Below are 56782 nucleotides of genomic sequence, written 5' to 3'. Positions count from 1 at the left end.
AGCGACTAAGCCAAACCCGATGACTGGCGTAACTGGTGGTATCGTCGATAAGACCATGCCAATTCACGTGTCCAACGTTGCATTGTTTAATGCAGCGACTGGCAAGGCAGATCGCGTGGGTTTCAAAGAAGTGGATGGCAAAAAAGTCCGCATCTTTAAATCCTCCGGCGAAGTAGTGAAGGCTTAAGAAATCATGGCACGTCTCCAAGAATTCTATAAAGAAAAAGTCGTTGCCGACCTGACCAGCAAGTTTGGTTACAAGTCGGTAATGGAAGTTCCACGCCTGACCAAGATCACCCTGAACATGGGTGTTGGTGAGGCTATCGCGGATAAAAAAGTTCTCGAGCACGCAGTTGCTGACTTGACCAAGATCGCCGGCCAGAAGCCAGTGACCACCAAGTCCCGCAAAGCGATCGCAGGCTTCAAAATCCGTGAAGGTTACCCGATCGGTACGATGGTCACCCTGCGCGGCGCTCGCATGTACGAGTTCCTGGATCGCTTCATTACCGTGGCTCTGCCGCGCGTACGCGATTTCCGTGGTGTGAACGGCCGTGCATTTGATGGTCGTGGCAACTACAACATCGGTGTCAAGGAACAGATCATTTTCCCTGAAATCGAATACGACAAGATTGACGCGTTGCGCGGTATGAATATCAGCATCACGACAACCGCTAAGACCGATGACGAAGCCAAAGCTTTGCTCGCCGCCTTTAAATTCCCTTTCAGGAACTGATCATGGCCAAACTGTCACTGATTAATCGTGAGATCAAGCGTGCTGACCTGGTGGCGAAATTCGCCCCTAAGCGCGAAGCTCTCAAGGCCATCGTCGATGACCAATCGAAATCGGAAGAAGAGCGCTACGAAGCTCGCCTGAAACTGCAGGCGCTGCCACGTAACTCGAACCCGACGCGTCAACGTAACCGTTGCGCCATCACTGGTCGTCCGCGCGGCACATTCCGTAAATTCGGTCTGGGTCGTATCAAGCTCCGTGAATTCGCCATGCGTGGTGAAATTCCGGGTATGACAAAAGCAAGCTGGTAATAGGAGAATATGCAATGAGTATGAGCGATCCTATCGCCGATATGCTGACCCGCATTCGCAATGCACAAGGCGTGCAAAAGACGACCGTGGCCATGCCATCGTCGAAAGTCAAAATTGCGATTGCCAGCGTCCTGAAGGACGAGGGTTACATTGAAGATTTCGCTGTTGCCGAAGCTGGTGGCAAAGCGGAACTGAAAATCGGTTTGAAGTATTATGTTGGCCGTCCCGTCATTGAGCGCTTGGAGCGCGTGTCCCGTCCGGGCCTGCGCGTCTACAAGGGTAAAGACGAGATCCCTGTTGTGATGAATGGCTTGGGTGTGGCGATCGTGTCGACTCCGCAAGGCGTCATGACTGACCGCAAAGCACGCGCTACCGGTGTCGGCGGCGAAGTTATTTGCTACGTGGCTTAAGGAGTTACACATGTCTCGAGTAGCTAAAATGCCTATCGTAGTGCCAGTTGGCGCCGAAGTCGCCATCTCCGCACAAGCGATCACCGTAAAAGGCCCGCTGGGCGTACTTTCCCAGGCCCTTACCGGCCAGGTTAAAGTGGAAAACAATGCAGGAACCCTGAGTTTCGACGTGGCGAACGACAGCCGCGAAGCCAATGCCATGTCCGGCACGCTGCGCGCACTGGTCAACAACATGGTTGTTGGCGTCACCAAGGGTTTCGAGAAAAAGCTGAACCTGGTAGGCGTGGGTTACAAGGCGCAAGCTCAAGGCGACAAGCTGAATCTGTCCCTGGGTTTCTCGCACCCTGTAGTGCATGACATGCCAGCTGGCGTTACCTGCGCAACACCAACCCCGACCGAGATCCTGATTAAAGGTATCGACCGTCAACAGGTTGGCCAGGTAGCCGCTGAAGTTCGTGCTTACCGCGCTCCTGAGCCTTATAAAGGCAAGGGCGTTCGCTATGCGGACGAAGTGGTTAAGCTTAAAGAAACCAAGAAGAAGTAATTAGGGGCTGACGATGGATAAGAAAGAATCACGGCTTCGCCGCGGACGCCAAACCCGCATCAAGATTGCGGAATTGAAAGTAAATCGCTTGTCGGTGCATCGCACCAACCTGCACATTTACGCCAACCTGATCAGCCCGGACGCTAAAGTCCTGGTTTCGGCCTCGACGGCTGAAGCGGAAGTTCGCGCTGAACTGGCAGGCCAATCCGGCAAAGGCGGCAATGCCGCTGCTGCAGCCTTGATCGGCAAGCGCGTCGCTGAAAAAGCGTTGAAAGCAGGAATTACCGAAGTTGCGTTCGACCGCTCCGGTTTCCGTTACCACGGCCGTGTGAAAGCGTTGGCAGAAGCCGCACGCGAAGCCGGTCTGAAGTTCTAAGGATCAATCATGGCAAAAATGCAAGCAAAAATGCAAAGCGACAAGCCGGATGATGGCATGCGCGAAAAAATGATCGCGATCAACCGCGTGACCAAAGTGGTCAAGGGTGGTCGTATCATGGGTTTCGCCGCGCTGACCGTAGTTGGTGATGGCGATGGCCGCGTCGGCATGGGCAAGGGCAAATCGAAAGAAGTGCCAGTTGGCGTGCAGAAGGCAATGGAAGAAGCCCGTCGCAACCTGATCAAAGTACCGCTCAAAAACGGCACCTTGCATCACACGGTTGTTGGTCGTCACGGCGCCTCCAAGGTCCTGATGAACCCAGCTAAGCCTGGTACTGGCGTTATCGCTGGTGGCGCAATGCGCGCTATCTTCGAAGTGATGGGCGTGACGGACGTGGTGGCGAAATCCACCGGTTCGAACAACCCATACAACCTGGTACGCGCTACGCTGGACGGCCTGTCGAAAATGAGCACTGCTTCCGATATCGCTGCCAAGCGCGGCAAGTCGGTCGAAGACATTCTGGCTTAAGGTGGACAAAATGACAAACACAGTCAAAGTGCAATTGGTCAAGGGCTTGATCGGTACGCGCGAATCGCATCGCGCTACCGTGCGCGGTCTGGGTCTGCGTCGTGTAAATTCGGTTTCCGAATTGCAAGACACCCCATCCGTACGCGGCATGATCAATAAAGTATCGTATCTCGTTAAAGTTGTCGGGTAAGCCTTCGGGCTTACACGAACGGAGCAAATCATGGAATTGAATACTATTGCACCAGCCGAAGGCGCTAAGCACTACAAGCGTCGCGTCGGTCGCGGTATCGGCTCCGGCCTGGGTAAAACCTCGGGTCGTGGTCACAAAGGTCAGAAATCGCGTTCGGGCGGCTTTCATAAAGTCGGTTTCGAAGGCGGTCAGATGCCTCTGCAACGCCGTCTGCCTAAGCGCGGTTTCAAATCGATGCACGCAACCTTCAAAGCTGAAGTGCGCCTGTCCGATCTGAACAACCTGGCTGTTGGCGATGTCGACATTCTGGTCTTGAAGCAAGCTGGCGTTCTGGGCGTGTTGGCCCGTGACGTGCGCGTGATCTTGTCCGGCGAAATCACCAAAGCGGTGAATTTGAAGGGCTTGAAAGTGTCCGCTGGCGCGAAAGCAGCCATCGAAGCAGCCGGCGGCTCGGTAGCCTGAGTTGACCGCTAACAGCTTGATCGGAGCGAAAATTGGCGACTAATCCACAACTTGCTAAAAGTGCAGCGGCCGGTTTCCCTTGGGGACGGCTCTGGTTTTTGCTTGGCGCATTGGTGGTTTATCGTATCGGTGCTCACGTCCCGGTTCCCGGGATTGACCCGACACAATTAGCCTCGCTGTTCAAGGAGCACGAAGGCGGCGTCCTGGGCATGTTCAACATGTTCTCGGGCGGTGCCTTGTCTCGTTTTACAGTGTTTGCGTTGGGTATCATGCCTTATATCTCGGCCTCGATCATCATGCAATTGCTGTCGATCGTGTCACCGCAGATGGAAGCGTTGAAAAAAGAAGGCGAAGCAGGTCGTCGCAAGATCACCCAGTACACCCGGTATTTCACGGTTGCCCTGGCACTGTTCCAAGCGTTAGGCATTGCAGTCGCACTGGAGTCGCAAGCTGGTCTGGTGTTGGAACCTGGTCTTGCATTCCGCTTCGTGACGGTCGTCACTTTGTTGACCGGAACAATGTTTTTGATGTGGTTGGGTGAGCAAATTACCGAGCGTGGCTTGGGGAATGGCATCTCGATCATCATTTTTGCCGGGATTGCAGCCGGTCTGCCGTCGGCGTTGGGTGGCTTGTTCACTCAGGTGTCGAATGGTTCGATCAGCAGCTTCAGCGCGATTTTCATCGTGATCCTGGTAGCACTGGTAACGTACTTCGTTGTATTCGTCGAACGTGGTCAGCGCAAAATATTGGTCAATTACGCGAAGCGCCAGGTAGGCAACAAGATTTATGGCGGTCAAACCAGCCATTTGCCGTTGAAGCTGAACATGGCCGGCGTGATCCCGCCGATCTTTGCTTCTTCGATCATCTTGTTCCCGGCCACTATCGTGGACTGGTTTTCAAAGGGCGCCGACAACGCTAACCCTGCGGTGCGGTTCTTGAAAGATTTGGCAGCATCGATGGGGCCTGGTGAGCCTATCCATGCGCTGTTGTACGCAGTGGCGATCGTGTTTTTCTGTTTCTTCTATACAGCGCTGGTATTTAACAGCAAGGAAACAGCGGACAACTTGAAGAAAAGCGGTGCGTTCATTCCCGGGATCCGTCCAGGCGAGCAGACAGCCCGTTACATCGACAAGATCCTGACACGCTTGACACTTGCCGGCGCAGTCTACATCACCCTGGTGTGTTTATTGCCGGAATTTATGCAAGCCCAGTGGAAAGTACCATTCTATTTCGGCGGTACTTCTTTATTGATTATTGTAGTTGTCACCATGGATTTCATGGCGCAAGTACAGAACTACGTGATGTCGCAGCAATATGATTCGCTGCTGCGCAAAGCAAATTTCAAGGGCGGAATTCCGACGCGTTAAGCGCGGTAAACATACCGAATGGCAAAAGACGACGTCATACAGATGCAGGGCGAGATTCTTGAGAATCTCCCAAATGCAACATTTCGAGTGAAGCTGGAGAACGGACACGTGGTGCTCGGGCATATTTCAGGTAAAATGCGGATGAATTATATTCGCATTCTCCCTGGAGACAAGGTGACGGTGGAGTTGACGCCGTACGACCTGAGCCGAGCCCGCATTGTGTTCCGTACCAAGTAACACACTGAATCAAACCAAAGAAGCGAAAGAAAGAGCCCAAAAATGAAAGTTCTCGCATCAGTCAAGCGGATCTGCCGCAACTGCAAGATCATCAAGCGCAAAGGCGTAGTCCGCGTTATCTGCGTGGAACCACGTCACAAGCAGCGTCAAGGTTAATCGAGGAATAACAAATGGCACGTATTGCAGGGGTTAATATCCCAAATCATCAGCATACCGTTATCGGCCTGACGGCCATCTACGGTGTGGGCCGTCCACGCGCAGAGAAAATCTGTGCATCGACCGGTGTAGCAACCAACAAAAAGATCAAAGATCTGGATGACAGCGAACTGGAAAAGCTGCGCGATGAAGTAGGTAAATTCATCGTCGAAGGCGATCTGCGTCGTGAACTGTCCATGAACATCAAGCGTTTGATGGATCTGGGTTGCTACCGCGGCATGCGTCATCGTAAGGGTCTGCCTTGCCGTGGCCAGCGTACGCGTACGAACGCACGTACCCGCAAGGGACCGCGTAAAGCCGCTCAATCGCTGAAAAAATAATCCGCTAGGGAATAATTATGGCTAAGTCGCAAAATAACGCCGCATCAGCACGCGTGCGTAAAAAAGTTAAAAAGAACGTCGCTGAAGGCATCGCACATGTCCACGCATCGTTCAATAACACCATCATTACCATCACCGATCGTCAAGGCAATGCCTTGTCGTGGGCTACCTCCGGCGGTGCAGGCTTCAAGGGTTCGCGTAAATCGACCCCATTCGCAGCGCAGGTCGCCGCGGAAGCCGCTGGTAAAGTTGCTGTTGAGTGTGGCGTGAAGAACCTGGAAGTACGTATCAAGGGCCCAGGTCCTGGTCGTGAATCCGCCGTTCGCGCGCTGAACAACCTGGGCATCAAGATCACCGAGATCCAGGACGTGACGCCGGTACCGCACAACGGTTGCCGTCCACCGAAACGTCGTCGTATCTAAGATAGTGTTGCAGAGGGCGCTTCGGCGCCAGCTGCTTTGCTGTCTGTTGTAACTCAGTACAGTTGTGTGAAAACGCTGGAGCAGGGAGCCGGAAACGGTTATACTGCCCGGCTGTTCTTGCCTGTCAAATCCTGTTTGACGGGTTTTTCGTTTTCAGCCACCGTCTGATTGAAACCAAATCAGACTAGCGCCTAACCGCATCAGTGTGTTTGATCATGCATGTGGCTGGGGCGTTATCATTTAAAAAAAGGAAGTATCGTGGCACGTTATATCGGACCTAAAGCAAAACTTTCCCGCCGTGAAGGTACAGACCTGTTCCTGAAGAGCGCACGTCGCTCGCTGGACAGCAAGTGCAAACTGGACGTCAAGCCAGGCCAGCACGGTGTCAAATCCGGCGCCCGCACCTCGGACTACGGTAACCAACTGCGCGAAAAGCAAAAAGTCAAGCGCATGTACGGCGTGCTGGAACGTCAATTCCGCCGCTACTTCGCTGAAGCAGACCGTCGTAAAGGCAACACCGGCGAAACGCTGTTGAAGTTGCTGGAAACGCGTCTGGACAACGTTTGCTACCGCATGGGCTTTGGCTCGACCCGCGCTGAAGCGCGTCAACTGGTCAGCCACAAAGCGTTCACCGTGAACGGTATCGTTGTGAACATCGCTTCGTACGCAGTTAAAGTTGGTGACATCATCGCTGTTCGTGAAAAATCGAAAAAGCAAGTGCGTATCGTTGAAGCACTGTCGCTGGCTGAACAAGTTGGTATGCCTAGCTGGGTTTCGGTTGATGCCAAGAAAATGGAAGGTACCTTCAAGTCCCTGCCAGAGCGTAACGAAATCGCTAACGACGTCAACGAATCGCTGATCGTCGAGCTGTACTCGCGTTAATAGTAGTTAGCAAGACTCCCGCCCACTCACCTTCTTGAGTGGGCGTTTTACTAATGCCATCAGCCTTATCGGTGTAATGAGCCGAGGGTATTGAAAAGGACATTTCATGCAAAACAGTTTGTTGAAGCCACGTATTATCGATGTTGAAGCTCTCGGTGCAGGTCACGCCAAGGTCGTGATGGAACCGTTCGAGCGCGGCTATGGCCACACATTGGGTAACGCGTTGCGCCGCGTTCTGCTGTCGTCGATGGTAGGCTACGCGCCGACCGAAGTGACGATCGCTGGCGTCGTCCACGAATATTCTTCCCTCGATGGCGTGCAAGAAGACGTCGTCGATCTGTTGCTGAACTTGAAGGGTGTGGTTTTCAAAGTCCACAACCGCGATTCGGTAACCCTGACCCTGAAAAAAGAAGGCGAAGGCGCGATCCTGGCCTCCGACATCGACCTGCCGCATGACGTCGAACTGATCAACCCTGACCACGTGATCGCCCACCTGACCGCCGGTGGCAAGCTGGACATGCAGATCAAGGTTGAAAAAGGCCGCGGCTACGTTCCTGGTAACGTGCGTCGCCTGTCGGAAGACACCAACAAGACCATCGGCCGCATCATCCTGGACGCGTCGTTCTCGCCAGTGCGCCGCGTATCGTACTTCGTTGAATCGGCCCGCGTTGAACAGCGCACCGACCTGGACAAGCTGATCATCAACATCGAAACCAACGGCGTAATCTCGCCGGAAGAAGCGATCCGCCAGTCGGCCCGCGTTCTGGTGGACCAGTTGAATGTGTTCGCTGCCCTGGAAGGCACGGAAGCCGCCGCCGAAGCGCCATCGCGCGCTCCGCTGGTCGATCCTATCCTGTTGCGTCCAGTCGACGACCTGGAGTTGACCGTGCGTTCGGCGAACTGCCTGAAAGCGGAAAACATCTACTACATCGGCGACCTGATCCAACGTTCGGAAAACGAACTGCTGAAAACGCCAAACCTGGGCCGCAAATCCCTGAACGAAATCAAGGAAGTGCTGGCATCGCGCGGCTTGACCTTGGGCATGAAGCTGGAAAACTGGCCGCCTGCCGGCCTGGAAAAGTAATCGTTATTCGTAGTTGTAGCAAACTGCCTGGGACAGGTGTCCCAGGCTTTTATTTTGTAGTACCAAACCGGTCCGCGGCTGTACGGGTTTCCCGCCCAGCCGATCGAAGAACTGGCATTTAAACACTCACCGAAAGGATTTATCATGCGTCACGGTCACGGCCTCCGTAAACTGAATCGTACCTCGTCCCACCGTCTGGCAATGCTGCGCAACATGACAGTATCGCTGCTGCGTCACGAAGCGATCAAAACCACCCTGCCAAAAGCAAAAGAACTGCGCCGCGTTGTCGAGCCAATTCTGACCCTGGGCAAAACCGACTCCCTGGCAAACAAGCGTCTGGCCTTCAACCGCCTGCGCGACCGTGAAATGGTCGTCAAACTGTTCGCTGAACTGGGCCCACGTTTCGCCAACCGTAACGGTGGTTATGTGCGTATCCTGAAAATGGGTTTCCGCGTCGGCGATAACGCTCCTATGGCGTTCGTTGAACTGATGGATCGTCCAGATACGACCGAAGCAGTTGAAGTTGCTGGCGAGTAATCCCAGTAGCCGCATCTGAGAAGCCAGGCCTAGCCTGGCTTTTTTGTTTTCTGCTGCAGCTATTCTTACTGCAGTGTACTATTCACCTTTCGCGCCGGCCCTGCAGCCACTGCACGCCCCGCGCGTCTCTTGTTGAATGGCACAGCTGATGCCGCAGAAAAAGGTCGTTCATGTCCCGTTTTCCTTCCAGCGCCACTGCGCGCGCCGCCCCCTTACGTCAACTGCTGCTCTGGTTTGCCACCTGTTTATTGCTGGCCATGGCCATCTTTGGCACGGGCCATGCCCGCGCCGATGATGAATTCCTCGACCCGGAACTGGCTTTCAAGTTTTCCGCGCGCATGCAGGACCCGGCCACCATCGCCGTCACCTATGTGATTGCCGATGGCTACTATATGTACCACGAGCGCTTCAAGTTCGAGGCCGTGGGCGCCAAGCTGGGCACGCCCGTGTATCCGAAAGGCAAAGTCAAATTCGACGACACCTTCCAGAAGAACGTAGAAACCTTCCGCAAGACCCTGACCATCACGATTCCCGTGGAAGCGGCTGGCGCCTTCACCCTGAAGGCGACGGGACAGGGCTGTTCCGACAAAGGCCTGTGCTATGCGCCGCAGGACGCCACGGCGCAGCTGGTCGGTGGTGGTGGTGGGGGCCAGAGCCAGGCGCCAGGCGCCGGCCTGCCGTCGAAGTTCGCCTTGCCGGCCGCGCCGGCAGTCGACACGGCGGCCGTCAACGGCCCACAGGCGCAGGCCTCGCCTGGCGTATCCGTGATGAGCATTCCCCAGGCGGACATCACCAGCACGCCGGACGCGGCAGCGGCGCCCGTGGCGGCAGCCCCTGCGCCGGCACAAAACGAGATGGGCAAGATCGAGTCGGCCCTGAAGGGCGGCAAGCTGCTGGTCATCGTGCCCCTGTTCATGCTGCTGGGCCTGGGTCTGGCGTTTACGCCCTGCGTGCTGCCGATGGTGCCGATTTTGTCGTCGATCATCATCGGCGATGGCGCCAAGGTCAGCCGTTCGCGTGGCTTGCTGCTGTCGCTCACCTACGCGCTGGGCATGGCGATTGTCTACACGGCGCTGGGCGTGGCGGCCGGCCTGGCTGGCGAAGGCCTGGCGGCCAAGCTGCAAAACCCGTGGGTGCTGGGCTTCTTCGCCTTGCTGATGGCGGGCCTGGCGCTGTCGATGTTCGGTTTTTATGAACTGCAAGTGCCGGCTTTCCTGCAAGGCAAGCTGACCTCCGTGTCGAACCAGCAATCGTCGGGCCGCCTGGCGGGCGTGTTCGTCATGGGTGCCATTTCCGCCCTGATCGTGGGCCCGTGCGTGGCCGCGCCGCTGGCTGGCGCCTTGCTGTACATCAGCCAGACGCGCGACGTCATCATCGGCGGCGGCGCCTTGTTTGCCATGGCGGTGGGCATGAGCGTGCCGTTGATCCTGGTGGGCGTGTCGGCCGGCACCTTGCTGCCGCGCGCCGGCGCCTGGATGGATGCCGTCAAGCGCTTTTTTGGCGTGCTGCAACTGGGCGTAGCCTGGTGGCTGGTCTCGCCCGTCTTGCCGGGCGCCGTGCAAATGCTGGGCTGGACCGTCTTGTTTGTCGGCTATGGCATGTATCTGCTGGTGGGTAAAAGCGGCGCGCAGCACGCCTGGGTGGCGAAGGCCTTCGGCCTGGTGTTTGCCGTGCTGGGCGCGATGCAACTGGTCGGCGTGGCCAGCGGTGGCCGCGACCCCTTGGCGCCGCTGGCGCACCTCGGTGGTGGCCAGGTCCATGCGCAGCCATTTACGCGCGTAAAAACCGTGGCGCAGCTCGACGCGGCGCTGGCCCAGCTGAACGGCAAGCCGGCCCTGCTGGACTTTTATGCCGACTGGTGCGTGTCCTGTATCGAGATGGAAAAACTGACCTTCGTCGATCCCGCCGTGCGCGAGAAGATGGGGCGAGCCGTGCTGCTGCAAGTGGATGTGACGGCCAATGACGCGGACGACAAGGCCATGCTGAAGCGTTTCCAGCTGTTCGGCCCGCCGGGCATCATCATGTTCAACCCGCAGGGGCAGGAGATTGCCCAGTCGCGCGTGATCGGCTTCCAGAATGCCGCAACCTTCCTGACCTCGCTGCGCAAGCTGGAAGAGTAGGCGGGTAGGTTGGGCAGGTCGGGGTAGGTCGAGGTAGGTCGGGTTAGCCCGCCAGGGCGTAACCCGACACCACCGCACACCGCAACAATGTTGTCGGATTACGCGGCGTTCCGCCGCTAATCCGACCTACGCTCAGCCTGCTTTATGGTGTGCACCATGACCACGATGGTGGCCGCGCATGCCGCCATCTTTGCCACCAGGCACGCTGTCATCCAGCACTTTCTTCTGTTCCGGCGTCAGCACCGCGTAAAACGTTTTCAGCGCAGCCAATCGGCTTTCCTGGCTGGCGATGCGCTCCTTCGACATGGCGATCCACTGCTCCATGCGTTCCGGCGCCGACAGCTTGGCCATGGCTTCGCGCTTGGCTTTCCAGTCACCCATCGGTTTTTTCGGCGCGTTGGCGGCCGTGAACGTGGCCCAGGCCGGTTCCTGCGCGGCTGTCAGCTTCAGTTTGTCATGCAAACGGGCCTGGTACTTGGCCATGCGTTCGGCGGGATTGCCGCTACGTTCGCCGCGCGGGCCGCCACGGTGGCCTTCATGCATGGGCTTGGCCTGGGTACTGGCAGCTGGCGCGCTGGCGGCCGCTTCCTGGGCGTGGACGGTCAGCGATGCCGCACCCATGCTCAGCACGCTCATGGCGATGATCACATTTTTGCGCAAGGTTTTCATTGAGGCGTTCATCTGGATTCCTTTATAAGTATTGAGAAATGTACATGTGCTGCACATGAATCCATGTTGGACGCGCCATGTTTCCCCGAAGTGTCCGCTGCCAGACAGTTTGTATCTATATGTTTCTTCGGCTCCCCTATATACAAGACGATACAAATGCGCTGTGCAAGCCCTGGCGAAGTGGGGATAATTCATTCTATGGAACCCACTTCTACAATTCTCATCGTCGACGATGACCGCGATATCCGCAGCTTGCTGGCGGACTACCTGGAAACCAACGCCTACCGCACCCTGGGTGCGGCCGATGGCACGGCCATGTGGAAAATCCTCGACGAAACGCGGCCCGATCTGATCGTGCTCGACTTGAACCTGCCCGGCGACGACGGCCTGACCCTGTGCCGCAAGCTGCGCGCGCAGTCGACGGTGCCGGTGATCATGTTGACAGCGCGCAATGAGCCGCTGGACCGCATCCTGGGCCTGGAAATGGGCGCAGACGATTACCTGCCGAAACCGTTCGAGCCGCGCGAATTGCTGGCGCGCATACGCAGCGTGCTGCGCCGCAGCCATGCCATGCCGTCGAACGTGCCGTCGGACAAGGCCCAGCAAATCCGCTTTTCCGGCTGGACCCTGGACCTGACGGCGCGCCATTTGCTCAATCCCACGGGCCTGGTGATCATGCTCTCGGGGGCGGAATTTCGCCTGCTGCGCGTGTTCCTGGAACACCCGAACCGCGTGCTCAACCGCGACCAGCTGCTGAACCTGACACAGGGCCGCGATGCGGATCCGTTCGACCGTTCGATCGACATCCAGATCAGCCGCTTGCGGCAAAAGCTCGGTGAAGATGCGCGCTTGCCGCAAATTATCAAAACCGTGCGCAATGGCGGTTATGTGCTGGCCGGGCAAGTCAATGTGGAGCCGCACGCGTGAAGGCCTTCCTGGGGTCGATGACGGGCCGGGTCTTCATGTTCTTGTTGATCGGCATTGTCGCTTCGGCCGCGCTGACGCAGTGGCTGGCCGTGGGCGAACGCCAGCGCGCCATCGAGCAATACCGCGATTACCACGCCGTTGAGCGGGCCGAGCAGCTGGTGATGGCGGCCGACGTGGTGCCGATGGCCTCGCGCGCGGCCTACCTGAAGGTGGCCAACAAGGGCAGCGTGCGCCTGGAACTGCGGCCCGAGACGGAACACAAGCCGGGCTCGCCCACGGAATTTTCCACTGCCCTGCAAGCCAAGCTGGGCGAAGGCTTCAAGGTCACCGCGCTGGCCGAGCGTCCGGCCGCCTGCATCGAGCCGCGCAAATCGCCGGGCATGTTCGGCGCCAAGCCATGGGGCGGCACTTGCGAGAATCTCGACGTGCGCATGCAGGATGGCCACGTGCTGCGCCTGATGGTCTTGCCGCCGCGCCAGCAGCCCGCGTTCAACGAACATAACGACTGGATGACCCTGCTGCCATTCCTGATCAGCATTGCCATCCTCGCCTATCTGGTCACGCGCATGACCATGCGTCCGCTCAAGCAGCTGGCGCAGGCGGCGAAAGACCTGGGCAACGACATCAACCATCCGCCCCTGACCCTCTCGGGCGCCAGTGAAATCCGCCAGGCCAGCGCCGCCTTCAATGCCATGCAGGCACGCATCCGCCAGCATATTTCACAGCGCACGCAGATGCTGGCCGCCATCACGCACGACTTGCAGACGCCGCTGACGCGCTTGCGCCTGCGCCTGGAAAAAGTGGCGGATACGGAATTGTACGACCGCCTGGTGGGCGACCTGTCCGCCATGCAAAGCATGGTCAAGGAAGGGCTGGACCTGGCCCGCTCGATGGACAGCACGGAAGCGATGCAGGCGCTGGACCTTGATTCGCTGCTCGACAGCGTCTGTTCCGATGCGGCGGATGCCGGTCAGAAAGTAACGCTAGACGGCCGTGCGGGCATGGCCCTGATGGCGCGCCCGATCGCCATGCGCCGCTGCCTGGTGAACCTGATCGACAACGCCGTCAAATATGGCGCGTACGCGCAGGTGACCGTCGAGCGCATTGCCGGTGCGGCACGTATCCGCATCCGCGATGGCGGGCCCGGGATTGCGCCGGACCAGCTGGCGAAAGTGTTCGAGCCGTTCTACCGCATCGAGACTTCGCGTTCGCGTGAATCGGGCGGCACCGGCCTGGGCCTGACGATCGCGCGCAATATCGCCGAGCAGCATGGCGCCACGGTCTTGCTGGCAAACCATGCCGAGGGTGGACTGGAAGTCACCCTCATCGTGCCAGAGTATTACGCTGGAAAGTGAGCATTTCCATGCGACAATATTGCGCTTTATGCCCTCTGGCAACTACATTCAACCTGCAGCCCTGCGCTGCGACAGCGTGACAGAACAATGAAAAAGACTAGCCTGGCAATCGTGGTGGGTGCGGCCCTGTGTATCGGCGGCGGTATCTGGTATTTCAATCATCAGTCCGCCGGGTCTGCCGCTGGCCAGGATGGCAAAGGAGGCAAGGGCGGCATGCAGGCGCCCACCACCGTCAGCGTGATCAAGCCGCTGCGCCAGGATGTGCCGATGCTGCTGCAAGCGAACGGCAGCGTGACGCCGATCAGCAGCGTCGATTTGCACCCGCAGACCACCAGCACGATCACCGAGGTGCATATCCGCGAAGGCCAGTTCGTCAAGCAGGGCGAGCTGATGTTCACGCTGGACGCGCGCAGCGAACACGCGAATGTGGACAAGGCGCAGGCGCAAGTGTTGCGCGACCGCGCCTCGGTGGCCGATCTGGAGCGCCAGCTCAAGCGCAACCAGGATTTGCTGAGCAAGAATTTCATCGCCCAGGGCGCCGTCGATACCCTGCAAAGCCAGCTCGACGCGGCGCGTGCCCTGCTGGCCGCCGACCAGGCTGCCTTGCGTGCAGCCCAGGTCGATTCCAGCTACACCGTCCTGCGCGCGCCGCAAGGGGGCAGGGTGGGGGCCATCAGTGTCTACGCGGGCAGTCTCGTGCAGCCGACCACGTCGCTCACCAGCATCACCCAGCTCGACCCGATCGACGTGGCGTTCACCTTGCCGGAAAGCAGCTTGTCGGCCTTGCTGGCGGCGCAAAAGGCGGGCGAGGTGCCCGTCACGGCATTGCTGGCAGACGCTGGCGGCAAGCAGCTCGACGGCAAGCTGAGTTTCATCGACAACGCTGTCGATCCCACCACGGGCGTGATCAAGGTCAAGGCGCGTTTCAATAATGGCGGCACCGACTTGTGGCCTGGCCAGTATGTAAATACGCAGCTGACCGTGCGTACCCTCAAGGATGCACTGGTCATCCCGCAAAACGCCATCATCACCAATACCACCGGCATTTTCGTCTACTCGATGGAAGCGGACAACACGGCGAAGATGCGCAAGATCGCCCGCGTGTACGCGTTCGGGCCGAATGCCGTCGTCACGGGCTTGAACGGCGATGAGCAAGTCATCGTCGATGGCAAGCAAAACCTGCGTCCGGGCAGCAAGGTGCGCCTGGCGGACAAACACAAGGCCGCCGATGGCGCCGCCGCAGCGCAGGGCAAGCCAGCATGAACCTGTCCGAACTGAGCATCCGCCGCCCCACCATGGTGGTGCTGCTGTCCCTCTCCATCATCCTGGCCGGCGTGCTGGCCTATCTGCAGATTCCCGTGGCGGCCTTGCCGAGCTATAACACGCCGGTCATCAACGTCAGCGCCGACCTGGCCGGTGCCAGCCCGGAAACCATGGCGTCCTCGGTAGCCTTGCCGCTGGAAAAGCAGTTTTCCACCATTTCCGGCCTCAGCCTGATCACCTCGACTAGTACGCTGGGCAACACCTCGCTGACCCTGGAATTTGATGCCAGCATCAATGTCAATGAAGCGGCCGTCGACGTGCAGGCGGCTCTGCTGCGCGCGCAGCGCCAGTTGCCCACGGAAATGACGGACTTGCCGTCCTACCGCAAGGTCAATCCGGCCGACGCGCCGGTGCTGTTCATCCAACTGACCTCGCCATCTTTGAACTTGTCGGACCTCAACGATTACGCGGAAAACCTGATCGCCCCGAGCCTGTCGACTTTGCCTGGCGTGGCCCAGGTCATCGTCAATGGCCAGAAGCGCTTCGCCGTGCGCGTGCGCGCCCGTGCGGACCTGATGAATGCGCGCAACCTGACGATGGACGAGCTGGCCACGGCGCTGCGCACGTCGAACACGAATTCGCCGCTGGGCATTCTTGACGGCCCCAGCCAGACGCTGACCATCCAGGGCAATCCGCAGATGATGAAGGCGGCCGACTTTGCCGAGCTGATCGTCGCCACGCGCAATGGCCAGCCCGTGCGCCTGAAGGAAGTCGCCGAGGTCGAAGACAGTTTCCAATCGATCAAGGCGGCCGGCAGTTTCAATGGCGAGCGCTCGATCAGCCTGATGGTGCAGCGTCAGCCGGACGCCAACACCGTGCAAGTGGTCGATGGCGTGCGCCGTTTGCTGCCCGGCTTCAAGGAACAACTGCCCCAGTCGATACAGATCAGTCTGGTCAATGACCGCTCGCTGTCGATCCGCGAAGCCATCCACGATGTCAACCTGACCCTGGCCCTGACGGTGGTGCTGGTGGTTCTGGTGATCTTCCTGTTCCTGCACCGCGCGGCTGCCACCTTCATTCCGGCCGTGACCATGCCCATCTCTCTGCTGGGCGCGCTGGCCCTGCTGTACTGGCTCGGCTACAGCCTCGACAATGTGTCCCTGCTGGGCATTACCCTGGCCGTGGGCCTGGTGGTCGACGATGCCATCGTGGTGCTGGAAAACATCGTGCGGCATATCGAGATGGGCAAGAAGCCCATCCGCGCCTCCCTGGACGGGGCGAAAGAGATGGGCTTTACCATCATTTCGATCTCCGTCTCGCTGGTGGCCGTGTTCATCCCCATCTTCTTCATGCCGGGCGTCATCGGCCTGCTGTTCCACGAATTCGCCGTCGTCGTCTCGCTGGCCGTGCTGGTGTCGGCCATCGTCTCGCTGACCCTGGTGCCGATGCTGGCCAGCCGCTTCCTGCCGGCCGACTCGCGCGAGCACAACGACAGCGACCCCAGCCATGGTGAAAAGAGCTTCATCGGCCGCCATTTCGAAGCGGGCTTTACGCGCTTGCGCAATGGCTATGTGTTCATGCTCGACAAGGCCCTGGCGCACCGCAACGTGGTGCTGGGCGTTGCCGTCGTCACCTTCGCCCTGACGGTGATCCTGTACAGCACCATCCCGAAAGGCTTCTTCCCCGAGGAAGACCTGGGCCAGATCCAGGTGAATACGGAAGCGTCGGAAGATATTTCCTCGGAAGCGTTGCTTGCCTTGCAGAACCGCATGGCCGAGGTGATCCGCGCCGACCCCAGCGTGCAGGACGTCACCTCCTTCGTCGGCGGCGGCAATACGGGCCGCATGTTCATGGTCTTGAAACCGCGCAGCGAGCGCCCGAAAATGCCCGTGGTGCTGGAAAACCTGCGCCGCGCGACCAGTGCCGTGCCTGGCATGGCCGTGTATTTCCGTCCCGTGCAAAACTTGCAGCTGGGCGGGCGCCAGAGTAAGAGCCGCTACCAGTACACCTTGCAAAGCGTCAGTCCCGACGCCTTGAATGACTGGGCTGAAAAATTTATTGCCGGCATGCGTGCCGATCCCGCCTTCCGCGACGTTACCAGCGACTCCCAGATCAAGGGTTTGCAAGCCTCGCTGAAAATTGACCGCGACAAGGCCAATTTGCTCGGTGTGCAGATGTCCGACATCCGTACGGCCCTGTACAGCGCCTTTGGCGAACGCCAGGTGTCGACCATTTATTCCTCGGCGGCCAGCTATTACGTGATCCTGGAAGCGGCCACGGCGGACCGCCAGTACGACGATGCACTCACGCGCGTGTCCGTGCGCAGCAAGTCGGGCGAATTGGTCAAATTGTCCAGTATTGCTCGCGTGGAACGCACGATCGGTCCCACGTCCGTGAATCACCAGGGGCAATTGCAGGCTGTAACGATCGCCTTCAACCTGGCGCCGGACGTGCCGCTGGGCATCGCCACCGGCAAGATCGACGTGATGTCCAAGGACATGAACTTGCCGGCTTCCATCATCACGCGCTACGGTGGCGACGCGGCCGTCTTCCAGAGCTCGCAGGCTAGCCAGATCATCCTCATCATCGCCGCGCTGGCCGTGATCTATGTGCTGCTGGGCGTCTTGTACGAAAGCTACATCCACCCGCTGACCATCCTGGCCGGCTTGCCGTCGGCGGCCGTGGGCGCGCTGCTGACCCTGCGCCTGTTCAATATGGACCTGACCATGATCGCCATCATCGGCATTCTGATGCTGATCGGCATCGTCAAGAAGAACGCCATCATGATGATCGACTTCGCCCTGCATGCGCAGCGCAATGAAGGCATGAGCCCGCCTGAGGCCATCCGCCAGGCGTGCATCCTGCGTTTCCGCCCCATCATGATGACCACGGCGGCGGCCCTGATGGGCGCCTTGCCGATCGCCCTGGGCCTGGGCGCGGGCGCCGAACTGCGCCAGCCGCTGGGCCTGGCCGTGGTGGGCGGCTTGATCTTCTCGCAAGTCATTACCCTGTTCATTACACCCGTCATCTATCTGTTCCTGGACAAGTTCAGCGGCACGGGGCCGTTGACGGACGAGCAACTGGTCGCACTCGACAACAAGGCTTGAGTGTTGCCATGACCCGTAAGCGGCGCGCCCTTCCCCTGTGAATGGCGCGCCGCTTTTGTATGGGCCATGATACATACGGTAACAACCGTCAAGAGTCGGCTCGGGTACTCTGGCTAGCGCTGCAAGGAATGCCGCTATCCTGTACGCTTCGGGTTGGAAATGCCGAGGAAGTGTTCCCAAAAGCAAGGGACTCTGGCACTATGGCTGCCCTGTAAGATTACTTTTGTCGCTACACAGAAAGCACGATTCATTTTGCATGACACGACCCATTTGCTGGCTGCCGATTCCGATATTTGTCCCACCTGCGGGCAAGTGATCCAGCCACCACCGGCCTACGGGTCCAGGACCAGCACCATGCGCAAGGTGGCGCTTGGCGTGTCCGTCTTGCTGCACGTGCTGCTGGCGGCGTATGTGCTGTTTCGTAGCGACAAAATCGAAAAGATTCCACCGCCGAAGAAGGAAAGCGCGATGGTCTACATCGCGCCCCTGAAGGACAAGCCGCAACCGAAGCCGCAACCGAAACCCACGCCCAAGCCGAAGGACACGAAAGTGGCCAAGGTGAAACCGCCACCGGCGCCAAGCAAGCGCGTGGTGACGAAAGACGTGCCGCGCGACAAGCCGAAACTGGAAACATTTACGCCGCCGCTGGTATCGAAAGTGCCGTTGCCGCCGCCGCCGGCTGAAGACATGAGCTCGATGATCGAGCAGCGCCGCAAGCAGCGCGAAGCGCAAAATCCCGCGCCGCCGGCCGAAGAGAGCGAAAACGACCGCGCCATGCGCGTGGCCAAGGCGAATATCGCCGGCGCGCAGGGACGCAATTCCGGCAGTGACCGCGAGGATTCTGGCGGGGTGTTTTCCATCGTCAACCAGACGTCCTTCAGTGCCGAAGTCAAGTTCAAGGGCTGGAATGGCAACTTCAAGCGCAACTGGCTGAAGCAGGAAAAAGTCGAGCTGGGCAACGAACCCGATATCGAAACGGCCATCCTGAAGAAGATGATCCAGCTGATCCGTGCCGAAAAACCAGGCGACTTCGTCTGGGAATCGCGGCGCCTGGGGCGCAACGTCAACCTCAGCGCGCGGGTCGAGGATACGGCCGAGCTAATGGCCTTCCTGCGCCAGGAATTCTTTGGCGACAAGCGGCCAGGGCCGGGAAGGCGCTAGGCGGTCGCAAGACTGACGGCAATAAAAAAGGCTGCACCGCGTGAGCGGGCAGCCTTTTTGCTTGCCGCTGCCGATAATCAGGCGGGCTTGTCGGTTCCGGCTTCCGGCTCGACGTCGTCTTCCATCTCGATCAGCTCGACCATCTGGGCGGCGCCGTCTTCGCTGATGCCGGCCAGTTCCATGATCTTGTCATTGGCTTCTTCGATGCCAACGCGTTTCAGGGCCGAGAACAGCTGCACCGTGAACGGGAAGCCGATACCGTCTTCGTCCACATAGCTGTCGAGCTTGGCCTTGGCCTGGCGCAGCGCGTTGACCGATTCATTGCGGTTGAGCTTATCGACCTTGGTCAGGATGCAGTGGATCGGCTTGCCGGTCGGGGCGAACCATTCCAGCATTTGAATGTCCAGGTCGGTGAACGGGCGGCGCGAATCCATGATCAGGATCAGGCCGGCCAATTGTTCGCGGCGCTGCACGTAGTCGCCCAGCAGGCGCTGCCAGTGCAATTTCGCCGAGCCCGACACTTCCGCGTAGCCGTAGCCCGGCAAGTCGACCAGCAGGCATTCGATCTCTTCGACGATGGTGGCATCCTTGCGGTGCTGCGCCACGTGGGCGCCGCCGATGGAGAAGTAGTTGATGTGCTGGGTACGGCCAGGTGTCTTGGAGGCGAACGCCAAGCCTTTCTGATTACACAAGATGTTGATGGCGGTCGATTTACCGGCATTGGAGCGGCCGGCAAAAGCGATTTCCGGCACCGTGGTATCGGGCAGGTCACGCAGTTGGTTGACGGTCGTAAAGAAGCGGGCTTGCCAGAGTTTTGACATGGGAGTAGTAAAGCAACAAAAGGGAGCGATAAGGGAGCGATAACGCCAAGAAGCTATTGTACAATAAGGGGTTGTTTATTGTTGCCGGCGTAGCAGCGATGCGGCTTGCGGCCCTGAAAATAAAGCAAAAATCCCCAGGGCGCGGCAATGTCCACCACTAATTTCTCACTGTCTCAGGGTGCCTGAATGAATCGTGCGTTTTCACCGTTTGTCCACTCCATGCTGCTCGCTTTGCTGGCTGTATCGGCAACTGCCTCCGCGGTCGAAGCACCGAAACCAGCTGCCGCGCCAGCGGTCGCCGTCAAGGCCGATGCGGCCAAGGGCGCCACCCTGTACGCCGATGGCGATGCGGCGCGTGGTTTGCCCGCCTGCGTCTCCTGCCACGGCGCCGCCGGCAATTCGACCATCTCGGTCAACCCGAAACTGGCCGGCCAGCACGAAAGCTATATCTACAAGCAATTGGTCGACTTCACCACGCCGCAGCGCAACCAGCCCGTCATGACGACGTACGCGAAGATGCTCAGCGACGCCGACAAGAAGAATATCGCCGCCTATCTGGGCACGCAGCTGTCCAAGCCGGGTGCCGCGAAGAACAAGGATACGATCGACCTGGGCAAGAAAATCTACCGTGGCGGTATTGCTGCCAAGCAAGTTGCGGCCTGTGCCAGCTGTCATGGCGCGACGGGCAATGGCATTCCCGTCCAGTATCCGCGCATCGCCGGCCAGCACCAGGACTACACGGTGGCCCAGCTGACCCTGTTCCGCAGCACCAAGGCGGATGCCCGCAAGAACAGTGCTGAAATGCACACCATCGCCGCCCGCATGTCGGATGACGAGATTGCCGCCGTTGCCGATTACATCGCCGGCCTGAAGTAAGTTTTCATAGTGGCAAGAGATTGCCACGCGTTCCAGCGCACATGAACAAGGGCGGCCGTCTCAGCGGGCTGCCCTTTTTTATGGCAAGGGCCAAACAGTAGTATGCTGCCGCCTTGCGCGGAGAAATTATGTTTGCTCCATGCCTCATTTTCTTGAAGATTGCATATCCCGTATGAGTAACAACGTATGAGCACAGGCACGACCGGAATCGAGTTAAAGACCCAACGCCGCAGCCTGGCTGAATTCGTCGAGCTGGTCTCGTCGATGCGCTTTGCCATCAGCTTGCTGACCCTGATCGCCGTCGCGTCCGTCATCGGCACCGTGCTCAAGCAGAACGAGCCCATGCCTAATTATGTGAACCAGTTCGGGCCGTTCTGGTTTTCCGTCTTCGACAAGCTGAGCCTGTATTCCGTGTATTCGGCATGGTGGTTCCTTGTCATCATGGGTTTCCTGGTCGCCTCGACCTCGCTGTGCATCGTGCGCAATGCGCCGAAGATGCTCAAGGACATGCGCAGCTGGCGCGACAATGTGCGTGAGCAATCGCTGCGCAACTTCCACCACAAGACGGAATGGCAGGTGCCGCTGCCGCGCGCCGTGCTGGCCCAGCAGATGGTGATGCGCCTGAAAGACGCCGGCTACCAGGCAAAAATTGTTGAAAAGGATAATGCCACCCTGGTGGCCGCCAAGCGCGGCGCAGCGAATAAATGGGGCTATATCTTTGCCCACGGCGCCATCGTCATCATCTGCGTGGGCGGCTTGCTCGATTCGGAAATGCCGATCCGCGTACAACAGTGGTTCTTTGGCAAGACGCCATTTGCCGGCAGCGGCGTGATCGCCGAGATTCCCGCCCAGCACCGCCTGAGCCTGTCGAACCCTACCTTCCGCGGTAACACCATGATTCCGGAAGGCTCGTCGAGCAATACGGCCATCATCCCCCAGGCCGATGGCGTACTGATCCAGGATTTGCCCATCACCATCCTGCTGAAGAAATTCCACATCGATTTCTACAGTACGGGCATGCCCAAGCTGTTTGCCAGCGACGTGGTCGTCACCGACCATGAAACGGGCGAGAGCTTTCCGGCCACCATCAAAGTCAACCAGCCGCTGCTGTACAAGGGCCTGGCCCTGTACCAGTCGAGCTTTGAAGATGGTGGCAGCAAGCTCAAGTTGACTGGCTTCCCCATGACGGGCAAGACGACGAAACGCTTCGACATCGGCGGCGAAGTGGGCGGCAGCACGCCGCTCGAGCGCAGCGATGGCAATTCCTACACGGTGGAATGGTCGGGTTTCCGCCCGTTCAACGTGGAAAACCTCAGCGCCGGCCAGGATGTGCGCGCCGTCAGCAAGGCGGAAAGTTTTAACGAGAAATTCTCCGTGGGCCTCGACAAGCGTCTGGGTTCGGCCGCGAAGAACGCCAATAACAAGGATCTGAAGAACGTGGGACCGTCGGTGCAATACAAATTGCGCGACAAGACGGGCCAGGCGCGCGAGTACCAGAATTACATGCAGCCCGTGACGGTCGATGGCGCCACGGTATTCCTGGCAGGCATGCGCGTCAACCCCAGCGATCCGTTCAGCTACCTGCGCATTCCCGCCGACGACAATTACAGCGTGACGGAATGGATGCGCTTGCGTGCCGCGCTGCAAGACCCGGAACTGCGCCAGCAGGCCGCCGCCCGCTATGCGGCGCGGGCCATGCCGCAGGCGGGCGCGGAAGCGCTGCGCAGCCAGCTGCAGGAGTCGGCGGCGAAAAGCCTGGGCATCTTTGCCGGCAGCGGGCAAGAGGGCGGCTTCCTCGCCATTTCGCGTTTCCTGGAGAAAATTCCAGCCGCCGAGCAAGAAAAGGCCGCCGACATCTTCATGAAAATTCTCAATGGCAGCCTGTGGGACTTGTGGCAGGCGGCGCGCGCCAAGGATGGCTTGAAAGCCATCGAGGCCGATGACAAGCATGGCCGCTTCCTGCAACTGGCGACGAATGCGCTGTCCGACAGCTTCTTCTATGGCGCGCCCGTGTACCTGCAGCTCGATGACTTTAAGGAAATCAAGGCGTCCGTGCTGCAGGTGACGCGTTCGCCGGGCAAGAGCGTCGTCTACCTGGGCTGCCTGTTCCTCGTGATCGGCGTGTTTTCCATGTTCTATATCCGCGAGCGCCGCCTGTGGGTGTGGATCAAGGATGGCGAGGGCGGCAGCGACGCGCTGATGGCCATGAGCACGCAGCGCAAGACCCTGGACTTTGAAAAAGAATTTGAGAACTTGAAGGCAAAGCTGCCGCAATCGGCGTAAGCTGCGCTGAGTTGAATGAGCTGAGTTGCGGCACGGCACGGCGCGGTGGCCGGGAATGGAGAAAATGATGGAAATTGCAAACAAGCAAATATATACGCAGGAACCGGGATTCTTTAAACGCCTGAGCCTGATTGACTGGGTGTACGGCGCCGGCTTGCTGGCCGCCGCGCTGTTCGGCCTGGTTCGCTTTGGCGCATTCATGGATATCTATGAAAAGGCCATCCTGCTGGCATCGGCCCCCACCTTTGCATGGCTGGGCTGGTACTGGAAACCCGTGCGCTGGCTGATCCCCGTGGCGGCCGTGCTGTCGCTGTTCGCCATCGAGCTGTACGCTGGCCACCTGGACATGGCGAACCAGAAATTCTTCCTGAAATATATCTTGTCCAGCCAGTCCGCCATCTTGTGGATGGGCACCTTGTTCGTGCTGTCGACCCTGTTCTACTGGATCGGCCTGGTGGCGCGCTCGGAATTTGGCTCGTCCGTCGGCTCGCTGCTGTGCTGGGCTGGCGTGGTGCTGGGCCTGACGGGCATGCTGGTGCGCTGGTACGAGTCTTATCTGATCGGTGCCGACGTCGGCCACATTCCAGTGTCGAACCTGTATGAAGTGTTCATCCTGTTCTCCCTGATCACGGCCATGTTCTACCTGTATTACGAGCAGCATTACGCCACGCGCCAGCTGGGCGCCTTCGTCATGCTGGTGATTTCGGCCGCCGTCGTCTTCCTGATGTGGTACACGGTCACGCGCGACGCGGCCGAGATCCAGCCGCTGGTGCCGGCCCTGCAAAGCTGGTGGATGAAGATCCACGTGCCGGCCAACTTCATCGGCTACGGCACGTTCGCGCTGTCGGCCATGGTGGCATCGGCCTACCTGCTCAAATCGAGCGGCTACCTGGTCGACCGCCTGCCATCGCTGGAAGTGCTCGATGACGTCATGTACAAGGCCATTTCCGTCGGCTTCGCTTTCTTTACGGTAGCCACCATCCTGGGCGCCCTGTGGGCGGCCGAGGCTTGGGGCGGCTACTGGTCGTGGGATCCGAAGGAAACGTGGGCGCTGATCGTTTGGCTCAACTATGCGGCCTGGCTGCACATGCGCCTGATGACGGGCTTGCGCGGCCGCGTCGCCTCCTGGTGGGCGCTGGTGGGCTTGCTGGTGACGACGTTTGCTTTCCTGGGCGTCAATATGTTTCTTTCAGGCCTGCATTCTTACGGAAAGTTGTAATTGCTTTTTGCATGACAGAAGCGTCATGAACGGCCCGGAAAAACTGGTGTAAGGTATATCCAATCACCTTTTTCCGGAGCCGCCATGTTGATCAAGCGCAGTCCCAACGGCATTGAGTTGCCGTATTCTTCCGAAATCACGCCGCGCGCCGTGTTTGAATCGCGCCGCAGTTTCATCAAGCAAGTGGCGTTGGGCTCGATCTCCAGCGCGGCCTTGCTGGAAATGGCCAGCCGCGAAGCATTCGCGCAGGGCACCAATCCGAAGCTGGCCGCCAAGCTCAATCCCGCCTATTCGGCGCTGGAAAAGCAGACGGCCTACAAAGACGCCACCACCTACAATAATTTCTATGAGTTCGGCACGGACAAGAGTGACCCGGCGCAAAACGCGGGCACCTTGCGCACGCGGCCGTGGACGGTCAGCATCGAAGGCGAAGTCAAGAAGCCGATGACGCTCGATCTCGACGCCCTGCTGAAGCTGGCGCCGCTGGAAGAGCGCGTCTACCGCCTGCGCTGCGTCGAAGGCTGGTCGATGGTGATACCGTGGATCGGTTATTCCTTCTCGGAAATCATCAAGAAGGTCGAGCCGACGGGCAATGCCAAGTATGTGGAATTCATCACCCTGGCCGACAAGAAGCAAATGCCGGGCGTGGGCAGCCGCGTGTTGCAATGGCCCTATACGGAAGGCTTGCGCATGGACGAGGCGAACCATCCGCTGGCGCTGCTGACCCTGGGCATGTATGGCGAAACCTTGCCGAATCAGAATGGCGCGCCCGTGCGCATGGTGTTGCCGTGGAAATATGGCTTTAAATCCGCCAAATCCATCGTCAAGATCCGTTTCGTCAAGGAACAGCCGCGCACATCCTGGAACCTGTCGGCGCCGTCCGAATACGGTTTTTACTCGAATGTGAACCCCAACGTCGATCATCCGCGCTGGTCGCAAGCTTCCGAGCGGCGCATCGGCGAAGACGGTTTTCTCACGCGCAAGCGCAAGACCCTGATGTACAACGGCTACAACGATGTCGCTTCGCTGTATGCGGGCATGGATCTGAAGAAATTCTTTTAAGGACGCCGCATGGCCATCAACCCCACAAGCAGGCAGCTGTCGCTGCTGAAAAGCCTGATTTTCCTGCTGGCGCTGGTGCCGTTCGCCCGCATGGTCTGGCTGACGTACACGGGGCAACTGGTGGAACCGCTGGAATTCATCACGCGCGGCACGGGTGACTGGACCCTGTATTTCCTCTGCATCAGCCTGGCCGTGACGCCGTTGCGCCGTTTCACGCAGTGGAACTGGCTGATCAAGCTGCGGCGCATGCTGGGCCTGTTTGCGTTTTTCTACGCGGCACTGCACTTCACGACCTTTTTATGGTTCGACCACTTTTTTGATGTGCAGGAAATGTGGAAGGATGTGCTCAAGCGTCCGTTCATCACGGTGGGCTTCATCGCCTTCGTGCTGTTGATTCCGCTGGCCGTGACAAGCACGAACGGCATGGTCAAGCGCCTGGGCGGCAAGCGCTGGCAGTGGTTGCACCGGCTGATCTATGTGATCGCCCCGCTGGGCATTTTGCACTTCTGGTGGATGAAGGCGGGCAAGCACAATTTCGCGCAACCGATACTGTTCGGTGTGATCGTCGCGCTATTGCTGGCAATGCGCGTCTATTTTGCCTGGAGCAAGCGCGCGAAAAGTGCCAGGGCAGCCGCGGCAGCCACCCCGGCACGCCGGATTTAAGTGCCGCTCAGGTCGCTGGTACGGCTGGTACGATAAGCGGTGGCGGCGGCACGGGAGCCGGCTCGACGGGTCCTTTTGCCGGCGCGCCCTTGGCCGCTGGCGGCTTGGGCAGGTACAGGGGGCCGGTCTGGCCGCAGCCGGCCAGGATGCTAGTAACCACAATGGCAATGCCGATATAAAACGCTGAGGATGACTTCACGATTAGAATCACGGTTTGATTAAGATCTTTGGAGTGTAGCATGAGCGAATCGGAATTCCTGGCCCTGGCCGAAGCCACCCTGACCCAGATCGAGGCGGCGCTGGACCGGCTGAACGATGAAGACGTGCTCGACGTCGAATGCAGCCGCAGCGGCAATGTGCTGGAAATCGAGTTCATCGACAACGGCACGAAAATCATCGTCAACAGCCAGGCTCCCATGCGTGAAATGTGGGTGGCGGCCCGCTCCGGCGGCTTCCACTACAAGCGCGTGGGCGAAGAGTGGATCAACACGCGCGACGGCTCCGAACTGTTTGCGGCCCTGTCCGCCATGGCCAGCGAACAGGCGGGTGCGACTGTGGTGTTGAAATAATCCTGTCAGCCGCATGCAATAAAAAAGGGCAGCCCGCATGGGCTACCCTCTTTTTTATTGCTGAAACGTAGGTCGATTAGCGCGCAAGCGCGTAATCCGACAACATTGTTAGCGCCGGGGTGGTGTCGGATTACGCGGCTTCGCCGCTAATCCGACCTACCCGATCCACGAAATTGCCGTCAGAACAGCTCGTTCTTCACGGCTTCCTTGGCCTTTTCTTCCTCCGGCGTGCCGCGCGCCGCGCCTTCCAGGCTGCCCACGCCCGTGCCTGGCGGGTTTTCCGCATAGTAGTACTCGTCGCCCACGTGGATCAGGCCTTCCGGCACGGCGCGTTCCTCGACGGGAATGCTTTTCAGCGCTTTCGCCATGTAGTTGATCCAGATCGGCAAGGCCAGGCCACCGCCCGTTTCGCGGTTGCCCAGGTTGCGCGGCTGGTCGTAGCCGATCCAGGCGATGCCCACCAGCTTGGCCTGGTAGCCGGCGAACCACGCATCGATGGAATCGTTGGTGGTGCCCGTCTTGCCGGCCAGGTCAGGGCGCTTCAAGGCCATGGCCTTGTTGGCCGTGCCGAAACGCACGACGTCATTGAGCATGCTGTTCATCATGAAGGCGTTGCGCTCGTCGATGACGCGGTTGGCTTCCTCGCCTGCCAGGTCCGGCTTGGCTTGCGACAACACGTTGCCGTCGCTATCGGTGACCTTGGCGATCAGATACGGGTTGATCTTGTAGCCGCCGTTGGCGAACACGGCATACGCGCCCGCCATCTGCAGCGGCGTGACGTTGCCGGCGCCCAGGGCCAGGGTCAGGTAGGGCGGGTTCTTGTCCGCGTCAAAGCCGAAGCGCGTGGCGTATTCCTGGCCATACTTGGCGCCGATCTTGTGCAGGATGCGGATGGAAATCATGTTCTTCGATTTCATCAAGCCCTTGCGCATGGTCATGGGACCGTCGTATTTGCTGTCGTAGTTCTTCGGTTCCCACGCCTGGCCGCCCGTCTGGCCCGCGTCGAACGAGATCGGCGCATCGTTGATGATGGTGGCCGGCGACAGGCCCCGTTCCAGCGAAGCGGAATAAATGAAAGGCTTGAAGGCGGAACCGGGCTGGCGCCATGCCTGCGTGACGTGGTTGAACTTGTTGCGGTTGTAATCGAAGCCGCCCACCATGGCGCGGATGGCGCCGTCCGTGGTGCTGGCCGAAACGAAGGCCGATTGCACTTCCGGCATCTGCGTCAGGACCCAGCTGCTGCCTTCCTGCATGACGCGGATCACGGCGCCGCGCTTGATGCGGCGGTTCGGCGCCGCTTTTTCCGACAGCCAGGCCGAACCGAAGGTCAGGCCGGGACCGGTGATGGTGATCTCTTCGCCGGCCGAGGTGACGGCCTGGATGGACTTGGGCGAGGCCTGCAGCACCATGGCGGCGATGATGTCGTCGCTGTCCGGATGGTCGGCCAGTTCCGTCTCGATGGCATCGTCCGCTTCCGCCTTGGTTTTCGGAATCTCGATATACGCTTCCGGGCCGCGGTAGCCGTGGCGTTTTTCGTAATCCATGACGCCCTTGCGCAGGGCCAGGTAGGCGGCGTCCTGGTCGGCCTTGGTGATGGTGGTGTAGACGTTCAGGCCGCGCGTATAGGTATCTTCCTTGAATTGCTCGTAGACCAGCTGGCGCGCCATTTCCGACACGTATTCCGCGTGCACGCCAAAGGCGCTGCTGTCGGTCTTCACTTTCAGCTCTTCATTCTTGGCTTCTTCGTACTGCGCCGGCGTGATGTAGCCCAGCTGCGCCATGCGCTGCAGGATGTATTGCTGGCGCATGCGCGCGCGCTTCGGGTTGACGACGGGATTGTAGGCCGATGGCGCCTTCGGCAAGCCGGCCAGCATGGCCGCTTCTGCCACGGTGAGGTCCTGGATATTCTTGCCGAAATAGATTTGTGCGGCCGAGGCGAAGCCATAGGCGCGCTGACCCAGATAAATCTGGTTCATATACACTTCCAGGATCTGGTCCTTGCTGAGGTTTTTCTCGATCTTCCAGGCCAGCAGGACTTCATACGCCTTGCGCTTCAGGGTCTGTTCGCTGGAGAGGAAGAAGTTGCGCGCCACCTGCTGCGTGATGGTCGAGGCGCCTTGCTTGGCGCCGCCCGTCAGGTTGTGCAGGGCCGCGCGGGTAATGCCCAGATAATCGACGCCGCCATGCTCGTAAAAACGGTCATCCTCGATGGCCAGCACGGCTTTCTTCATGACATCGGGGATATCCTTGATGTGCACCATGTTGCGACGCTCTTCGCCGAACTCGCCGATCAATACGCTGTCGGAGGTGAAAATGCGCAGCGGCATCTTCGGTTTGTAATCGGTCAGGGTATCGAGCGCCGGCAGGTTCGGATACGCCATGGCCAGGCCGAATACCACCAGCAATACGCCGACGACGCCCAGGCCCAGGAACGATGCCAGGGCCATCAGCAGGAAGCGTTTGGGTTTGCTGCCCTTCTTGGGCGGTTTCGAGCCAGCGTTGCCGGCGGGGGATGAAGATGTCATGCGTATCGTGTCTTTCAGTAAATTTATGCCGCTCAATTATAAGCGAGCTTGCCGGGGCCGCCGCACGGCTGGGCGCTGGCCTGGAGGACAGGCGTGCGTTGCCGCTACTCTATATAAGCGTGTCTGAGCCTGCTGGCAACCAGGATTTGGTAACAATTATTCTGCGCCAGATCACGGCAGGGCCAGATAAGGGCAGGGTGCCGCAAGCGCGGGCGTGAAATCCGTATACAAGGGCCCGGCGCGGGGGCTAGGATTTCGGATGGCCGCAGCCTTTTCCTTGGGCGGCATATCCCCATGAAAAAGATATCCATACCCAACTTTCTTGGCATCGGCCTGCTTGGCCTCGACATGGCGGACGATGCCGTGCGCGTGGTCGAACTGGGACGCCGGCGCGGCACCGTGGCGTGCCGTCATTGCGGCACAGCCGTGCTGCCGCAGGGAATGATGCTTGAGGGAAATGTCGAGGACAAGACCGGCCTGGCGGCGGCCATCCGCCAGGCTTGCCTGAACAGCGGCAGCGGCTGCACCAGGGTGGCGCTGGCCATGCCGGCCACGGCGCTGATCACGCACGCGATCCGCTTGCCGGCGGGCTTGCCTGACGAGCAACTGGAAATCCTGGTGGAACTGGAGGCGGCGCAATACATGCCGTTTGCGCTGGAAGATGCGCGCCTGGATTTTTTCGTGCTCGGGCCTGCCCCCGCCCTGCAGAACCGGCTTGACAAGGAAGCCGGCGAGATCGACGTGCTGCTGGTGGCGGCGCGGCGCGCCAGCGTGCAGTGCCGTCTCGATGTGGTCAAGGCGGCGGGCTTGCAGGCCGTCATCATGGATAGCGAGGCGCTGGCGCGGCAGGCGGCCCTTATGCAGGGTGGCTGGCAAGCCATGCCCGCTGGCCAGGCGTACCAGGTGGCCTGGGGCCTGGCCTTGCACCGCTTCGCCCGATGAAGGCCGCGGCGCAGCTGGCGCGCATCAATCTCTTGCCGCACCGCCATGCGGCGCGGCGCCGGCGCGCACAGGCACTGCTGTGGCTGCTGGCCGGCGGCGCCTTGCTGGGACTGCTGTTGAGCGTGCTGGCGGGCGCCTGGTTGCAGCACCGCCTGGATAAGCACCTGCAGCGCCAGGACACAGCGCGGCGCGCCATGTGGCAGGCGGAAACCGTGCTGGCCACGGGCCAGCAGGTGCGGCGCGACACGGCCGCGCTGCTGCTGCGCCAGCAAGCGATTGCCGGGTTGCAAGCGCAGCGTCCTGCCTGGGTGCACATGCTGGTGCTGCTGGCGCGGTCGATGCCGGCCGGCGTCGCCCTGCACAGCGTGCGCGAGGAAGCGGCGATGGTGCGGCTGCAGGGGCATGCTGTGTCTCAGGAGCAAGTGGCGGCGCTGCTGCTGGCCCTGGAAGAGGCGGCACCGTGGTCGCGGCCGGAACTGCTGGAAGTGCGCGATGCGGCAGGCGGCACGGCAGGCGTCGCGGTGGCGTGGACGGTGCGGCTGGCGTTGGCAAGCGGTGCCGCGCCAGCGCCGCGACCCTGATCCCGAGGAGACAGAACATGCTGAGCTTGAAGACGGCGTCGCAGTGGCCGCTGCGCGTGCGGTTTGCCTGCGCCACCTTGGCCGGGGTGCTGATGGCCGCCCTGCTGTACCTGGCGTGGCTCGATGGGCTGGTTGCCGCCGTGCAGGTGGCGCAGGGGGAAGAGGCCCGCCTGCGCGCCGGCCTGCTCCTGGCGCAAGCGAGGGTGGGGCAGTTACCGCAATGGCGCTTGCAGCAGCGCCAGGCGGGCGCCGAACTTGCCCGCCTGGAGCAGCAGCTGCCCGACCAGCAGGCGATGGCGGCACTATTGAGTGACATCAATGCGGCAGGCCAGGCGCGCGGCGTGCAGTTTTCCCTCTTCAAGCCCGGTGCCGCCCGGCCGCAGGGGCATTACGTCGCCTTGCCGATCGCCATCCAGCTGCGCGGCGGCTATCACGCCATGGGCGCCTTGCTGGCCGACCTGGCGCGCTTGCCGCGCATCGTCACCGTGCATGAGCTGGTTTTGACCGCAGGCAAGGATCGCCTGCTGACCCTGGATGCCGTGCTGCACGCCTACCGCTTGCCCGACGCGCAAGAGCGGGCGGCGCAAGCGGCACTGGCGCCGAAGCCAGCGGCGCCAGCCCCAGTACCGGCGGCGCTGGCCTGGCAGCCGCTCGTCGACGTGGACGTGCCACCCTACGAGGCCGCCGGCTTTGCCGACCCGTTCGGCGCCTTGCCCGTGGCGCAGGCTGGGCAGCAGCAGGGTGGGGCGGCCGCGCCCGACCTGCGCCGTCCCCGCGAAGCGCTGGAAAGCGTGGCCGTGCCTGCCATGCGCATGGTGGGCAGCGTGCGCCAAGACGGGCGCCTGAGCGCGCTGTTGCTGGCCGGCGAGCGCGTGTACCGCGTGGCCGCCGGCCAGTATCTGGGACCGGACCATGGCCGCGTGACGCAGGTCAGCGAGCAGGCGCTCGAGTACCGGGAAGTGCTGCGCGAACCGGGCGGTGGCTGGCGCGAACGGCGCGGCAGCCTGGCGTTGCAAAAATCGGGTGCCGCCGCCAGGGCCAGCGCGCGGCAGGATGCACCAGCGGAGGAGGCGCCATGAAGCTATGGGGATGGCTGTGCCTGGTCTTGCTGCAGGGCTTTGCCATGGCCCAGGACGCGGCGGTAGTGCCGGGGCCGGCACCGCGCCTGTATGCCGGCGAGAAAATTTCCGTGGATTTCCAGAGCGTGACGGTGCGCGCCGCCCTGCACATCCTGGCCGATGTATCGGGCCACAACATCATCGCCAGCGACAGCGTGACGGGCACCCTGACCATGCGCCTGCGCGACATGCCGTGGGACCAGGCGCTCGATGTCGTGCTGCAAGCGAAGGGCCTGGACATGCGGCGCACGGGCAATGTGCTGTGGGTTGCGCCGCGCGAGGAAATCCTCGCGCGCGAAAAGCTGGAGCTCGAAACGCGCGCGCAGATCGCGGAGCTGGAACCGCTGCAGTCGGCCATCTTCCAGCTCAATTACCAGAAGGCCGAAGCGTTCCGCACGGTATTTGGCCTCGATGCGGGCGAGGGGCGCAGCCGGCTGCTGTCGCGGCGTGGCAGCGTGCTGATCGAGCCGCGCACGAACCAGCTGTTCGTCAGCGACGTGCCGGCGCGCCTGGAGCAGATCCGCCTGCTGATCGCCAGGACGGATATCGCCACGCGGCAAGTCATGATCGAGGCGCGCATCGTCGAGGCGAACGACAGTTTCAGCCGCAACCTGGGCGCGCGCCTGGGTTTTACGGACCAGCGCCTGGCGGCGGGCCAGCTGCCCGGTTTTTCCCTCGGTGGCAGCGGGCGCCGCGCGGCCGTCGGCGGCAGCTACCAGGGCGTGGGCGAGGCGACGGGGCAGGCGGTGGCCGGTGCCGGCGCCTTCGTGCCGAACTCGCAATTCGTCAACTTGCCGGCCGCCAGCATCAATGGCTTGCAGCCGGCCAGTTTCGCCCTGAGCCTGTTTTCGGCGGCCGCCAACCGGTTTTTAAACCTGGAACTGTCCGCGCTGGAAGCGGACGGCAAGGGCAAGATCATTTCCAGTCCCCGCGTGGTGACGGCGGACAAGGTACTGGCGCTGATCGAGCAAGGCATCGAATTGCCCTACCAGGTGGCCACCAGCAGCGGCGCCACCTCGATCACTTTTCGCAAGGCCAATCTGCGCCTGGAAGTGACGCCGCAGATCACGCCCGACGGCAACGTGGTGCTGGAAGTGGATGTCAACAAGGATAGCGTGGGCCAGGAAACGCGTTCCGGCTTTGCCATCGACACCAAGCACGTGCGCACGCAGGTGATGGTGGAAGATGGCGGCACGGTGGTGCTGGGCGGTATTTATCAGCAGTCCGAACGGGGTACGGACAGCAAGGTGCCATTGCTGGGCGACATCCCCGTGCTCGGTGTTTTTTTTCGCAGTACGGGCCGCAGTCAAGAAAAAACCGAACTGATGGTGTTCATTACGCCGAAAATAGTGGCAGATCGGCCTGCAACACGTTAATGTCACATCTTTACGTTTAAGTAACAATGCAGACGAAAGCGGACTGATGGCGACTATGCGGAATTTTTCATTTGGCAACACTTGTTGGAGTAGGGTATCGAATTGGCTGGCCTTGCTGGCGCTGGGCGCCTTGCTGGCCGCATGTGGCGGCGGTGGCGGCGATCCCACCCTGGACGGCGGCGGCAGTGGCGGCGCGACGGGCGGGGTGGCCGCAACGGTCGGCGTCAGTTTGCTCAATGCGAATGGACAGCCCAGCAATACCGTCAGCGCCAACGCTCCCTTGACTGTCCGGGCGCAAGTGCTCGACAAAAATGGCGCAGGCGTCGCCAATGCACTGGTGGCATTCGGCGTGGATGCCTCGCTGGCCACGCTGGTGCCCGGTACCGCCCTGACCGATGCCAAGGGCATCGCCAGCGTGACCATGCGCCCTGCCAGTAACGCTGCCAGCGGTGCGGGCAAGGTGACAGCCAGCGTGACCACTGCCACGGCTACCATCAGCGGCGAAGCCAACTACCAGATTTCTTCCACCGTGACTTCGAAAGCGAGCATCGGCGTCGCCTTGCTGACAGCTTCCGGCAGCGCCAGCAACGCCTTGTCGAGTTCCGCCCCCTTGACGGCGGTGGCCACCATCAAGGACCAGGACGGCAAGCCGTTGCCGGATGCTTTGGTGGTGTTCGCAACGGACAATGCGCTGGCGATCATGTCGCCTTCGGCCGGCACGACCCTGAGCGATGCCAAGGGCGAGGCGCGCGTGATCCTGCGCCCTGTCAGCCTGGCAGTGGGCGGCGCGGGTACCTTGACCGCGGCCGTCGTCATGAATGGCACGACCTCGACCAGCGCCATTAATTATGTCGTGGGCGCAACAACCCTGGCATTTGGCAATATCGTCTTTGAATCGCCTGCGCTGGAGGCGTATGGCTCGACTCAGGTTGCGCTGGACGTGCTGTCTGGCAGCGTGAAATATACGGATCAGAGCCTGGCGGTGAATTTCACTTCTTCCTGCGTGACAGCCGGCAAGGCCACCTTTGCCTCCGTGGTGCAAACGGCCAACGGCAGCGCGCGTGCGGTCTACCGCGATCTTGGTTGTGGCGTCAACGATGTGATCTCGGCTACTGCCAGTGGTGTCTCGGGCAGCCGCAGCGCAGTGCTGCAAATTGCGGCGCCACAAGCGGCATCGATCCAGTTCTATTCAGCTTTGCCGGCAGACAAATCCATCGTCATCAAAGGCGAGGGTGGACTCTTGCGCAGCGAAACGGCCAGCTTGAAATTCCGTGTGTTCGATACCTTCAATAATCCCTTGCCGGGCTTGAAGGTGTCGTTCTCGAAGGCGGATCCGAATGCGGAAGTTGACCTCAATCCCCTGTCCGGCACCACCGATGCCAATGGTGAGGTGACCACCAGCGTCAGTTCCCGCTCCACCCCGTTGTCTTTCCGTATCCGCGCCACGCTCGACGGCAAGGGCGTGTCGACCCTGTCGGACTCCATCGTTGTCTCGACGGGAACGCCAGTGCAGAAAGCGTTCTCGCTGGCCATCAGTGACAGCAACGTCGAAGGCTTGAACGTCGATGCCAACGGCAGCGCGATTTCCGCTTCCGTGACGGTTGCCATGGGTGACAAGTTTGGCAATCCTGTGGCCGATGGCACGCCCGTTGCGTTCCAGAGCAACGTGGGCGTGGTGGGCAGCGCAAGCAAGGGCGGCTGCAACTCAGTCAACGGCGCTTGCTCGGTGGACTTCCGCGCCCAGGAGCCACGCGTACCGACACCGAATACGCCGGCCACCGTCTGCAACGGTCCGCTCGGCAGCAGTGACAGCACCCGTCCTGGCGTCGGCACGATCTGTGCCAGCACCAGCGATGGCAGTGCCGTCCCTATCTTTGCCAAAATCAATTTCTTTATCAGCGGTAGCCGTCCGGCCACGGCTTTCCTGAATGGCGGCGGCGCCTCCTTGCGCACGGATGCGGTGACGGACCTGGGCGTCGTGAGCTGGAATGTGCCGGAAGTCTTTACGTTGCAGATCAATGATGTCAACAATAATCCGATGCCAAGCGGAACAATTGTGGAAGTTGCCAATATCGTGCGTGCCACGAATGGCGGTGTTTCGCCAGCGACCGTGCAAAAGACCTTCCCCAGCGCTTCCAGCCTGCCGCCCATGTATCAGGGGACGAGCCATCTCGTCACGATCACCAGTCCGTCGGGTCAGGCGTGTACTGCCGGTGTGGCGACATTCAATGTCAATATCACCACGCCACATTTACTAACTACCAGCTATCCGTTTAAACTGACGTTCACATGCCAATAATGGAGCCACAGGGCGACAGCTGCAAGACCGGGTTGTCGCCTGAGTGAAATGCAAATAGTGTCCGAAATTTCTAACAGTAATATCTTTCTTGTCGGCCTCATGGGCGCAGGCAAAACCACGATCGGGCGCATCCTGGCCCGCAAGCTGGGCTTGCGCTTTGTCGATTCCGACCACGAAATCGAGGCACGCACGGGAGCGACCATCCCGTGGATCTTTGAAATCGAGGGGGAAGCGAGCTTTCGCCGGCGCGAGGCCGAGGTCATCCGCGACCTGAGCGCCCAGCAAGGCATCGTCATGGCCACCGGCGGCGGCGCCATTCTCAATGCCGACAGCCGCGCCTACCTGAAGGAGCGGGGCACGGTGGTGTACCTGCGCGCCAGTGTCAGCAACATCCTCACGCGCACCAGCCATGACAAGAACCGCCCCCTGCTGCAGACGGCCGACCCGCGCAGGAAGCTGGAAGAATTGACGGCGCAGCGCGAACCCCATTACATGGACGTGGCCGACATTGTGATCGACACGGGCCGTCCTAACGTACAATCGATGGTTCAGACTATCCTGATGCAGCTGGCCAGCCTCGAATGCGAGGCCTCGCCCAACTGCGTCATTCATGCAGAGCCTTCGATGAACGAGCAATCCAAAATGTTGTTGAGCGTAGACCTTGACGAACGCAGCTACCCGATCGCCATCGGTCCCGGCCTGCTGGCCGACGCCGATGCGCTGCTGCGCCATATCAGCGGCCACAAGGTGGCCATCGTCACCAATACCACGGTCGCCCCGCTGTACCTGGGCCGCCTGCAGGCGGCGCTGGCCAGCGATGGCCGCGAAGTGATCAGCATCGTCCTGCCGGACGGCGAAGAATATAAAAACTGGGCCAGCCTGATGCAGATCTTCGACGCGCTGCTGGCCAATAAATGCGACCGCAAGACCACCCTGGTGGCGCTGGGCGGCGGCGTGATCGGCGACCTGACCGGCTATGCGGCAGCGAGCTACATGCGCGGCATCGGCTTTGTGCAGGTGCCCACCACGCTGCTGGCGCAGGTCGATTCCTCCGTCGGCGGCAAGACGGGCATCAACCACCCGCTGGGCAAGAACATGATCGGCGCCTTCTATCAGCCGCGCGCCGTGATCGCCGACACCTCGACCCTGGAAACCCTGCCGGCGCGCGAGCTGTCGGCCGGCCTGGCCGAAGTGATCAAGCATGGCGCCATCATCGACGCTGCCTTCTTCGACTGGATCGAGGCGAACATGCCCAAGCTGATGGCGCGCGACAAGGGCGCGCTCGCGTATGCGATCGCCCGCTCGTGCGAAATCAAGGCTGACGTGGTGCGCCAGGACGAGCGCGAAGGCGGCTTGCGTGCCATCCTGAATTTCGGTCACACCTTCGGCCACGCCATCGAGGCCGGCCTTGGCTATGGCCACTGGCTGCACGGCGAAGCCGTCGGCTGCGGCATGGTGATGGCGGCCGACCTGTCTTGCCGCATGGGCTATATCGACCAGGCTGCCGTCGAGCGCGTGCGCGCGCTGGTGGCCGCCGCCGGCCTGCCCGTGAAAGCGCCGGACCTTGGCGTGGCGCGCTGGCTGGAGCTGATGGAAGTGGACAAGAAGAATGAGGGCGGCGCCATCAAGTTCATCCTCTTGAAACCGTTGGGCAGCCCATGCATCACGGCCGCGCCGCACGAACTGGTGCTGGCCACCCTGGCCGCCGGAGTGCAATAGCCATGACGCCCGAAGACTTCCTTGCCCCCTACGCGGCCCACTCGGCACAGGGCCAGGGACGTCGCTTTGATGAAGCGGCACACGCGTCGCGCAGCCAGTTCCAGCGCGACCGCGACCGCATCATCCATTCCTCGGCCTTCCGCCGCCTCGAATACAAGACCCAGGTCTTCCTCAACCACGAGGGAGATTTGTTCCGCACGCGCCTGACGCACAGCCTGGAAGTGGCGCAGGTGGGGCGTTCGATCGCGCGCAACCTGCGTTTGAACGAAGACCTGGTGGAAGCCATCGCGCTGGCGCATGACCTGGGCCATACGCCGTTCGGCCATGTGGGCCAGGACGTGCTCAATGAATGCATGCGCGAGCACGGCGGCTTCGAGCACAACCTGCAAAGCCTGCGCGTGGTCGATACGCTGGAAGAGCACTACGGCGCCTTCGATGGCCTGAACCTGATGTTCGAGACGCGCGAAGGCATCCTGAAACACTGCTCCTTGGCGCACGCGCGCGAACTGGGACCCGTGGCCCAGCGCTTCATCGACCGTACGCAGCCGACGCTGGAAGCGCAGCTGACCAACCTGGCCGACGAAATCGCCTACAACAGCCACGATATCGACGATGGCCTGCGTTCCGGCCTGATCACCATCGCCCAGCTGGAAGAAGTCGAGTTCTTTGGCCGCCTGTGGCGCGACGTTCAGCAGGCGTTTCCCGGCCTGTCGGGCCGGCGCGCCATCTACGAAACCCTGCGCCGCCTGATCACGGCCCTGGCCGACGACCTGATCGTCACCTCGACGCAGCTGCTCGCCGACGCCGCCCCGCGCGATGTCAACGAAGTGCGCGCCAGTGCCCCGCTGATCCGTTTTTCGGACGCCATGCGCAAGGATGCCACGGATCTGAAACGCTTTTTACGCGCGAACCTGTACCGCCACTACCAGGTCAACCGCATGCGCGTAAAGGCCAGCCGCATCGTGCGCGAACTGTATGACAGCTTCATGGCCGAACCGGCCCTGCTGCCGCCCGATTATCAAATCAATGGTGATGACGTGACGAAGCAGGCGCGCAAGATCGCCGACTACATCGCCGGTATGACGGACCGCTACGCGATCCGCGAACACCGCAGGCTGTATTCTCTGGATGAATTGTAGGCCGGATTAGCGCAGCGTAATCCGACATGTCTGCGCAATACCACCACATTCCGTGCCAACAAGATTGTCGGGTTACGCGCCGGCGCGCTAACCCGACCTGCCACTGTAAGTGGTCATGCGCAGTCTGATGTAGGTCGGATTAGCGCAGCGTAATCCGACATGTCTGCGCGATACCACCACAGTCCGTGCCAACAGGGTTGTCGGGTTACGCGCTGGCGTGCTAACCCGACCTACCACTGCAAGTGGTCATGCGCAGTCTGATGTAGGTCGGATTAGCGCAGCGTAATCCGACATGTCTGCGCGATACCACCACACTCCGTGCCAACAAGGTTGTCGGGTTACGCGCTGGCGCGCTAACCCGACCTACCACTGCAAGTGGTCATGCGCAGTCTGATGTAGGCCGGATTAGCGCAGCGTAATCCGACATGTCTGCGCGATACCATCACAGTCCGTGCCAACAGGGTTGTCGGGTTACGCGCTGGCACGCTAACCCGACCTACCACTGCAAATGGTCATGCGCAGTCTGATGCAGGACGTAATGCGACAACATCGTTGGCGCAGCCCCGTTACTCCGCATTGTCCATCCTGTCAATTGGCATGATCATCTAGGTCTCCACCCGATCACCCCAATACCCGCGCGTCACCTTCTTTTCTATCATGGCAGCAAGTCAACAAGGGCTTGCCGCCCATCGTCAAGGAGAGTGTCATGATTGAATCGCGCCGCAGTTTTTTGCGCGCCTTGCCCGCCATTACCGTCGGGGCGGCCATCGCGCCGCTGCCCGGTAAAGCGGCCACCAAAGGCGAGGGCGGCCAGCGCTGGGCGATGGTGGTCGATGTGCAGAAGTGCATCGGCTGCCAGGCGTGCACCGTCTCCTGCATCATGGAAAACGCCGCGCCGGAGAACAGCTTCCGCACCGTCGTCTCCACCTATGAAGTCAAGGAAGAGAACCGCTGCGGCACCTACATGCTGCCGCGCCTGTGCAACCACTGCGCCAATCCCCCCTGCATTCCCGTCTGTCCCGTTGGTGCGACCTTCCAGCGCAAGGATGGCGTCGTCGTCGTCGATGGCGACCGCTGCGTGGGCTGCGCCTACTGCGTGCAGGCCTGTCCCTACGACGCGCGCTTCATCAACCACGAGACGGGCAAGGCCGACAAATGCACGTTCTGCGCGCACCGCGTCGACGAAGGCTTGCTGCCGGCCTGCGTGGAAACCTGCGTGGGCGGTGCGCGCATCTTCGGCGACCTGAATGATCCGGAAAGCATGGTGCACCAGCTGCTCAGCGAGAACAAGGTGAAGGTGCTCAAACCCGAGCAGGGAACCCAGCCCCACGTGTTTTACCTGGGACTGGACACGCGTTTCGCCGGCCATGTCGAGGGCGAAGCGACTCTTTGGCAACCGAGCAAACACGGGAAATAAACCATGGACAGCCACATCACCGAAATTCTCAACGTCACGCGCGAAGCGGCATGGCTGCCGTGGGCGGTGCAGTATTTTTTCCTCATCGGCCTCAGTTACGGCAGCTTCATGCTGACCCTGCCGTACTTCGTTTTCGGCCGCAAGGCGTATGAACGACTGGGGCGCATCGCGCTGCTGGCGTCCCTCGTCTGCGGCATGACAGCGCCCGTGGCGCTGCTGGCCGACCTGCACGGGCCGGGCCGCTTCTACCATTTCTACATTTATTTCCAGCCGCAGTCGTGGATGTCGTGGGGCTCGTTCTTCATTCCCCTCTACCTCGGTTGCCTGATGCTGTACGCGTGGCTGGCGCTGCGCGTGGACTTCGCCACGCGGGGGCAGGGCAAGGACCGCCTGGCCTTCGCCTACCGCCTGCTGGGACGCGGTGGCGCCGCCTCGCGCAAGGCCATCGTCAGTGCTGCCGCCTTCACCTTGCTGGCCGCCTTTGTCGTGGGCCTGTACACGGGCATGGAAGTGATGGTGGTGCGCGCCCGTCCCCTGTGGTTTACGCCCTTCCTGCCGGCGCAATTTGCTGCCACCGCATTCGTGGGAGCGGTGGGCCTGGCGCTGCTGTTCAACCGCTTCCTGCCGGGCCGCGAGCAGGCGCTGGAAGTGTCGCTGAACCGCGCGCTGGCCCTGTCGCTGGCGCTGGTGCTGGCCCTGGGCGGCGGCTGGCTGTTCGTCAGTCTCTCTGGCGTGAGCGCCAGCCACAGCATGGCGTTCACGCAGGTGGCCGGCATGCCGCAATGGCAGCTCACGGCTGTGTGGGCCGTGCTGTCGTCCATCGTGCCGATGGCGCTGGCCATCTGGCGCCCGGCCACCAGTGGCCTGGTCAACGGCCTGATCGCGCTGCACAGCGCCTGGATGATGCGCTGGACGATTTTTATCGGTGGCCAGACGATCCCGAAGACAGGTGCCGGCCTGTATGACTACCACCTGCCGATGGGGAACGATGGTTTGCTGGGGATCATCGGCACGGCCGGCCTGTGGCTCGCGCTGTTGTTGCTGATGCTGGAATTTTTGCCATGGGCCGGACGCGCTATTGCGATGCGCAGCCGTCCCGCCATGGCCACGCACTAAGGAGAGAATCATGAACGATCACACCACACCAGAACCGCAAGAAGACCGCAGCGCCGAGGAAGAAAAGCGCCGCAAGCTGCTGCGCTACGGCGCCATCGGCGGCGGCCTGGCCGCCTTTGCCGCCAGCTTTTCCACCACGGCCGGCCGCATGGTCGACCACGCGCTGGGCAAGGACAAGCCTGTGCAGAAACTGCATGGAAATTCCCTGCAGCCCGAGTTTTCCGTCGATACGACCACGGGCAAGCTGACGCTCAATCCGGACCAGCAAGTGAGCTACACCATGTGCATGGGCTGCACCACCTTTTGCGGCGTGCGCGTGCGCCTGGATAAAAAAAGCGGCAAGGTGCTGCGCGTGGCGGGCAACCCCTACAGCCCCCTGTCGGCCGATCCGGCGCTGCCATATCAAACCTCGATACGCGACAGTTTTGTGTCGCTCTCGCGCTTCCAGGAAAAGGGCTTGAAGGGCCGCTCGACGGCTTGCGGCCGCGGCAACGGCGTGCTGGAACAGATGGAGTCGCCGTTCCGCGTGCTGGCGCCCATGAAGCGCGTGGGTCCGCGCGGCGGCGGCCAGTGGGAACCGATCGCCTTTGACCAGCTGGTCAAGGAAGTAACAGAGGGCGGCGACCTGTTTGGCGAGGGCCATGTACAGGGACTGCGCGCCTTGCGCGAGCTGGAAAAACCGATCGATCCGGCACAGCCGGAACTGGGCCCGCAAGTCAATCAGGTGGGCCTGATGTGCAGCACCGACGATGGCCGCCTGGCGTTCGGCACGCGCTTTTTCAAGCAGTCGTACGGCAGCCTGAACCTGGTCAACCACGGCTCGTATTGCGGTGGCGCCTACCGCAGCGGCTCGGGCGCCATGTTCGGCGACATGAAGAAAATGCCGCACGCGAAAGTGGACCTGGAAAACACGGAGTTTTGCATCTTTGTCGGCACTGCGCCGGGCAATGCGGGCAACCCGTTCAAGCGCCAGGGCACCCTGATCGCCAAGGCCCGTTCCGGCAAGCGCGAATTCAGCTATGTGGTGGTCGACCCCGTGCTGACGAATGCGGACAGCCTTGCGGCGGGCGACCGCAGCCGCTGGGTGCCGATCAAGCCGGGCACGGACGGCGCGCTGGCCATGGCCATGATACGCTGGATCATCGAGCAGGAACGCTATGACCGCCACTTCCTCGCGCAGCCGAACCTGAAGGTGGCGGAAGCGGCGGGCGAGGCCGCCTGGTGCAACGCCACGCATCTGATCATCAGCCAGAAAGGCCATCCGCGCGACGGCCGCTACCTGCGCGCGTCCGACATCGGCGCGGTGGAACTGCCGGAAGAAGAGCGCTACAATGATGGCGACGCATTTTGCGTGATGGACGCCGCCACGCAGGCGATCGTGCCGCACACTGCGGCCAAGGGCGAGGCGCGCCTGTTCTTCGACGGCCCGCTGGACGTGGCCGGCGCGCCGCTGCACCTGAAGACGGCCATGACGATGCTCAACGAAGAAGCGCAGCGCCACAGCATGGACGAGTATTCGGCCGCCTGCGGTATCGGGCGCGACATCATCGAAGGCCTGGCGCAGGAACTCACCAGCCATGGCAAGCGTGCGGCCGTCAATGCGCACGGCGGCATGATGTCGGGCGCGGGCTTTTATAACGCGTACGCGCTGGTCATGCTCAATACCCTGATCGGCAATTTGAACCGCAAGGGCGGCACCCTCGTCAACGGCGGCAGCTTCAAGGATGCGGGCCCCGGCCCGCGCTACAACCTCGAGAGTTTTGACGGCGAGATCAAGGCGGCGGGCATGCCGATCGGACGCAATGTGCCGTACGAGAAAACCTCGGAATTCAAGCTGAAGAAAGAAGCGGGCAAGGCGTATCCGGCCAGGGCGCCGTGGTATCCGAACGCGCCCGCGCTGGCCACAGAATGGCTGACCAGCGCCATGAACGGCTACCCATACACCTTGAAGGCGCTGATACTGTGGAGCTGCAATCCCGTGTACGGCATCACGGGCTTGCGCGCGCAGATCGGCAAGGAACTGGCCGATCCGACGAAGATTCCGCTGATCGTCGCCATCGACCCCTTCATCAATGAAAGCTCGGCCTTTGCCGATTATCTGCTGCCCGATACCTTGCTGTACGAAAGCTGGGGCTGGGCCGGTGCGTGGGGCGGCATGCCCGTCAAAATGAGTACGGCGCGCTGGCCCGTGGTCGAGCCGCGCGTGCAAAAAACGCCGGACGGCCAGACCATCTGCATGGAATCGTTCTTCATCGCGCTGGCCAAAACGATGGCCTTGCCCGGCTTCGGTCCTGGCGCCTTGCAGGACATGGACGGCCAGCGCTTCCCTCTGCAGCGGGCGGAAGACTGGTATCTGCGCGGCGGCGCCAACATCGCCTGGCAGGGCAAGACGGCCGTGCCGGAAGCGAGCGACGACGACATCGAACTGTCCGGCGTGGCGCGCATCCGCCCCGAACTGGAACGCACCCTGAAGCCGGAAGAGTGGCGCAAGGTAGCCTTCATGCTGGCGCGGGGAGGGCGCTACCAGAGCTATGGCGAAATGTTCGGCCTGCGCCTGCCGCCGCCCGCGAACCCCAAGGCGCCGGTTGCTCCCGTGCCGGTGATGGACGAGACGCCGTATCCGCAGGACTGGTCCACGCACCGTTATTTAAAACCCATGATGCTGTACAACGAGGGCCTGGGCGTGAGCAAGAATAGCCTGAGCGGCAAGCGTTTTCCCGGCACGCCCGCGTGGCGAGTCGCGGCGTTTGCCGACGGCACGCCTGTGCGTAAAACCTATCCCGTCAGCGAGTGGCCGTTCGAGTTGATCAGCTATAAATCGGCGCTGCAAAACTCGTACAGCATCGGCGCGCGGCGCTTGCGCGGTATTCACCCCGACAACCCCGTCGCCGTGCATCCCGACGACGCGGCCCGCTTGAAGCTGCAAAATGGCGATGAAATTGTTTTGGAAACGCCTGGCGGCAAGGCCAGGGCCACGGTGATGCTGCGCCATGGCGTGCAGCGCGGCGTGATCGCCGTCGAACACGGTTTCGGCCACAAGGAACACGGCGCGCGCGCCCACCGCATCGGCAAGCTGCGCCAGCCCGATGAACCGGCCATCGGTGCCGGCATCAATTTGAACGACCTGGGCTTGACGGATCCTAGCCGCGGCGACAAGAACGTGTTTGTCGATCCCGTGTCGGGCACGTCGGTGCGGCAGGGACTGCCGGCGCGGATTATTCGCTGAGAAGCATGTTCGAACCTTTTACCCCAAGGTCGTAACGGCTGGGGGCAGACCCGGTGGGTCTGACCCCGGTTAAATCTCCCCACCCGCCATGAGCAGCCGGGCCACCTCGGCTGCCGAATGCAGACCCAGTTTTTCCATCGTCTTGTGGCGGTGCACCTGCACCGTCTTGTCGCTGATGCCCAGTTCGCGGGCGATGACTTTCGATGCCTTGCCTTCGGCCATCAAGAGCGCCACTTCGCGTTCGCGCGCGGTGAGCCTGGCCAGTGCCGATTGCGCCGTATTCGCGCTGGCGGCGCTGCGGCTTTCTGCCACGCTGCGGGCCACGGCGCGCGTGACGGCGTCCAGCAACACCTGGTCCTTGCAAGGCTTCTCCAGGAAATCGCAGGCGCCCGCCTTCATCGTCTGCACGGCCATGGCCAGGTCGCCGTGGCCACTGAGGAAAATCACGGGCAGCGCGATGGCGTGCCGCGACAGCTCCTGTTGCAGCTCCAGCCCGCTCATCAAAGGCATGCGCACGTCGAGCAGCAAGCAGCCGGGCGCATGGCCCGCGTAGCGCTGCAGGAAGTCGCGCGCCGATTCAAACGTTTCCACTTGCCAGCCGGCCGAATCGAACAGATAGGCCAGCGAGCGGCGCATGGCGGCGTCGTCGTCGACGACAAAGATGATCGCATCGCTTTCGTTCATGGTATGTCCTCTTGTATGTCTGTGGGTGCCGCCATGCCCGTCTCTTCGGGCAGGCGGAACCAGACCGTCAAGCCTGGCGCATCGGCGTTGGCGTGCGCCGACAGGCTGCCGCCGAACGACTCGATGATGCTTTTGCTGAGCGACATGCCCAGGCCCAGGCCTTCGGCTTTGGTGGTGAAAAACGGTTCGAACAATCGCGCCATCTGCGCCGCCTCCAGGCCGCAGCCGGCGTCGCGCACGGCCACCGTGCAGGCGCCGTTTTCACGGTGCAGCAGCACGCCGATGGGGTGTGCGGGATTGTCGCTTTCCACCTGTGCATCGAGCGCATTTTTCAGCAGATTGAGCAGCACCTGCTGCACTTGCTGCGGGTCGGCCAGCACGCGTGCGTCAGGACTGACGCTATCGTGGCGCCAGATGATATTCGCTTGCGGATGGGCCGCGCGGAACAGGGCCACGGCTTGCTCCACGGCGCCGGCCAGGGCGAAGCCGGTGCTGTGCGCGGGACGCTTTTGCGCCATCGCGCGAATGTGCCGGATGATGGCGCCCGCGCGCTCGCTTTGCGTGGCGATTTCCTGCGCGCCGTCGAGCAGTGGCGCCGCCTCCATGCGCCCGGCCGTGATGCGGCGCGCCATGCCGCGCGCGAAATTGCCGATGGCCGCCAGCGGCTGGTTCAATTCGTGCGCGATGGCGCTGGCCATCTCGCCCAAAATCGCCAGGCGCGCCGTGTGGTCAAGCGTGGCCTGGCGCTGGCGTGCCTGCTCTTCCAGCGCGCGCTGCTGGTGCTGCGCCGCGCGCAGCTGCTCCGTGCGCCGGCTGACCAGGTATTCCACGCGCACCGTGTGCACGGCCCAGGCAACGAGCAGGGCCAGCACCAGCAGCATCCAGCCCCAGTAGCGGCGCAGCGCCGTCTCGAACGTCAGCTTGTCCAGGTAGGCGTAGGGGCCGATGCGCAGGTCGCGGAACAGTTCATCGACGATCTGGTAATCGCTGGGCACCGTCCAGCTATAGCCCTCGCTGGTGCGCGGCATGGCCAGCAGGGCCTGCGCCACTTTCTTGGCCAGCGCGGGCGGCGTCTGGCGCAGGGCCACGAAGGGCCAGTCCGGATACAGCCGCGAGGACGTGGCGCAGCGGAAGCCGGGTATCGGGCGCGTGGTGATGACGCGCAGTGCATCGGCCTGCACCTCGCCGCGCGCCACCATCTGTTCGAGCAAACAGGTGCGCACGATGCCCGCATCCATGCGCCCGTCGCGCACGGCGTCGATGATCTGCTGCGAGGGAAAGCCGCTGTAGCGCAGGCTGGCAAAATCGTGCGTGGGATCGACGCCCGCTTCGCGCAGTTCGCGCGCGGCGATCTGGTAGCCGCCAAACGCGTCTGGCGCCACGGCCATCACGTTCTTGCCCGCCAGGTCGGCCAGGTCGTGCAGGGGCGATGCGCTGCGCACGACGATGGCCGAGCCGATGGCCTGGCGCGGCGAATCCGTCCACGGCGATTCCAGGGTGGCGATGCGGCTGGCGCCGTCGCTGTGTTCGAGCGCCACGTAATGGCCGCTGCTGGTGATGGTAAAGGCAATCGCTTGCGACTGCACGGCGCGCGTCAGGCCGGCCTGGTCGTAGTCTGCGAGGATGAAACGGATGCCGGGGATGCTGGCCTGCAGGTGGCGCGTCACATATGACCAGTCTTGCTGCACGGCGTCGCCGCCCTTGTACGCCAGCACGCCGATGCGGACCTCTGGCAGCTCGTCAGCCGCCAGGGCGCCATGCAGACACAGCGCCGCCAGCGCGAACAGTAAAAAGCGCACTAGAACATGCTGCGCTGCGCCGAACGCGCATCGCCGAACAGGTCCAGCAGCAGTTTCTTGATGGGCGCCGGCAGCGGCGCGTCCGCGATCTTCGCGCCGTCGTACCAGACGTGCGTCGCTTCCCCGGTCAGCGCCAGGCGTCGCGCCAGGGTGATGCGGCAGGGGACGATATGCAGCTTGTAGTGCGTGAAGACGTGCACGATGGGCAGCAGCCGCTCCTGCGTTTCGATTGTGCCGAACGGCGCCACGGCGCGCGCCAGCGCCTGCTGGTCGATGTCGCGTGGAGAGTCTGCATCGGCCAGCACGTGGCCGTCGAGTTCGGGCAAGGACAGCAGGCCGCCCCAGATGCCCGAGCCGGGACGCTGCTCCAGCAGCACCTGGCCATTGTCGATGACGACGAGCATGACGGCGTGTTTTTCCGGGCTGGTTTTTTTGGGTTTGCGCACAGGTAAGTCTTTAACCCGATGGGTGGCGTAGGCCACGCAGCGCGGCTGCAAGGGGCAGCGGCCGCAATCGGGGCTGCTGCGCGTGCACAGGGTGGCGCCGAAGTCCATCAAGCCCTGCGTGTAGGCTTCGATACCGGTTTCAGGCAGCAGCGCTTCGGCGCGGCGCCACATGGCTTCCTCGACCCGTTTTTCGCCCGGATAGGCGTCGATGCCGAAGGTGCGCGCGAATACGCGCTTGACGTTGCCGTCCATGATGGCCGCCCGCGTGCCGCTGGAAAACGCGGAGATGGCGGCCGCCGTCGAGCGGCCGATGCCGGGCAGGTCGGCCAGCAGGGCGGGGTCGCTGGGGAACACGCCATCGTATTCGGCCACCACGCGCTGCGCGCACTTGTGCAGATTGCGCGCCCGCGTGTAGTAGCCAAGGCCGCTCCATTGTGCCATCACGTCTTCGACCGGCGCGCTAGCGAGGTCGCGCAGGGTAGGGAAGCGCTCCAGGAAGCGCGCGTAGTAGCCGAGTACCGCCGTGACCTGCGTTTGCTGCAGCATGATTTCGGACAGCCAGATCAGGTAGGCGTCGCGCGTGTTTTGCCATGGCAGCGCGTGGCGGCCATGCTGCTTTTGCCAGGCGATGACGGTGGCGGAAAAAGTCGGGTCGACGTAATTTTCAAATGCGTTATCAAACTGAGTTGCGCCCGTGGCGGGCGAGAGCGGATGCAGCAGACGTTTCATGCAAGGGTTCCAGTGTTCTGTTGTTTATGTTGCGCTCAGCTTGCGCTGGCGGCGCGCAAGGTGGCCAGCAGTTGCGCCAATTGCGCCTTGTCGCGTTCGAGCGCCGCCAGGCTGGCCTCGAAGCCGGCGATTTTCTGTTCCAGGCTGCCCGTGGCGTCATGGATGCGCTGGATCGAGGCAAAGCGCAGTTTCAGCTGTTCCTTGTACTCGACGATCTGCGCTTCGAGCGGCGCCATGATGACTTTCAGCCAGGCGCTGGCGTCATCGTTGGCGGCCGTGAAACTGCGGCGCACGCGCGAGGCGATGGTATCGAAGAATTTTTCCATCAGCACGACGCGGCTGGTGGTGAGCAGGGTCGCCGTGCCGAACTGCTTGTGATACACGGCTTCGATGTCGGCGATTTCCTGGCGGTAGCGGGCCAGCGAAAACGGCATGGGCAAGGCCAGCGCCAGGCCATGTTCGGTGGCGAATTTGCGGTACATCACGTTCATCATTTCCGTGATCTCGGCCGTCTTGCCTTCCGAGCGGTCCAGGTTCTGGCCGATGCGTTCAAAGTACTGGCGCACGGCTTCGCGCAAGCCCGTGAAAAAGCGGCTGCGCTGCATGGCCGCGCGCACGCCATCGATATCGTCGCGCACGATGTCCATGCCCAAACTCGTGTACAGCTCCGTCGACAGGCGCGTGAATACGGCGCGCGTGGCCTGCAGTTTGAACAGGCTGCTGTCGAATTCCTTCTTTTCGATATCCACGCGGCGCATCATGTGCGCGATCACGCTCTGGTTCTTGCCGCGCAGGCTGTGCAGCTCGTGCAGCTGTTCGGCGATGCCGCGCGCGCGCGCCGCCGCCTGCACCTGCTGCGCCGCTTCAATGGCGTCCAGGTCGAACGCCAGCTGGTGCCGGATGATGTCCTTGCGCGCGGGGATCAGGCCCTCGAACAGCGCCGTTTCCAGCGCCTGCAGGCGGCTCTTTTCCAGCAGCGCCGCATCGTGGTTGATCTTGCCTACCAGGGCCTTTTGCGCGGAGACGGGAAACACCTGGCTGGCATCCAATGCCAACAGATGCGCCACGCTGGCCTGCTGGCGTTCAATGGCTTGCGTCACCTCGGCATCGCCGCGCAATTCATCCCACATGCTGTCGATCTTGTTGAGCACCACCAGGCGCCCTGCGCCGGCGCCGATATGGTTGCGCCATACCTCGATGTCGCTGCGCGTGACGCCCGTGTCGGCCGCCAGGATGAACAGCACCGCATGCGCGTTCGGGATCAGGTTCAGGGTCAGTTCCGGCTCCGTGCCGATGGCGTTCAGGCCCGGCGTGTCGAGGATGACCAGGCCCTGTTTCAGCAGCGGATGGGGGAAGTTGATGATGGCGTGGCGCCACATCGAGATTTCCACCTGGCCGTCGTCGTCCAGCATCGACGGCGCGTCCGCATCGTCGGCGTCGTACAGGCCGTAGCGGGCTGCTTCTTCCTGGCTGACTTTCTTGGTCAGGCTGACCTGGCGCAGCGCTTCCTGCATGTCGCCGCCCGCCTCGATGTTCAGCGGCAGGACGCTCCAGGCGGCGGGCAGCTCGCGGTAGTCGCTGGTCGACAGGTTCTGCGCGCGCGTCTCGATGGGCAGCAGGCGGATCGATGGCGGCCAGGCAGCGTCGTACAGCAGTTCGGTGGGGCACATGGTGGTGCGGCCGGCGCCCGAGGGCAGGATGCGCTGGCCGTAGTCGGCAAAGAAGATGGCGTTGATCAGTTCGGATTTGCCGCGCGAGAATTCCGCCACGAAGGCGACAGAGAGACGGTCGTCCAGCAGGCGGGAACCACAGCGCGCCAGGCGCAGCGCGGAGGCGCCGTCGACCAGGCCCGCCGCGCCAGCGGCTTGCCGGTAAGCCTGCAAGGCGGCCTGCACGTCCTGGCGCCATGCGCTGTATTGTTCCAAGTCTCTGACCATCAGGTCCCCTTTATTTTTGACAGTTCACGCAGTAGAACGTGGAACGCTGTCCCTGCACGATTTGCCGGATCGGCGCGCCGCACACGCGGCATGGCTTGTCCGCGCGGTTGTACGTGAAATACGTCTGCTGGAAATAGCCGGATTGGCCATTGACGCCGATGAAGTCGCGCAGGGTACTGCCGCCTTGCACGATGGCTTCCGCCAGCACGTCGCGGATCGCCTGCGCCAGTTTCTCATAGCGTGCCAGGCCGATGCGGCGGGCCGGCGTCTTCGGGTTGATCCCTGCGCGGAACAGGCTTTCGGAACAATAGATATTGCCCACGCCGACGACGATGTCGCCCGCCATCAGCACCTGCTTGATGTTGGTGTTCTTGTTGCGCGTTTTCTCGAACAGCAGCTGGCCCGTGAAGCCGCCTTCCAGCGGTTCCGTGCCCAGGCCGCGCAGCAGTACGTGGCTGTCGAGCGGGCCGTCAGCCTCGTCGTGCCACAGCACGGCGCCGAAACGGCGCGGGTCCGTCATGCGCAGCACGTGCTGCGCGCCATCGGCGTCGTCCACGATCAGGTCGAAATGGTCGTGCTTTTGCGCCTGCGTTCCCGGTGGCAGCACGCGCAAATGGCCCGACATGCCCAGGTGGATGATCAGGGTGCCATGGCGGAAGTGGATCAGCAGGTATTTGCCGCGCCGCCCCGTCAGGCCGATGGTCTGGCCGGACAGCTGTTCGCCCAGGGCAGGAGGAAAGGGCCAGCGCAGGCCGTCGCGGCGCAGCACGACGGAGCGCACGGCGCGCCCTTCGAGATGGGGCGCGACACCGCGCCGTGTGACTTCGACTTCTGGCAATTCTGGCATAGGGCTCGAATGGTTGAAAACCGGGTAAAAAACAGGCGCGTCGCTGGCCGGTGGCTGGCCCGGACACATTGCGCAGCCATGACGTATATATTTCGTTACATACGTGAAGTACGCGATGTACGGGTTGGGCGTAGAATCAAACTTTGCCGTTCAGCCAGGATCAGCCTTTGAAAAACGCTTTCGCCATTGTAACCTTGTCCGCCCTGATGGCTACGCATGCCATGGCGCAGACGCCTGCCGCCCCTGCCGATGCCGCGGCCAGCCCTTCTGTGGCCAGTTCGCCGCAGGCGCCGGAAGCCGTGTCCAAGGATGGGGACAGCGGCGACAAGCTGCCCAAGGTCGAGTTGAGCAGCGACCTGCTGTACAAGCTGACCCGCGCGGAAATGGAATTCAAGAGCGGCCAGTGGCAGGGGCCGTACGTGACGATGATGGTGGCGGCGCAGCAGACGCGCGACCCGCGCCTGGCGCGCCGCGCTTCCGAAATGGCGCTGGCCGCCAAGCAGGGCGGCGAAGCGCTGGCCGCCATCCGCCTGTGGCGCGAGCTGGCGCCCGATTCCGACGAGGCGACGCAGTTTTTCCTCGGCTTTGTCGTCCTGACGGAGAAGATCGACGAAGCGGAGCCGATTTTCGCCCAGCGCCTGGCCAATGCGCCGCAGGGCGCGCGCGGCGTGGCCCTGTTCCAGATGCAGCAGATCCTCGCGCGTTCGAATGACAAGCTGTATGCCTATTCCATGCTCACGCGCCTGGTGGAACCTTACCTGGACATGTTCGAAGCGCACCTGGTGCTGGCGCAGGGCGCCCTGTCGATCGACGAGCGTGACCGCGCCATCCGCGAAGCGAACAAGGCGCTGGCCATCAAGCCCAATTCCGAGCTGGCCGCGCTGACCCTGGCGCAGGTAACGGGCGAGCCCGAGGCGGCAAACAAGGTGCTGGTCGCGTTTTTGCAAAAGAATCCCGATGCCGTCGAAGTGCGCGCCGCCTATGCGCGCCTGCTGGTCGAGCAAAAGCAGCTCGAAGCGGCGCGCGACCAGTTCCTGCTGCTGCTGAAAAGCCAGCCTGACAACGTCGGCGGCCTGTATGCGCTGGGGATCGTGGCGCTGCAGCTGGAAGACACCAAGGGCGCGGAGCAGTATTTCAAGCGCTTCCTGGCCGTGCTGGATAAAAACCCCGGCGACACGCGCGATCCGTTCAAGGCCCTGATGATACTGTCGCAGATCGCCGAGACGCGCGGCGACATGGCCGGCGCCATTGCCTGGCTGGACAAGGTCGACAACAGCGCTTCGGCCGGCTATGTCGATGCGCGTTTGCGGCGCGCCCAGCTGATCGCCCGTGGCGGCAATCTCGATGCAGCGCGCAAGGCATTGACGGAAATCGAGACCTCCGATCCGGCGGTGCAGGCGCAGGTGCTGCTGGTCGATGCGCAATTCCTGCGCGACGCGAACTATCTGCAAAGCGCATTTACGGTGCTGGAAAACGCCTTGCTGCGCTTCCCGAACAACCCCGAGCTGCTGTACGACTACGCCTTGCTGGCCGAACGCCTGGATAAAATGGACCTGATGGAGGCCAGCCTGCGCCGCGTGATGGCGCTGGCACCCGACAACCAGCACGCCTACAACGCGCTTGGCTACTCGCTGGCCGAGCGGGGCATCCGCCTGCCGGAAGCACACGCCCTGATCGAGAAGGCGCTGCAGATGGCGCCGGGCGACCCGTTCATCATGGACAGCATGGGCTGGGTGCAATTCCGCATGGGTAACCTGGCCGCCGCCGAAACGGCCCTGCGCCGCGCCTACGCCGTGCGCAGCGACCCGGAAATCGCCGTCCACCTCGGCGAAGTGCTGTGGCAGAAGGGCGACAAGGACGAAGCGCAAAAGCTGTGGCGCGAAGCGCGCAGCAAGGACCCGAAAAACGACGCGCTGAAAAGCACCTTGGCGCGCTTGAATGTCAGTTTGTGATTGTTAACCCAAGGGCAAATGCCGGGGTCAGACCCTCTGGATCTGACCCCGGGTTTTGCACTTGGGGTGGACTCAAAAAATTTCCCATGTCAAAAAACCTCTTGGCTCTTACCGCCCTTTGCCTGTCCCTCTCGGCCTGCTCAACCCTGACTTCCCCCTTTTCGTCCGTCGCTCCGTCGGGCCAGAGCGTCGCCCCCTACCGCGAGCAGGTCGAACTGACGGGCCGTCTGAACGTCGTCTACCAGAAGAATGACAAGCCGGAATCGGCCACCGTCAATTTCAACTGGCAGCAGACGGCCGAGCGCACGGACGTGACCTTGTATTCGCCCGTCGGCAGCACCCTGGCGACGATCGCCGTCACGCCGCGGGAAGCCGTGCTGACGCAAAGCGGCAAGCCGCCGCGCCGGGCGCCCGACGTCGATGCGCTGAGCGCGCAGATGCTGGGCTGGTCCTTGCCCGTGTCGGGCTTGCGCGACTGGCTGCAGGGCTATGCCGTGGACGCCGATGGCAAGCGTTTCGTCGCTTCGCCGGCCAACGACAGCGTGACGACCAAAGACGGCTGGCGCCTGCGCTATGTGTCGTGGCAAGATGCGTCCGAGACCACCGCGGGCGCCTTGCCCCAACCGCGGCGCATCGATGCCGAACGCAATGCCAGCGCCCAGGCCGATGCCGTGTCGCTGCGCATCGTGCTCGATCCCGCCCCATCCGTACCCGTACCCGCACCATGACCTTGACGACCTTGAACAATTGCCCGGCACCGGCCAAGCTGAACCTCTTTTTGCACGTCAACGGCCGCCGTGCCGATGGCTACCATTTGCTGCAGACGGTGTTCCAGTTGCTCGACCATGGCGACACCTTGCACTTCGCGCTGCGCGACGACACGCTGATTCGCCGCGTGACGGAACTGGCCGGCGTGCCGCAAGAGCAGGACCTGGTCATCCGCGCGGCAAAGCTGCTGCAGGCCGAAGTGCTGCGCCGTACGGGCGCCTTGCCGCGCGGCGTCGATATCGCCATCGACAAGGTGCTGCCCATGGGCGGCGGCCTCGGCGGTGGCTCGTCCGATGCGGCCACGGCACTGATGGCCTTGAACCGGCTGTGGCAAGCGGATTTGACGCGCGAGGAATTGATGGCGCTGGGCTTGCCGCTGGGGGCCGATATTCCGTTTTTCATCTTTGGTGAAAACGCCTTTGCCGAAGGCGTGGGCGAAGCCTTGCAGCCGGTCGCCACGCCCGATTGCTGGTACGTGGTGATCGAGCCGGGCGTGCAAGTGCCCACCGCCGCAATTTTTTGCGCGGAAGGCTTGACGAGGAATACCGAACCCGTCACAATAGCGGACTTTTCCAGGCACCTCGCAGAAGGAAACGATGCGGGCGGGTTTGGCAAGAATGATTTACAGCAAGTGGCATGCAGTCTTTTCAAGCCGGTAGCAGATGCGGTAGAATGGCTGGGTGCTTACGGTGAGGCCAGGATGACTGGTTCCGGTGCTTGTGTATTTAGTGCGTTTGGCAGTCAGGAAGAAGCGGATGCGGTGCTCAGCAATGTGCCACCAGTCTGGGTCGCCTGGAAGGCAAAAGCGCTGGGTCGCCATCCGATGCTCACGATGTTGTAATGAAAAGCAGGCAGCAAAAAAAGATTTTGCTTAGCGTCAAATAGTCGGTATAATACTGGCCAACATGACGGCAAGCAGTCAGTAACGTAGGGGAATCGCCAAGCTGGTTAAGGCACTGGATTTTGATTCCAGCATGCGAAGGTTCGAATCCTTCTTCCCCTGCCACCATTTCACCGTAGTCTGTCGATGCGAAGTTAGCGTCCAGTACGGGAAAAAGCAGATAGGTCGCCACGCGGCATATTCTAAACAATGACTGACCGGGCCTATGCCCGGTTAGTGCTTTTCAAGACTTCTATATCACCTCTTGGGACTCCCATGGCTTACGAAAACCTGATGGTTTTTACCGGCAACGCGAATCCAGCGTTGGCAGAGGGGGTCGCAAAAAACCTCGGCATCCCTCTCGGTAAAGCAAACGTTTCGAAATTCTCCGACGGCGAAGTAATGGTCGAGATTAACGAAAACGTGCGCGGCAAGGATGTTTTTGTTTTGCAATCCACCTGTGCTCCAACCAACGACAGCCTGATGGAAATCATGCTGATGGTTGATGCCTTGAAACGTGCTTCCGCTGGCCGCATCACCGCCGCGATTCCTTACTTCGGCTACGCCCGCCAAGACCGTCGTCCACGCTCCGCGCGTGTGGCGATTTCGGCCAAGGTGGTGGCGAACATGCTGGAAGAAGCCGGTGTCGAGCGCGTCCTGATCATGGACTTGCACGCTGACCAGATTCAAGGTTTCTTCGATATCCCAGTCGACAATATCTACGCTTCGCCAATTTTGCTGGGTGACCTGCAAAAGAAAAACTACCAGGATCTGCTGGTGGTGTCGCCGGACGTCGGCGGTGTGGTACGTGCGCGCGCCCTGGCAAAACGCCTGGGCTGCGACCTGGCCATCATCGACAAGCGTCGTCCAAAAGCGAACGTGTCCGAAGTGATGAACATCATCGGCGAAGTCGAAGGCCGCAACTGCGTGATCATGGATGACATGGTCGATACGGCAGGCACCCTGACCAAGGCTGCCGAAGTGCTCAAAGAGCGCGGCGCGAAAAAAGTCGTGGCGTATTGCACGCACGCGGTGCTGTCGGGCCCGGCGATCGACCGTATTTCGGCTTCGCCACTCGATGAGCTGGTCGTAACGGACACGATTCCCCTGTCCGAAGCGGCCCTGGCCTGCGGCAAGATCCGTCAATTGACGTGCGCGCCTTTGCTGGCCGAGACGTTCAAACGCATCATCAAGGGTGACTCCGTCATCTCGCTGTTCATCGACTGATTCGATCGGCAGTAACAGACGTAATGCCTGCGGCGCGACCGGCTTTTTGCCTGTTGCGCCGCAGTGTTTTAATTTTCGGGGTGTTTTGCACCCCATTTTCGAGGATTCCTGGTCGCGGGCATCCTCATAACACAAGGCGCAAGCCTTGTTCTTCTTGGAGTTTCACATGAAAGTTATCGCATTTAAACGCGAATTGCAAGGTTCCGGAGCGAGCCGCCGCCTGCGCATTTCCGGCCAAACCCCTGGTATCGTCTACGGTGGCGCTGAAGCCCCGGTGCTGATCTCGCTGGATCACAACGCCCTGTACCACGCGTTGAAAAAAGAAGTGTTCCACTCGTCGATCCTGGATCTGGAAATCGACGGCGTTTCCCAGCAAGTTCTGCTGCGCGACTTCCAAGTCCACGCATACAAACAACTGGTTCTGCACGCTGACTTCCAGCGCGTTGACGCATCGCAGCCTATCCACGTGAAAGTGGCTCTGCACTTCATCAACGCTGACGTTTCCCCAGCAGTCAAACTGCACGGCGCGACCATCAGCCACGTTGCCAACGAAATCGAAGTCGCTTGCCTGCCAGGCAAACTGCCAGAATTCATCAACGTTGACCTGTCGAACATCGACGTTGGTCACTCGCTGCACGTAGGCGACCTGGTCCTGCCAGCTGGCGTGACCGCTGTCACCCACGGCGCCAACCTGACCATCGCTACCGCTTCGGTACCGGCTGGCCACGTTGCTGCTGAAGCCGCTGCTGCTGAAGTTGCTGACAAGAAGTAATTTTGCCGCCGCAGCAATGCGGTAGTTGCAAGGAAAAACCCGCCAGGTTCGCCGCGCGGGTTTTTTTCCGCCTGTTTTCACCGATAATGCTTTCTTTTACATTGCAGACACAGCCATGCCCATACGCCTGATCGTCGGCCTCGGCAATCCGGGACCCGAATACGAACAAACCCGCCACAATGCCGGCTTCTGGCTGGTGGACAATCTTGCCAACAGCTTGCCCGGCACGCGTTTGCAGCGCGACTCGCGCTACAACGCCATGATGGCGAAAACGTCGATTGGCGGCAAGGAAGTCTGGCTGCTCGAGCCGCTGACCTTCATGAACCGCTCGGGCCAGTCCGTGGGCGCGCTGGCGCGCTTTTTCAAGATTGCCGCCGATGAAGTGCTGGTAGTGCACGATGAGCTCGACTTGATGCCCGGCATCGCGCGCCTGAAAAAAGGCGGCTCGGCCGGCGGCCACAATGGCTTGAAGGACATCACGGCCGCGCTGGGCACGCAGGATTACTGGCGCTTGCGCCTGGGTATCGGCCACCCGCGCACCCTGAGCATGCAGCAGCAGGTGGCCGATTTCG

53 protein-coding genes, 1 tRNA gene and 1 pseudogene (2 of these 55 running past the window's edge) are annotated in these 56782 nt (G+C 61.5%); 46 read left to right on the top strand and 9 right to left on the bottom strand.

Features of this window, described 5'->3' with window-relative positions:
- The 18 genes from rplX to dsbD all read left to right on the top strand — a co-directional run.
- On the top strand, positions 1 to 187 hold the 3' portion of the coding sequence (gene rplX / locus ACQ4WR_RS21950) for a 50S ribosomal protein L24 (protein WP_034753204.1). It extends 128 nt beyond the left edge of the window; only the last 187 of its 315 coding nucleotides appear in the window; the start codon falls outside the window, past its left edge; the stop codon is at positions 185 to 187.
- Positions 188 to 193: 6 nt separating this feature from the next.
- Positions 194 to 733, top strand: coding sequence for a 50S ribosomal protein L5 (gene rplE / locus ACQ4WR_RS21945; protein ID WP_010394421.1), 540 nt, complete (start codon positions 194 to 196; stop codon positions 731 to 733).
- A 2-nt stretch (positions 734 to 735) separates the two neighbouring features.
- Positions 736 to 1041, top strand: coding sequence for a 30S ribosomal protein S14 (rpsN, locus tag ACQ4WR_RS21940; protein ID WP_010394423.1), 306 nt, complete (start codon positions 736 to 738; stop codon positions 1039 to 1041).
- A gap of 14 nt (positions 1042 to 1055) precedes the next feature.
- Complete coding sequence (rpsH, locus tag ACQ4WR_RS21935; protein WP_034753208.1) at positions 1056 to 1451, top strand: 30S ribosomal protein S8; 396 nt, start codon at positions 1056 to 1058, stop codon at positions 1449 to 1451.
- Between the two features lie 10 nt (positions 1452 to 1461).
- Positions 1462 to 1995: a 50S ribosomal protein L6 gene (rplF, locus tag ACQ4WR_RS21930; RefSeq protein ID WP_436489912.1), complete on the top strand. Its 534-nt coding sequence runs from the start codon at positions 1462 to 1464 to the stop codon at positions 1993 to 1995.
- Between the two features lie 13 nt (positions 1996 to 2008).
- On the top strand, positions 2009 to 2371 hold the full coding sequence (rplR, locus tag ACQ4WR_RS21925; protein ID WP_010394431.1) for a 50S ribosomal protein L18: 363 nt from the start codon (positions 2009 to 2011) through the stop codon (positions 2369 to 2371).
- Positions 2372 to 2380: 9 nt separating this feature from the next.
- A complete protein-coding gene (gene rpsE / locus ACQ4WR_RS21920) occupies positions 2381 to 2899 on the top strand; it encodes a 30S ribosomal protein S5 (RefSeq protein ID WP_010394433.1) in 519 nt (172 codons plus the stop codon).
- A 10-nt stretch (positions 2900 to 2909) separates the two neighbouring features.
- Positions 2910 to 3089, top strand: a complete 180-nt coding sequence (gene rpmD / locus ACQ4WR_RS21915) for a 50S ribosomal protein L30 (RefSeq protein WP_010394435.1) — start codon at positions 2910 to 2912, stop codon at positions 3087 to 3089.
- Positions 3090 to 3119: 30 nt separating this feature from the next.
- Positions 3120 to 3551 carry a 50S ribosomal protein L15 gene (gene rplO, locus ACQ4WR_RS21910; RefSeq protein ID WP_034753211.1) on the top strand — a complete coding sequence of 144 codons (432 nt, stop codon included), beginning with the start codon at positions 3120 to 3122 and terminating at the stop codon, positions 3549 to 3551.
- Positions 3552 to 3583: 32 nt separating this feature from the next.
- Complete coding sequence (gene secY / locus ACQ4WR_RS21905; protein ID WP_071325660.1) at positions 3584 to 4918, top strand: preprotein translocase subunit SecY; 1335 nt, start codon at positions 3584 to 3586, stop codon at positions 4916 to 4918.
- An 18-nt stretch (positions 4919 to 4936) separates the two neighbouring features.
- Positions 4937 to 5155: a translation initiation factor IF-1 gene (gene infA / locus ACQ4WR_RS21900; protein ID WP_005663428.1), complete on the top strand. Its 219-nt coding sequence runs from the start codon at positions 4937 to 4939 to the stop codon at positions 5153 to 5155.
- 42 nt (positions 5156 to 5197) lie between these two features.
- Positions 5198 to 5311: a 50S ribosomal protein L36 gene (gene rpmJ, locus ACQ4WR_RS21895; protein ID WP_010394471.1), complete on the top strand. Its 114-nt coding sequence runs from the start codon at positions 5198 to 5200 to the stop codon at positions 5309 to 5311.
- Positions 5312 to 5325: 14 nt separating this feature from the next.
- Positions 5326 to 5691, top strand: coding sequence for a 30S ribosomal protein S13 (gene rpsM, locus ACQ4WR_RS21890; protein WP_046681666.1), 366 nt, complete (start codon positions 5326 to 5328; stop codon positions 5689 to 5691).
- Positions 5692 to 5708: 17 nt separating this feature from the next.
- On the top strand, positions 5709 to 6113 hold the full coding sequence (rpsK, locus tag ACQ4WR_RS21885; RefSeq protein ID WP_010394475.1) for a 30S ribosomal protein S11: 405 nt from the start codon (positions 5709 to 5711) through the stop codon (positions 6111 to 6113).
- A gap of 258 nt (positions 6114 to 6371) precedes the next feature.
- A complete protein-coding gene (gene rpsD / locus ACQ4WR_RS21880; RefSeq protein WP_071325659.1) occupies positions 6372 to 6995 on the top strand; it encodes a 30S ribosomal protein S4 in 624 nt (207 codons plus the stop codon).
- Between the two features lie 106 nt (positions 6996 to 7101).
- The gene (locus ACQ4WR_RS21875) at positions 7102 to 8079 is read left to right on the top strand and encodes a DNA-directed RNA polymerase subunit alpha (RefSeq protein ID WP_008444343.1); all 978 of its coding nucleotides are present in this window, start codon (positions 7102 to 7104) and stop codon (positions 8077 to 8079) included.
- Between the two features lie 144 nt (positions 8080 to 8223).
- Positions 8224 to 8616, top strand: coding sequence for a 50S ribosomal protein L17 (rplQ, locus tag ACQ4WR_RS21870; protein WP_034753219.1), 393 nt, complete (start codon positions 8224 to 8226; stop codon positions 8614 to 8616).
- A gap of 170 nt (positions 8617 to 8786) precedes the next feature.
- Positions 8787 to 10736: a protein-disulfide reductase DsbD gene (dsbD, locus tag ACQ4WR_RS21865; RefSeq protein WP_102292483.1), complete on the top strand. Its 1950-nt coding sequence runs from the start codon at positions 8787 to 8789 to the stop codon at positions 10734 to 10736.
- 132 nt (positions 10737 to 10868) lie between these two features.
- On the opposite strand, the gene ACQ4WR_RS21860 is transcribed toward dsbD, so the two are convergent.
- Positions 10869 to 11417 carry a Spy/CpxP family protein refolding chaperone gene (locus tag ACQ4WR_RS21860; protein WP_436489909.1) on the bottom strand — a complete coding sequence of 183 codons (549 nt, stop codon included), beginning with the start codon at positions 11415 to 11417 and terminating at the stop codon, positions 10869 to 10871.
- A gap of 186 nt (positions 11418 to 11603) precedes the next feature.
- Here ACQ4WR_RS21860 and ACQ4WR_RS21855 point away from each other — a divergent pair, with 186 nt between their 5' ends.
- The 5 genes from ACQ4WR_RS21855 (at position 11604) to ACQ4WR_RS21835 (ending at position 19218) form a co-directional block, all read left to right on the top strand.
- The gene (locus ACQ4WR_RS21855) at positions 11604 to 12332 is read left to right on the top strand and encodes a response regulator (RefSeq protein WP_035824023.1); all 729 of its coding nucleotides are present in this window, start codon (positions 11604 to 11606) and stop codon (positions 12330 to 12332) included.
- Positions 12329 to 13687, top strand: a complete 1359-nt coding sequence (locus ACQ4WR_RS21850) for an ATP-binding protein (RefSeq protein ID WP_102292481.1) — start codon at positions 12329 to 12331, stop codon at positions 13685 to 13687. The genes ACQ4WR_RS21855 and ACQ4WR_RS21850 overlap by 4 nt, the downstream gene beginning before the upstream one ends.
- A gap of 87 nt (positions 13688 to 13774) precedes the next feature.
- The gene (locus tag ACQ4WR_RS21845; RefSeq protein ID WP_436489907.1) at positions 13775 to 14950 is read left to right on the top strand and encodes an efflux RND transporter periplasmic adaptor subunit; all 1176 of its coding nucleotides are present in this window, start codon (positions 13775 to 13777) and stop codon (positions 14948 to 14950) included.
- Positions 14947 to 18057: an efflux RND transporter permease subunit gene (locus ACQ4WR_RS21840; protein WP_102292479.1), complete on the top strand. Its 3111-nt coding sequence runs from the start codon at positions 14947 to 14949 to the stop codon at positions 18055 to 18057. The genes ACQ4WR_RS21845 and ACQ4WR_RS21840 overlap by 4 nt, the downstream gene beginning before the upstream one ends.
- 252 nt (positions 18058 to 18309) lie before the next feature.
- Entirely contained in the window at positions 18310 to 19218 is a 909-nt protein-coding gene (locus ACQ4WR_RS21835) for a hypothetical protein (protein ID WP_436489904.1), read from the top strand.
- Between the two features lie 77 nt (positions 19219 to 19295).
- On the opposite strand, the gene yihA is transcribed toward ACQ4WR_RS21835, so the two are convergent.
- Complete coding sequence (gene yihA, locus ACQ4WR_RS21830; protein ID WP_071325653.1) at positions 19296 to 20039, bottom strand: ribosome biogenesis GTP-binding protein YihA/YsxC; 744 nt, start codon at positions 20037 to 20039, stop codon at positions 19296 to 19298.
- Positions 20040 to 20225: 186 nt separating this feature from the next.
- On the opposite strand from yihA, the gene ACQ4WR_RS21825 reads away from it, so the two are divergent.
- The 5 genes from ACQ4WR_RS21825 (at position 20226) to msrQ (ending at position 26142) form a co-directional block, all read left to right on the top strand.
- Positions 20226 to 20915 carry a c-type cytochrome gene (locus ACQ4WR_RS21825; protein WP_102292477.1) on the top strand — a complete coding sequence of 230 codons (690 nt, stop codon included), beginning with the start codon at positions 20226 to 20228 and terminating at the stop codon, positions 20913 to 20915.
- Between the two features lie 186 nt (positions 20916 to 21101).
- Positions 21102 to 23198 (top strand): cytochrome c biogenesis protein ResB, encoded by a 2097-nt coding sequence (locus ACQ4WR_RS21820; RefSeq protein ID WP_436489901.1) that lies wholly within the window; start codon positions 21102 to 21104, stop codon positions 23196 to 23198.
- 67 nt (positions 23199 to 23265) lie between these two features.
- The gene (ccsB, locus tag ACQ4WR_RS21815; RefSeq protein WP_102292475.1) at positions 23266 to 24417 is read left to right on the top strand and encodes a c-type cytochrome biogenesis protein CcsB; all 1152 of its coding nucleotides are present in this window, start codon (positions 23266 to 23268) and stop codon (positions 24415 to 24417) included.
- A gap of 84 nt (positions 24418 to 24501) precedes the next feature.
- Complete coding sequence (gene msrP, locus ACQ4WR_RS21810; RefSeq protein ID WP_102292474.1) at positions 24502 to 25479, top strand: protein-methionine-sulfoxide reductase catalytic subunit MsrP; 978 nt, start codon at positions 24502 to 24504, stop codon at positions 25477 to 25479.
- A 9-nt stretch (positions 25480 to 25488) separates the two neighbouring features.
- Positions 25489 to 26142, top strand: coding sequence for a protein-methionine-sulfoxide reductase heme-binding subunit MsrQ (gene msrQ / locus ACQ4WR_RS21805; protein WP_436489899.1), 654 nt, complete (start codon positions 25489 to 25491; stop codon positions 26140 to 26142).
- 7 nt (positions 26143 to 26149) lie between these two features.
- Here the strand turns inward: msrQ and lptM are convergent, their stop codons facing one another.
- Entirely contained in the window at positions 26150 to 26341 is a 192-nt protein-coding gene (gene lptM / locus ACQ4WR_RS21800; protein ID WP_436489897.1) for an LPS translocon maturation chaperone LptM, read from the bottom strand.
- A 40-nt stretch (positions 26342 to 26381) separates the two neighbouring features.
- Here lptM and cyaY point away from each other — a divergent pair, with 40 nt between their 5' ends.
- Complete coding sequence (cyaY, locus tag ACQ4WR_RS21795) at positions 26382 to 26711, top strand: iron donor protein CyaY (RefSeq protein WP_436489895.1); 330 nt, start codon at positions 26382 to 26384, stop codon at positions 26709 to 26711.
- Positions 26712 to 26890: 179 nt separating this feature from the next.
- Here the strand turns inward: cyaY and ACQ4WR_RS21790 are convergent, their stop codons facing one another.
- Positions 26891 to 29236, bottom strand: a complete 2346-nt coding sequence (locus tag ACQ4WR_RS21790) for a penicillin-binding protein 1A (RefSeq protein ID WP_436489893.1) — start codon at positions 29234 to 29236, stop codon at positions 26891 to 26893.
- A 294-nt stretch (positions 29237 to 29530) separates the two neighbouring features.
- Between ACQ4WR_RS21790 and pilM the strand changes: the two genes are divergently transcribed.
- The 10 genes and pseudogenes from pilM to ACQ4WR_RS21740 all read left to right on the top strand — a co-directional run bounded on the left by pilM (position 29531) and on the right by ACQ4WR_RS21740 (position 44169).
- Positions 29531 to 30178 (top strand): pilus assembly protein PilM, encoded by a 648-nt coding sequence (pilM, locus tag ACQ4WR_RS21785; RefSeq protein ID WP_102292469.1) that lies wholly within the window; start codon positions 29531 to 29533, stop codon positions 30176 to 30178.
- Complete coding sequence (locus ACQ4WR_RS21780) at positions 30175 to 30759, top strand: PilN domain-containing protein (protein WP_436489891.1); 585 nt, start codon at positions 30175 to 30177, stop codon at positions 30757 to 30759. The genes pilM and ACQ4WR_RS21780 overlap by 4 nt, the downstream gene beginning before the upstream one ends.
- Positions 30760 to 30776: 17 nt before the next feature.
- Positions 30777 to 31838 (top strand): pilus assembly protein PilP, encoded by a 1062-nt coding sequence (locus ACQ4WR_RS21775; protein WP_436489889.1) that lies wholly within the window; start codon positions 30777 to 30779, stop codon positions 31836 to 31838.
- An 89-nt stretch (positions 31839 to 31927) separates the two neighbouring features.
- A pseudogene (locus tag ACQ4WR_RS21770) lies at positions 31928 to 33253 on the top strand (type IV pilus secretin PilQ); the annotation flags it as partial.
- A gap of 112 nt (positions 33254 to 33365) precedes the next feature.
- The gene (locus ACQ4WR_RS21765; RefSeq protein WP_436489887.1) at positions 33366 to 35552 is read left to right on the top strand and encodes an Ig-like domain-containing protein; all 2187 of its coding nucleotides are present in this window, start codon (positions 33366 to 33368) and stop codon (positions 35550 to 35552) included.
- Positions 35553 to 35651: 99 nt separating this feature from the next.
- Complete coding sequence (gene aroKB / locus ACQ4WR_RS21760; protein WP_374755242.1) at positions 35652 to 37271, top strand: bifunctional shikimate kinase/3-dehydroquinate synthase AroKB; 1620 nt, start codon at positions 35652 to 35654, stop codon at positions 37269 to 37271.
- A gap of 2 nt (positions 37272 to 37273) precedes the next feature.
- The gene (locus ACQ4WR_RS21755; RefSeq protein ID WP_436489884.1) at positions 37274 to 38410 is read left to right on the top strand and encodes a deoxyguanosinetriphosphate triphosphohydrolase; all 1137 of its coding nucleotides are present in this window, start codon (positions 37274 to 37276) and stop codon (positions 38408 to 38410) included.
- A gap of 706 nt (positions 38411 to 39116) precedes the next feature.
- Positions 39117 to 39827, top strand: a complete 711-nt coding sequence (gene dsrO / locus ACQ4WR_RS21750; protein ID WP_436489883.1) for a sulfate reduction electron transfer complex DsrMKJOP subunit DsrO — start codon at positions 39117 to 39119, stop codon at positions 39825 to 39827.
- A 3-nt stretch (positions 39828 to 39830) separates the two neighbouring features.
- Positions 39831 to 40943 (top strand): NrfD/PsrC family molybdoenzyme membrane anchor subunit, encoded by a 1113-nt coding sequence (gene nrfD, locus ACQ4WR_RS21745; RefSeq protein ID WP_102294483.1) that lies wholly within the window; start codon positions 39831 to 39833, stop codon positions 40941 to 40943.
- Positions 40944 to 40953: 10 nt separating this feature from the next.
- Positions 40954 to 44169, top strand: a complete 3216-nt coding sequence (locus tag ACQ4WR_RS21740) for a molybdopterin dinucleotide binding domain-containing protein (protein WP_436489881.1) — start codon at positions 40954 to 40956, stop codon at positions 44167 to 44169.
- 69 nt (positions 44170 to 44238) lie between these two features.
- On the opposite strand, the gene ACQ4WR_RS21735 is transcribed toward ACQ4WR_RS21740, so the two are convergent.
- The 5 genes from ACQ4WR_RS21735 to mutM are packed head-to-tail and all read right to left on the bottom strand — an operon-like array spanning position 44239 to position 50611.
- Entirely contained in the window at positions 44239 to 44853 is a 615-nt protein-coding gene (locus ACQ4WR_RS21735; protein WP_436489880.1) for a response regulator transcription factor, read from the bottom strand.
- A complete protein-coding gene (locus ACQ4WR_RS21730; RefSeq protein ID WP_436489878.1) occupies positions 44850 to 46652 on the bottom strand; it encodes a sensor histidine kinase in 1803 nt (600 codons plus the stop codon). Before ACQ4WR_RS21730 ends, ACQ4WR_RS21735 begins: the two co-directional genes overlap by 4 nt.
- Positions 46652 to 47827 carry an A/G-specific adenine glycosylase gene (gene mutY, locus ACQ4WR_RS21725; RefSeq protein WP_436489876.1) on the bottom strand — a complete coding sequence of 392 codons (1176 nt, stop codon included), beginning with the start codon at positions 47825 to 47827 and terminating at the stop codon, positions 46652 to 46654. The genes ACQ4WR_RS21730 and mutY overlap by 1 nt, the downstream gene beginning before the upstream one ends.
- 35 nt (positions 47828 to 47862) lie before the next feature.
- Positions 47863 to 49764 carry a dynamin family protein gene (locus ACQ4WR_RS21720; protein ID WP_102294487.1) on the bottom strand — a complete coding sequence of 634 codons (1902 nt, stop codon included), beginning with the start codon at positions 49762 to 49764 and terminating at the stop codon, positions 47863 to 47865.
- Between the two features lie 10 nt (positions 49765 to 49774).
- A complete protein-coding gene (gene mutM / locus ACQ4WR_RS21715; RefSeq protein ID WP_436489874.1) occupies positions 49775 to 50611 on the bottom strand; it encodes a bifunctional DNA-formamidopyrimidine glycosylase/DNA-(apurinic or apyrimidinic site) lyase in 837 nt (278 codons plus the stop codon).
- 167 nt (positions 50612 to 50778) lie between these two features.
- Here mutM and ACQ4WR_RS21710 point away from each other — a divergent pair, with 167 nt between their 5' ends.
- The 7 genes from ACQ4WR_RS21710 to pth all read left to right on the top strand — a co-directional run.
- Positions 50779 to 52563: a tetratricopeptide repeat protein gene (locus tag ACQ4WR_RS21710; RefSeq protein WP_436489872.1), complete on the top strand. Its 1785-nt coding sequence runs from the start codon at positions 50779 to 50781 to the stop codon at positions 52561 to 52563.
- Positions 52564 to 52649: 86 nt separating this feature from the next.
- Positions 52650 to 53291 carry an outer membrane lipoprotein LolB gene (locus ACQ4WR_RS21705; RefSeq protein ID WP_436489870.1) on the top strand — a complete coding sequence of 214 codons (642 nt, stop codon included), beginning with the start codon at positions 52650 to 52652 and terminating at the stop codon, positions 53289 to 53291.
- Positions 53288 to 54172, top strand: coding sequence for a 4-(cytidine 5'-diphospho)-2-C-methyl-D-erythritol kinase (ispE, locus tag ACQ4WR_RS21700; protein ID WP_436489868.1), 885 nt, complete (start codon positions 53288 to 53290; stop codon positions 54170 to 54172). The genes ACQ4WR_RS21705 and ispE overlap by 4 nt, the downstream gene beginning before the upstream one ends.
- 88 nt (positions 54173 to 54260) lie before the next feature.
- A tRNA-Gln gene (locus ACQ4WR_RS21695) sits at positions 54261 to 54337 on the top strand.
- A gap of 150 nt (positions 54338 to 54487) precedes the next feature.
- Positions 54488 to 55438: a ribose-phosphate pyrophosphokinase gene (locus ACQ4WR_RS21690; protein WP_034753270.1), complete on the top strand. Its 951-nt coding sequence runs from the start codon at positions 54488 to 54490 to the stop codon at positions 55436 to 55438.
- Between the two features lie 166 nt (positions 55439 to 55604).
- The gene (locus tag ACQ4WR_RS21685) at positions 55605 to 56210 is read left to right on the top strand and encodes a 50S ribosomal protein L25/general stress protein Ctc (protein ID WP_102294491.1); all 606 of its coding nucleotides are present in this window, start codon (positions 55605 to 55607) and stop codon (positions 56208 to 56210) included.
- Between the two features lie 115 nt (positions 56211 to 56325).
- Positions 56326 to 56782: the 5' portion of an aminoacyl-tRNA hydrolase gene (gene pth, locus ACQ4WR_RS21680; RefSeq protein ID WP_436489866.1), read on the top strand. Its footprint extends 128 nt past the window's final position; the window shows 457 of its 585 coding nt (coding positions 1-457); the start codon lies at positions 56326 to 56328; the stop codon falls past the right edge of the window.

Origin of the sequence: Janthinobacterium amylolyticum (assembly GCF_051380655.1) — a bacterium.
GTDB lineage: Bacteria > Pseudomonadota > Gammaproteobacteria > Burkholderiales > Burkholderiaceae_D > Janthinobacterium.
This window is presented reverse-complemented; position numbering and strand designations above follow the sequence as displayed.

Excerpts from the sequence above, each read along its gene's own strand:
- rplE (WP_010394421.1), top strand. The coding sequence starts at position 194 with ATGGCACGTCTCCAAGAATTCTATAAAGAAAAAGTCGTTGCCGACCTG.
- rpsN (WP_010394423.1), top strand. The coding sequence starts at position 736 with ATGGCCAAACTGTCACTGATTAATCGTGAGATCAAGCGTGCTGACCTG.
- rpsH (WP_034753208.1), top strand. The coding sequence starts at position 1,056 with ATGAGTATGAGCGATCCTATCGCCGATATGCTGACCCGCATTCGCAAT.
- rplF (WP_436489912.1), top strand. The coding sequence starts at position 1,462 with ATGTCTCGAGTAGCTAAAATGCCTATCGTAGTGCCAGTTGGCGCCGAA.
- rplR (WP_010394431.1), top strand. The coding sequence starts at position 2,009 with ATGGATAAGAAAGAATCACGGCTTCGCCGCGGACGCCAAACCCGCATC.
- rpsE (WP_010394433.1), top strand. The coding sequence starts at position 2,381 with ATGGCAAAAATGCAAGCAAAAATGCAAAGCGACAAGCCGGATGATGGC.
- rpmD (WP_010394435.1), top strand. The coding sequence starts at position 2,910 with ATGACAAACACAGTCAAAGTGCAATTGGTCAAGGGCTTGATCGGTACG.
- rplO (WP_034753211.1), top strand. The coding sequence starts at position 3,120 with ATGGAATTGAATACTATTGCACCAGCCGAAGGCGCTAAGCACTACAAG.
- infA (WP_005663428.1), top strand. The coding sequence starts at position 4,937 with ATGGCAAAAGACGACGTCATACAGATGCAGGGCGAGATTCTTGAGAAT.
- rpmJ (WP_010394471.1), top strand. The coding sequence starts at position 5,198 with ATGAAAGTTCTCGCATCAGTCAAGCGGATCTGCCGCAACTGCAAGATC.
- rpsM (WP_046681666.1), top strand. The coding sequence starts at position 5,326 with ATGGCACGTATTGCAGGGGTTAATATCCCAAATCATCAGCATACCGTT.
- rpsK (WP_010394475.1), top strand. The coding sequence starts at position 5,709 with ATGGCTAAGTCGCAAAATAACGCCGCATCAGCACGCGTGCGTAAAAAA.
- ACQ4WR_RS21875 (WP_008444343.1), top strand. The coding sequence starts at position 7,102 with ATGCAAAACAGTTTGTTGAAGCCACGTATTATCGATGTTGAAGCTCTC.
- rplQ (WP_034753219.1), top strand. The coding sequence starts at position 8,224 with ATGCGTCACGGTCACGGCCTCCGTAAACTGAATCGTACCTCGTCCCAC.
- dsbD (WP_102292483.1), top strand. The coding sequence starts at position 8,787 with ATGTCCCGTTTTCCTTCCAGCGCCACTGCGCGCGCCGCCCCCTTACGT.
- ACQ4WR_RS21860 (WP_436489909.1), bottom strand. The coding sequence starts at position 11,417 with ATGAACGCCTCAATGAAAACCTTGCGCAAAAATGTGATCATCGCCATG.
- ACQ4WR_RS21855 (WP_035824023.1), top strand. The coding sequence starts at position 11,604 with ATGGAACCCACTTCTACAATTCTCATCGTCGACGATGACCGCGATATC.
- ACQ4WR_RS21845 (WP_436489907.1), top strand. The coding sequence starts at position 13,775 with ATGAAAAAGACTAGCCTGGCAATCGTGGTGGGTGCGGCCCTGTGTATC.
- ACQ4WR_RS21840 (WP_102292479.1), top strand. The coding sequence starts at position 14,947 with ATGAACCTGTCCGAACTGAGCATCCGCCGCCCCACCATGGTGGTGCTG.
- yihA (WP_071325653.1), bottom strand. The coding sequence starts at position 20,039 with ATGTCAAAACTCTGGCAAGCCCGCTTCTTTACGACCGTCAACCAACTG.
- ACQ4WR_RS21825 (WP_102292477.1), top strand. The coding sequence starts at position 20,226 with ATGAATCGTGCGTTTTCACCGTTTGTCCACTCCATGCTGCTCGCTTTG.
- ACQ4WR_RS21820 (WP_436489901.1), top strand. The coding sequence starts at position 21,102 with ATGAGCACAGGCACGACCGGAATCGAGTTAAAGACCCAACGCCGCAGC.
- ccsB (WP_102292475.1), top strand. The coding sequence starts at position 23,266 with ATGGAAATTGCAAACAAGCAAATATATACGCAGGAACCGGGATTCTTT.
- msrP (WP_102292474.1), top strand. The coding sequence starts at position 24,502 with ATGTTGATCAAGCGCAGTCCCAACGGCATTGAGTTGCCGTATTCTTCC.
- msrQ (WP_436489899.1), top strand. The coding sequence starts at position 25,489 with ATGGCCATCAACCCCACAAGCAGGCAGCTGTCGCTGCTGAAAAGCCTG.
- cyaY (WP_436489895.1), top strand. The coding sequence starts at position 26,382 with ATGAGCGAATCGGAATTCCTGGCCCTGGCCGAAGCCACCCTGACCCAG.
- ACQ4WR_RS21790 (WP_436489893.1), bottom strand. The coding sequence starts at position 29,236 with ATGACATCTTCATCCCCCGCCGGCAACGCTGGCTCGAAACCGCCCAAG.
- pilM (WP_102292469.1), top strand. The coding sequence starts at position 29,531 with ATGAAAAAGATATCCATACCCAACTTTCTTGGCATCGGCCTGCTTGGC.
- ACQ4WR_RS21780 (WP_436489891.1), top strand. The coding sequence starts at position 30,175 with ATGAAGGCCGCGGCGCAGCTGGCGCGCATCAATCTCTTGCCGCACCGC.
- ACQ4WR_RS21775 (WP_436489889.1), top strand. The coding sequence starts at position 30,777 with ATGCTGAGCTTGAAGACGGCGTCGCAGTGGCCGCTGCGCGTGCGGTTT.
- aroKB (WP_374755242.1), top strand. The coding sequence starts at position 35,652 with ATGGGCGCAGGCAAAACCACGATCGGGCGCATCCTGGCCCGCAAGCTG.
- ACQ4WR_RS21755 (WP_436489884.1), top strand. The coding sequence starts at position 37,274 with ATGACGCCCGAAGACTTCCTTGCCCCCTACGCGGCCCACTCGGCACAG.
- dsrO (WP_436489883.1), top strand. The coding sequence starts at position 39,117 with ATGATTGAATCGCGCCGCAGTTTTTTGCGCGCCTTGCCCGCCATTACC.
- nrfD (WP_102294483.1), top strand. The coding sequence starts at position 39,831 with ATGGACAGCCACATCACCGAAATTCTCAACGTCACGCGCGAAGCGGCA.
- ACQ4WR_RS21740 (WP_436489881.1), top strand. The coding sequence starts at position 40,954 with ATGAACGATCACACCACACCAGAACCGCAAGAAGACCGCAGCGCCGAG.
- ACQ4WR_RS21735 (WP_436489880.1), bottom strand. The coding sequence starts at position 44,853 with ATGAACGAAAGCGATGCGATCATCTTTGTCGTCGACGACGACGCCGCC.
- mutY (WP_436489876.1), bottom strand. The coding sequence starts at position 47,827 with ATGAAACGTCTGCTGCATCCGCTCTCGCCCGCCACGGGCGCAACTCAG.
- ACQ4WR_RS21720 (WP_102294487.1), bottom strand. The coding sequence starts at position 49,764 with ATGGTCAGAGACTTGGAACAATACAGCGCATGGCGCCAGGACGTGCAG.
- mutM (WP_436489874.1), bottom strand. The coding sequence starts at position 50,611 with ATGCCAGAATTGCCAGAAGTCGAAGTCACACGGCGCGGTGTCGCGCCC.
- ACQ4WR_RS21705 (WP_436489870.1), top strand. The coding sequence starts at position 52,650 with ATGTCAAAAAACCTCTTGGCTCTTACCGCCCTTTGCCTGTCCCTCTCG.
- ispE (WP_436489868.1), top strand. The coding sequence starts at position 53,288 with ATGACCTTGACGACCTTGAACAATTGCCCGGCACCGGCCAAGCTGAAC.
- ACQ4WR_RS21690 (WP_034753270.1), top strand. The coding sequence starts at position 54,488 with ATGGCTTACGAAAACCTGATGGTTTTTACCGGCAACGCGAATCCAGCG.
- ACQ4WR_RS21685 (WP_102294491.1), top strand. The coding sequence starts at position 55,605 with ATGAAAGTTATCGCATTTAAACGCGAATTGCAAGGTTCCGGAGCGAGC.